The sequence below is a fragment of the Shinella sumterensis genome, from assembly GCF_004514425.2.
In the GTDB taxonomy this organism is placed as follows: domain Bacteria; phylum Pseudomonadota; class Alphaproteobacteria; order Rhizobiales; family Rhizobiaceae; genus Shinella; species Shinella sumterensis.
Genome location: NZ_MYFN02000008.1, coordinates 166557 through 223897 on the forward strand (window position 1 = coordinate 166557; position 57341 = coordinate 223897).

Below are 57341 nucleotides of genomic sequence, written 5' to 3' on the forward strand. Positions count from 1 at the left end.
ATGTCGAGCTGCACAACGCCATCGGCGAGGCGGCGCACAACATCGTGCTCCTGCACACGCTGCGCTCCTGCTACCGGCTGCTGGCGCAGGGGATCTTTTTCCATCGCCATCTCGTTTTCTCCTCGCAGGAAGCCCGGGAACACCTTCTCGCGCAGCACGAGGCGATCTACGCCGCCATCATGGCCCGTGACGGAAATGCGGCACGAAATGCCGCTCAGGCGCATATGGACTATATTGCCGTCGCTATCCGCGACGCCGAACGCAGCGGCGAATGGCAACGTATTTCCCAGCTGCGCATGCAAAAGCGCAATCTTCCCGCAAAAGCCTGACTTGCGCTGCAATCTGCGCGCAAGCAAGATATGTCACAAAGCGACTCGACACGCACGTCCCGACACGAGGAATGAAAAAGACCTTGAACATTCTCAGCCGCATCGCAAGCGACGTCCAGCTCATGTTCCGCAGGCCCGTCCGGGAACAGTATGGCGCGCTGTGCTACCGGCTGAAAAAGAAGCGCTCGGCGGTCGAAGTGCTGCTGATCACCAGCCGCGATACCGGGCGCTGGGTCATACCGAAGGGCTGGCCGATGGACGGCAAGAGCGCCGCCGCAGCGGCAGCGCGTGAAGCCTGGGAAGAGGCCGGCGTCAAGGGGGTGATCGCGGACGAGGCGATCGGCGACTATCATTACATGAAGGGCCTGCCTGAAGGGCTGAAGGTCGATTGCCGGGTGCGCGTCTTCGCGCTGGCCGTAGACGACATCTGCAAGAATTTCCCGGAAAAGAACCAGCGGCGCGCCGAATGGGTCGATTGTGCCGAGGCGGCCAACCGCGTTCAGGAGCCGGGCTTGAAGAAGCTCTTCCTCGCCTTCGAGCAGAAAATCCTCTCCGGGCTTCCCCCGATCGCAAAAAACGGCACGACCGGCGCCTGACACGGCCTCCGCCATATTGCCGCCTATGCCTTGAGGCGTTACTGCCTCTCGGCAAAACTGGAGCAGCATGAATGGCCAATTCTCAAGTCCAGCTTCGCAAGCCGACGCTGGACAAGGACCTGGAAAAACTCACCCTCACCGAACAGGCCACGCATTTCGTGCTGCGCTCCTGGACGGGTGCGGGAATTTCACTTGTCTTCCTGCTCCTGACGATGGCCATCGCCCATACATTCGCCACCGGCACGCCCGGCGTTCTCGTTATCGCCGTCACCGCCGCGCTGGCCGCCTACATGGCCATGAACATCGGCGCCAACGACGTGACGAACAATGTGGGCGCGGCGGTGGGCGCCCGCGCGATGAGCATGGGCGTGGCGCTGGCGATTGCAGCCGTGTTCGAGATCGCAGGCGCGCTTCTGGCCGGTCGCGGCGTTGCCGAGACCGTCGCCTCCGGCATTCTCGACCGCGCGAACTTCCCCAGCCCCGAGGTCTTTGCCTGGGCAATGATGGCCTCGCTCGTTTCGGCCGCGATCTGGATCAACATCGCGACCCTCGCCAATGCACCGATCTCCACCACGCACGCCATCATCGGCGGCGTCATCGGCGCGGGTGCCGCGGCAAGCGGCCTGCACAGCGTGCAGTGGGACGCGATGGGGCTCATCGTCATCAGTTGGACCGTCTCACCGATCCTGGGCGGCGTGATTGCCGCGCTGTTCCTGTTCTTCATCAAGGAAACGATCATCTACCGCGAGGACAAGATCGCGGCGGCAAAGACCTGGGTTCCCGTTCTCGTCGCCATCATGGCCGGCGCTTTCTCGGCGTTTCTCGCCACCGGCGGCACAAATGGTTTCTATCATATGCCGTTCGGCACAGCCCTGCTGGTCGGCCTGGCTGTAGGCGTGCTGACCTATTTCGTCACGCGCCCGATCGTGCGCCGGCACGCGGAAGGACTGGACAACCGCAACCAGTCTCTGCGCACGCTGTTTCGTCTGCCGCTGATCTGTTCGGCGGCCTTGCTGTCCTTTGCCCATGGCGCCAACGACGTCTCGAATGCGGTCGGTCCGCTTTACGGCGTCGTCGTGGCGTTGCGTGAAAGCAGTGGCTCGGCAAATGCCGGCATTCCGCTCTGGGTGATGGTCATCGGCGCCTTCGGCATCTCGCTTGGCCTTCTGCTGTTCGGTCCACGCCTCATCCGCATCGTCGGCAGCGAGATCACCAAGCTCAACCCGATGCGCGCCTTCTGCGTGGCGCTCTCCTCCGCCGTGGCGGTGCTGACGGCATCGGCCTTCGCCATTCCCGTCTCCTCGACGCATATCGCCGTCGGCGCCGTCTTCGGGGTCGGCCTGTTTCGCGAATGGTACACCCGCAATTCGCAGCGCCGCATCGACTATATCCGCAGCCGCGGCAACGGCATCGCACCCGAAGAGCCATCCGCCAATCCCGACGAGACACGCCGCCGCTATCTGGTTCGACGCTCCCACTTCATGACGATCGTCTCGGCCTGGATCGTGACGCTTCCGGTCTCGGCGATGCTGTCCGCCCTCGTCTTCCTCGCCCTCAACGCCGTGTTCAGCTGAGAGACCGATCATGCGTGCCAATTACCGGATGCAGCGCCTCTTCGTGGACGATGCGCTTGCGGCGGACCAGCCGTTCGAAGCCTCCAAGGACCATTTTCATTACCTGACGAACGTGCTGCGCATGGGCGAAGATGACGCGGTACTGCTGTTCAACGGGCGGGACGGGGAATGGCGCGCCACGCTGTCCTTCCCCACCCGCAAGCGCCTCGTGCTGACCCCCGTCGAACAGACGCGCCCGCAGCCCGCCCCTTGCGACCTGCATTACCTGTTCGCGCCGCTCAAGGTCGGGCGGCTGGACTATCTCGTGCAGAAGGCGGTGGAAATGGGCGCCGGCATGCTTCAGCCGGTGATGACCCAGCACGTGCAGGGCAAGATCACCAATCTCGAGCGGCTGGAGGCGAATGCCGTGGAGGCCGCCGAACAATGCGGCATCCTGGCCATCCCGCGCGTTGCTGCCCCCCGCAAGCTGGACGATCTCATCTCCGACTGGCCGAGGGACCGCCGTATCATCTTCTGCGACGAGGGGCATGGCAGCCAGAACCCCTTGGCCGTCCTGCGTGACATCAAGGAGCGCAAGCTCGCCCTTTTGGTCGGCCCCGAAGGCGGGTTTTCGGACGAGGAACGCACGCTGCTGCGGGGGCTGGATTTCGTGACGCCCATTCCGCTCGGCCCGCGGATCCTGCGCGCCGATACCGCGGCCGTCGCGGCGATGGCCGTGATCCAGGCGACCATCGGCGACTGGGAATGATTTTCCTCGAAAGTCGAATTGGTTTTTTTGAATCTGCCTTGAAAGGAATTCGCTTGCACCGCATTTAATTCCGGTTCAAGCACCCTCCCAAGGCCCTGCGGTTCTGCCGGGCATATCCGTTCAGAAGAAGACGCCCATGGCCCGTGACACCACCGACCAGACGCCGATCCGCACCGTTGCGGAAATGGCGGACTATCTCGCCGCCGGCAACAAGCCGAAGGAGAAGTTCCGCATCGGCACCGAGCACGAGAAATTCGTCTTCTTTACGGCCGACAACAGCCCCGTTCCCTATTTCGGCGATGCGAGCATTTCCGCACTGCTCAACGGCATGCAGGCCAAGACCGACTGGGAGCCGATCATGGATGCCGGCAACATCATCGGCCTTGCGGAACCCTCGGGCATGGGCGCGATCTCGCTGGAGCCGGGCGGCCAGTTCGAGCTGTCGGGCGCGCCGCTTGAAAACCTGCACCAGACCTGCAAGGAATCAAACCAGCATCTCGCCACGTTGCGCGAGATCGCCGAACCGCTCGGCATCCGCTTCCTCGGCATGGGCGGCAGCCCGAAATGGTCGTTTGCCGAAACGCCGCGCATGCCCAAGAGCCGCTACGACATCATGACCCGCTACATGCCGAAGGTCGGCAGCCAGGGTCTCGACATGATGTACCGCACCTGCACGATCCAGGTGAACCTCGATTTTTCCTCCGAAGCCGACATGCGCCGCAAGATGCAGGTGTCGCTGAAGCTGCAATCGCTCGCGACCGCGCTCTTCGCCTCCTCGCCCTTCACCGACGGCAAGCCGAACGGGCTCCTGTCCTGGCGTGGCAATATCTGGCGCGACACGGACAACAACCGCGCCGGGCTCATTCCCTTCGCCTTCGCGCCGGATTTCGGCTTCGAGGACTATGTGACCTGGGCGCTCGACGTGCCGATGTATTTCATCGTCCGCGACGGCAAGTACCACGACTGCACGCATGTCACGTTCCGCCAGTTCATGGCGGGTGCGCTGAAGGGCGAGGTCGCGGATTACGAGCCGAATTTCGGCGACTGGACGAACCACCTCTCCACGCTGTTTCCCGATGTGCGCCTCAAGCGGTTCCTGGAAATGCGCGGCGCCGATGGCGGCCCGTGGCGTCGCATCTGTGCGCTGCCCGCTTTCTGGGTGGGTCTGCTTTATGACGACGGCGCGCTCGACGCCGCCGAGGCGCTGACCCGCGACTGGACCTTCGAGGAAGTCTCGGCGCTGCGCGACGCGGTGCCGGCGCAGGGGCTGCGCGCCGAATTCCGCGGCAAGCCGCTCTTCGATGTCGCCCGCGAGGTCCTCGCCATCGCCCGCCAGGGACTTGTCGCGCGCGCACGCCTGAATGGCGATGGCGTCGACGAAAGCGTGTTCCTCGCACCGCTCGACGAAGTGCTGGCCAAGAAGGCCACGCTCGCCGAAGACATGCTGGCGCTCTACCATGGCCGCTGGAACGGCTCCGTCGAGCCGGTCTTCAGCGAGTACCAGTACTGACATCACGCCAGAAAGCGGTTTGCGCGGCGGAAATTCCCATTATACTCAAGGCGCATACACGCCTGCCAGGGGAAGGGTCTCGCCGATGCAATCGCTCTACGACATGATCATGCAGGCCCAGAACGGCAACGCGGTGGAGATCATGGCGCGGCAGTTCGGGCTTGCGCAGGAGCAGGCGGCCAAGGCCGTCGCCGCGCTGATGCCGGCCTTTTCCGAGGGCTTCAAGCGCAACGCCGCCAACCCCTATGACATGGCCGCCTTCATGAAGGCGCTGACCACGGGCGAGCACGCCAAGTATTTCGAGGACGTCTCCAAGGCCTTCACGCCGCAGGGCCTTGCCGAGGGCAACGGGATCCTCGGCCACCTCTTCGGCAACAAGGACGTGTCGCGCGCCATCGCCGCGCAGGCCGCGCAGATGACCGGCATCGGGCAGGAAATCTACAAGCAGATGCTGCCGGTCATGGCCAGCACGCTGATGGGCGGCCTCTTCAAGCAGTCCTTCGCCCCGTTCTTTCCCGGCGCGCCGGCCGGCGGCGCATCCGCCAACCCCTTCGCCGAGATGATGCAGCAATGGGCCGAAGCCTCAGGCCTCGCGAAGAAACCCGAGCCGGCGAACCCCTTCGACAATCCGTTCACGCAGGCCGCGCAGGAGTTCTTCGGCACGAAGAAGGAAGCGCCTGCCGCCAATCCCTTCACCGACAATCCCTTTGCGAAAGCTTTCCAGGACATGATGGCCGGAATGGCGGGCCAGCCCGCGGCAAGCGAGAAACCGCAGGAACCGAACGCCGCCCCGGCCGATGCGCTCAAGTCGCTCGTCGGCACGATGTTCGATACCGGGCTGGAAATGCAGAAGGACTACCAGCGCAACGTCGAGGCGATCTTCGAGACGATGCGCAACGGCATGGACAGCGAGAGCAGCAAGGCCTGACGGGCTTGAGGCTGCCCTGAAGTAAGGGGCGGCAGCTCTCGGCCCCGCCCCGACCTTCACCGCGAACCTTACGCCGCAGCCCGCGTCCGCGCCGCATCGGCGGGCAGGTTGAAGCGTTCGACGATGGCGGCGAGCGCGCGCGTATCGCCGGCGAGGCCGGACATGCCCGCCGCGGTCTCGGAAACCGCCTGACGGTTCTGCGCCGTGACCTGCTCCATCTCGTTCATCGACCGGCTGATATCGCCGAGGCTGGACGATTGCTGGTTGGCGGCGGCGGCGATCGAATGGATGTGGTCGCTGATGCGGGTGACCTGCTCGGCGATGCCCGAAAGGGCCGACCCGGCCTGCTGCACGAGATCGACGCCCTTCGCGACTTCCGTGCCGGATTTGGTGATGAGCGCCTTGATGTCCTTGGCGGCATTGGCCGAGCGCTGGGCGAGTTCGCGCACCTCCTGCGCCACGACGGCGAAGCCCTTGCCGGCCTCGCCCGCGCGCGCCGCTTCCACGCCGGCATTGAGCGCCAGCAGGTTCGTCTGGAAGGCGATCTCGTCGATGACGTTGATGATGCTGGAGATCTCGCGCGAGGCGCCCTCGATCCGCTCCATGGCGGCCACCGCATCGGTGACGACGCCGCTCGACAGGTCCGTGCTGCGCTTGGCGTCCGTCGCCATGCGCGATGCTTCGTCGGCGCGCTCGGTGGAGTTGCGAATGGCCTCCATCATCTGGCCCACGGCGCCGGAGGTACGCTCCAGTGCTGCCACCTGGCTTTCCGTGCGCTCGGCGATGTCGCGGGCGGCGGCATCGACATGCACGACCTTGCCGTCGATCGAGCGCGCGCTGGAGGAGACGGCGGCAATGGTTTCCGCAAGGCGGCGGACCGAGGTGTTGAAATCGGCGCGCAACTCATCCAGCCCGTCCGCGAACGTACGGTCGATGACGGTCGAGAGGTCCCCGACCGACAGGCGCTCCAGCGCCGCACCGAGTGTGGCGACGGCTTCCTGAACCTCGCGCTGCTGGGCGGCCTTGGCCGCCTCCTGCGCCGCCTGTTCGCGGGCGGACGCGGCGCGCGCTTCGGCGGTCGACCGTTCGAGCGCGTCCTTTTCCAGCGCGGCGGTGCGGAAGACGGCGACGGAGCGCACCATGTCGCCGATCTCGTCGGCGCGGCCTTCCTTCGGCAGGTCGATCTGCGTGTTGCCGGCCGCAAGCGCCGTCATCGCCTTGACGAGCTGGTGGATGGGGCGCGTCAGGGCGCGCGAGAAGATCGTGGCCGCGAGGATGGCAAGCGCGATGATGGCGGCGGTGACGCCGAGCACGATGAGCGTGCCGCGCATCAGGCCGGCGGTCGCCTCCGCCCGGCTGATCTTCGCCACGACGGACCATTCGGCACTGCCGAAGGATAGCGGTGCCGCGGCGGCAAACAGTTCCGTCCCCGTCGCATCGGTGATCGTGCCGTGGGTTTCGCTGCCGACGGGCAGGTTCGTGATGTCGAGGCGAACCTTCAGCGCATCGTAGTCGGGCGTGCGGGGGGCATCCGTGAGGACCATGCCGTCGGCGCGCACGAGCACCGTTTCCCCGGTTTCGCCGAGGCCCTTGCTGTTGGCGAAGATCGTGTCGAGCTTGGCGTTCGGCACGCGGATCGCCATGATGCCGAGCGTGCGGCCGTTCATGGTGATGGGCGCCGCCAGAAACGCTGCCGGCGCGCCGCCGAGGGCCGCATATTCGGCGAAGTCGGAAAAGACGGACGACCCCGGTTCCTTGAGCGCCATGGCCTGGGTGAAGGCCAGCGCCAGACCGCTGTCCTTGTAGGGGCCGTCAGCGAGGTTCGTGCCGAAATCCTCGGCCTTGGCCACCGAGTAGAGCACGTTGCCCTTGGGGTCGATCATGTAGATATCCGCATAGCCGAGCGATTCGAGATGCTTGCGGAAGGTCGCGTGATACTGCTTGTGCGACCGGTCGAAATTGTCCTTCTTGGCGGTATCGAGCAGGTAGCGCTCGGACGGCGGGTTCGGATTGTCGGCGATGTAGCGCTTGTGCAGCTCCTTCGAGGGCTCCGCGCCCAGCGCCCCCCAAGCACCGGCGAACCCGTAGAAGGCCTGCGTGGTCGGCATGGCGCTCGCCATGCTGATGAGGTCGAGCTTCATGCCCTCCAGATAGGCGCGGGCTTCGTTGCGCCGGCCGTCCGCCGTCGCCTCCAGCTTCTGCATGACCTGGTCCGTCACCGTTTCGGCGCTGACGATCAGAGAGACCGCACTTGCGGCACCGATGGAAAGCAGCGTGAGCACGGCCGCGGCAAGGGGCAGTTTCCGGGAAATCCGCATGACGATCCGTCCAATAGAAAACGAGGCGGTGACCCGGTTCATCCGGAGGGCAGGCGGCATCATGCCCGTGGAGCGCTCCACGACTGCTGCGCAGACGGTATCCAAGTGTGGTTTACTTTAGGTAAAGCCGATCGCCGGCCGAGGACATGAAAAAGCCCGGCGCGGACCTTGGGAGTCGCACGCCGGGCAAGCAGCAGGGTTATTGGCTCTCACCCTGCGGGGAAGTCTGGCGGCGCCCTCGCGAAAGAGGGCGTGGCCGGGAGAAATCAGTCCAGGCGGCCGGCGCGCAGGTGACGGCGGGCGCGTTCGCGCGAGGCAAGCGTCAGGTGCAGGCCGGCATCGGAGAAGAACGAAGCAGCCCGCACGGCGTGCACATCACTGCGGCGCAGCCCCATGTCCAGAAGCTGGTGGTCGTCGAGCTCGTTGAGCCGGTTGACCATGCGGTGATTGCGCCAGGCGCGGAAAAATCCGAAGACGGCCGTGCGGACACGCGCTAGGAAGGTCGGGACCGGGCGGCGTGCCGCAGTCGTCTCAATTTCAAAATTACGGTCGATCATGCGCATGGCACTTCTCCTTTCCGGCGCAGCGGTCCATCGTCTTCGATGGGGTTTCGCAGGACGCCAATGATCGTTCGCCATCCGCAGGGGATCGGACGGCGGTTCGGGGTCTCGGTCTCATAAGGAACGCCCGCGGGAGGTCGAAGCGAGCGGCATATCTGCCGAACGAAGGCCCGGCGGACGGAGCAATCGTTCAACAATTGCTTTTTCGCAGAATCCCATTGATCAGTCCAACGAATGTTTCTAATAGTATCAATCAAACAATCTGATGAGTTTATCCATGTCCGCTCCGCTCGACATTGACCAGCTGCAGACCTTCGTCTCGATCGCAGATACCGGGAGCTTCACACGCGCCGCCGAGCGGGTGTTCAAGACCCAGTCGGCCGTCTCCATGCAGATGCGCCGCCTGGAGGAGCGCATCGGCAAGCAGCTCTTCATGAAGGATGGCCGCGGCAACCGGCTGACGGCGGAGGGCGAACGCCTGCTCAACTATGCCCGGCGGATGCTGCGCCTCAACAACGAGGCCATCGCCGCCTTCGATGACAACCGGCTGGAAGGCATGCTGCGCATCGGCACGCCCGACGACTATGCCGACCGCTACATGCCCGAGATCATCATGCGGTTCGCCAAGACGCATCCGAATGTCGAGCTTTACATCGTCTGCGAGCCCTCGGTGGACCTGGCCGAGAAGATGGCGAAGGGCGAGCTCGACATTGCGCTCGTCACCCACAATCCGCGCCAGCGCCATTCCGACGTCGTGCGCACCGAGCCGCTCTGCTGGGTGATGTCGGCGAACCATCCGCTGCCGGAAAACGCGCCCGTGCCGCTTGCCGTGGGGCGGCGCGACTGTCAGTGGCGGCAGATCGCCTGCGGGGCACTCGATTCGGTGGGCCGTGACTACCAGGTCCTGTTCACCAGCTGGTCGTCGACCGTCGTCGCCGCCGCCGTCATGGCCGGCATGGCCGTGTCGGTCTTGCCGGAATCGGCGCTGCGCCCGGGCATGAAGGTGCTGACGCAGGCGGACGGCTTTCCGTCTCTGGCGCCGGTGCAGATCGGCATCATGCGCCGGCCGGGCCTGTCGCCGTCGCTTTCCAACGCCATTACCAGCCATATCACAGCGTGCCTCGACAACATCACGCCTCTGGCCGCCACCGAAGACCTCACGGATGCCGAAGTCAAAGTGTTTCCGCGCCTTCCGCGGCATCGGCCGGGACAGATCCTGCCCGGATGGTAACGCAGCTTCCGCTTGACGGCGCCCCTCTCGTCAAGAACGGGCCGACCGGTGTCACCACCCGGCTCGCCCGCGACGACGAGGCGGAAACGCTCTGCCAGATCGAACGATCGGCCGCGCAGGCCTTCCGGCTGATCGAAGCCTTCTCATGGCTTTCGGTCGGGGATGTGCAGAGTGCCGAAACGCATCGCAGGCTGACCGCCGCCGGCACCAACTGGGTGGCGGCGGACGACGGCGACCGGCCGCTCGGTTTCCTGAGCGCGGAAATCGTCGGCAGCGACCTTCATATCTGCGAGGTCTCGGTGGGCCACCTTCATCAGGGCTTCGGCCTTGGCCGCAGGCTGATCGAACACGCCATCGAACATGCCGCGGCGCGTGGTCTCGAGGCGGTGACGCTCACGACCTTCCGCACCATTCCGTGGAACTGCCCGTTTTACGAGCGGCTCGGCTTCCGCATTCTGGAGGACGGCGAACTCTCGCCGCGCCTGCTCGAACTCATGGACCGCGAGGATGCCGACGGGCTTTCGCGCGACACGCGGTGCGCGATGCGGCTGGACGTCAGCGCCTGAAGACGGCGCCGGGACCGGCGCCGCCTGTATCAGGTAAAGGCGAGCCAGATACCGAGCCACGCCCACAGGGCCATCAGGACGAAAAGGCCGGCAATGAACAGCGGCCGACGGTAGCGCAGGCGGTTGCTCGTGACATGCACCCAGGCATGGGCATAGCGCAGGGCCACGAACAGCCAGCCGCCCGCCACCGTCACCGGATTGTCGGCATCGACCAGATAGAGAAGGATGCTGACGGCGTAGAAGAGAACCGGCAGTTCGAACTGGTTGGCGATGGCGTTCTTGACGGTGAGGCTTTCGGCCGGCTCCTCCCGGTTTTCGCGGAACTGCTCCGCACGGGCGGTACCATTGCGCACGGCGCCGATGCGGCGCGAGGAGAGCAGGACATAGAGCGCGAAGACGAGCGCGACATGCGCGATCATCGGCCAGATGGTGGCTTCCGTGGGAGACATGAAAATCCTTTGGCTTGTCGTATCGTCCCGCGTTCATAGGCGGTTATGGCCAGGGCCTCAACCCGCAGCGGCCGATCCGACAAGCCGAAAGCATGATCCTACTGGGGCGTCAGGGTCTCCGAACCGGAACCGTCCTTGCCGCTGATCGTCCAGGCGCCTTCGAGCGAGCCGTCGGCCTTCACCTCGTAGACGATGAGCCCGACCGCGTCTTCCAGCACATAGGCGGCGGCAAATGCATTGTCGTAGAGCATGCAGATGCCGTTCGACGTGACGGCACCGGTGTTCCATTCGATGGCGCAGGTCGTCTCGCTCGTCAGCGTGATCGTCGCCGTGCCGCTATAGGCCGAGCCATCGAGGTTCGTGCCCTCGACATTATAGGTGCCGGCATTGACGGTTTGCGCGTGAACGGGCGCGCCCAGCGCAAGGCCGAGAAGCACGCCAGCCAGAATCGTTTTCATGATGTCCCCCGAGGAGCAGCGAGATTGCCGCTATTTCATCCTATGCGCATACATTCAGGAACGGAAAGGGAGAACGGCGCCAAATACGAAAATGCCCGGCGAAGCCGGGCATTCTCATTCTGGCGTCTGAACGTGCGGATCAGACCGCGCCCGGGTAATTCGGGCTTTCGCGGGTGATCGTCACGTCATGCGCGTGGCTTTCGCGCAGGCCAGCGCCGGAGATGCGCACGAAGGTGGCGCGCTCCTGATATTCCTTCAGGTCCTTGCCGCCGACATAGCCCATGGAAGCCTTCAGGCCGCCGGCGAGCTGATGCAGAACGCCGGAGACCGGACCCTTGTAGGGCACCTGGCCCTCGATGCCCTCGGGCACGAGCTTCAGCGTATCGCGCACTTCCGCCTGGAAGTAACGGTCCGCGGAGCCGCGCGCCATGGCGCCGACCGAGCCCATGCCACGATAGGCCTTGAAGGAGCGGCCCTGGTACAGGAACACTTCGCCCGGGCTTTCATCCGTGCCGGCCAGCAGCGAGCCGACCATGACGGCCGAGGCGCCGGCGGCGATGGCCTTGGCAAGGTCGCCGGAGAACTTGATGCCGCCATCGGCGATGACGGGGATGCCCTGGGCCTGCGCGGCCTCGACCGACGACATGATGGCCGCGAGCTGCGGCACGCCGACGCCGGCGACGATGCGCGTGGTGCAGATCGAGCCCGGGCCGATACCGACCTTGACGGCATCCGCACCGACATCGATCAGCGCCTTGGTGCCATCGGCGGTCGCGACGTTGCCGGCCATGATGCGCACGGAGTTCGAGAGCTTCTTCACGCGGCCGACGGCATCGAGCACGCGCTGCGAATGACCATGCGCGGTATCGACGACGATGAGGTCGATGCCGGCATCGATCAGGCGCTCGGCGCGTTCGAAGCCGTCGTCGCCGACCGAGATGGCGGCGGCGGCGCGCAGGCGGCCCTGCGAGTCTTTGGAGGCATTCGGGTTGAGCTGCGACTTCTCCATGTCCTTGACGGTGATGAGGCCGACGCAGCGGCCGTCGCCATCGACCACCAGCAGCTTCTCGATGCGGTGGCGGTGCAGGAGGCGCTTGGCTTCCTGCTGGTCCACCGTTTCCTTGACCGTGATCAGGTTCTCACGGGTCATCAGTTCGTAGATCTTCTGGGCCGGATCGGAAGCGAAGCGCACGTCGCGGTTCGTCAGGATGCCGACGAGGCGGCCGGCCTTGCCGTTGCCGCCGTTCTCGACGACCGGGATGCCGGAAATGCCGTGCGCCTTCATCAGCGACAGCGCCTCGGCCAGCGTGGCGTCGGGGCCGATCGTGACCGGATTGACGACCATGCCGCTTTCGAACTTCTTGACCTGGCGGACCTCCTCGGCCTGCTCGGCAGGCGTCAGGTTGCGGTGGATGACGCCGAGACCGCCGGCCTGCGCCATGGCAATGGCGAGACGGCTTTCCGTGACCGTGTCCATCGCGGAGGAAAGGATGGGCAGGTTGAGTTCGAAATCGTGGGCGATGCGGGTGGCGATGTTCGTCTGGCCCGGCATGACCTCGGAGTGACCGGGTTGCAGAAGGACGTCGTCGAAGGTCAGGGCTTCGAGACCGGTTGCCGTTTCAATGATGCGCGCCATGGGCCAAGTTCCTTCAGGGTAAAGCTTACGCACCAAGGGGAACATTGGGAGTTGTCCACCTCGGTCGCTTGCAAGAAATTCTTGGAAGTTGGCGAGGGCTGGTAACACGTTCATGACGGATTGCAAATAGCAAAATGCCCGGAATCGCTTCCGGGCATCGTGCGTATCGCGAAGGTGTCGCTCAGATGTCGAACTGGTAGCTCGCCGGCACGAAGCGATAGCCCTCGCCCGCCGTCTCGACGAAACCGACGGCCGGAAACGGCATGTGATAGCCGATGAAGGGCAGCCGGTCGGTCGCGATCATGTCGAAGACCTTCTTGCGGGTCGCGGCGGCCGCCGCCTTGTCCATGTCGAAGCGGACTTCCCAGGTCGGCCGCTGCAACGAAAGCACATAATGGTTGGCCGTGTCGGCGGTGAGCATCAGCGCCTTGCCCTCCGATTCCACACGGAAGATCATGTGGCCCGGCGAATGGCCGAAGGCGTCGAGGCCGGTGATCCCGGGCACGACCTCGCCCTCGTTCTCGATGAAAGTCAATTTCTCGGCCAAAGGCTGCACCTTCGCGAGAACGCCCTGATGGCCCTGTTCGGCCGGCGTGCCCATCCGCTCCGGATTGACCCAGAAATCGTATTCGGTTCGGCCCGTGACGTAGCGCGCATTGGGGAACGCCGGCTTGCCGCCCTCAAGGAGCCCGCCGATATGGTCGCCGTGCATATGGGTGATGACGACCACCGACACCTGATCGGGCGTGTAGCCCGCATATTTCAGGCCTTCGAGAAGGCGGCCCATGCCGGCTTCGCGCCCGCCCTCGCCCATGCCGGTGTCGAACAGCACCACCTCGGAGCCGGTGTCGACCAATGTGGGGGTGAAGCTGTTGGCGAAGCTGTCGGCGGGCAGGAAGTTTTCGGTGAGCAGCGTGCCGACCGCATCGGCAGACTGATCGGTGCCGAAGGTCTCGTTCGGAGCGCCGGACGGGCGTATGCCGTCGCGCACCGTGAGGATACGGAAGCTGCCGAGCTTGAGGCTTCGCGCCTGGAGCGGGCTCACACGCATGTCGGTCGCCTCTTCTGCGGTCTTGGTCTGTGCGGTTGCGGCTGCCCGGCCGAGCAGCACGGGTGCGGCCAGCGTACCCACACCTGCGGCCAGAAACAGCGTCCGGCGCGAGATGGTCGAAGGATTTCCCATGGTTGTTCCTCTTTCATGCATGAAGGGCCTGGGCAAGAATGCCACGGCGAAAGCTAGGGCGCTCTCACATTCCGGTCCCGCCCTATCACGCGCTTGTGATGCCTGCGCGCGGCCGCCTGCGATTTGACAGAACGCAGTGCGAGGCGCAGATATTGCCGGATGTTTCGGCTTGGCACTCCAGATGCACAGCCGCCGCCCTGCCCGCCGGGTCCGCCCGGGACCTCGCACGCGACATACCGATGAACCGTATCGTTCCGCTTATCCTTGCCGTCGCGCTCTTCATGGAGCAGATGGATTCCACCGTCATCTCCACCTCGCTGCCGGCCATCGCCGCCGATCTCGGCGTGGGGCCGATCACGCTCAAGCTCGCGCTCACCGCCTACATGGTGTCGCTCGCCACCTTCATTCCCCTGAGCGGGTGGATGGCGGACCGGTTCGGGGCCAAGCGAGTCTTCCGCCTCGCCATCCTGGTGTTCGTCGCAGGCTCCATCTTCTGCGCGATCTCCGGCAGCCTGCTGTCCTTCGTCGTCGCGCGCTTCCTGCAGGGCATGGGCGGGGCGATGATGACGCCGGTGGCGCGCCTCGTCCTGGTGCGCAGCACCTCACGCTCCGAACTGGTCTCGGCCATGGCGCTGCTGACCATCCCCGCACTGGTGGGGCCGCTCGCCGGCCCGCCGCTCGGCGGCTTCATCACCACCTATTTCACCTGGCACTGGATCTTCCTGATCAACCTGCCGGTCGGCATCATCGGCTATGTGCTGTCGGGCATCTACCTGCCCGAGGTCGAGGCGACACCGCCACCACCGCTCGACTGGATCGGCTTCCTGCTCAGCGCGATCGCGGCCTCCGGCACGATCTTCGGCCTTTCCGTGGTGAGCCTGCCCGCCCTGCCACCCATCATCGGCATCGCCGCCACCATCGCCGGCATCGTCTGCGGCGTGCTCTATGTGCTCCATGCGCGCCATCATCCAGCACCGTTGCTCGACCTCAGGCTCTTCCGCGACAGCGCGTTTCGCGCCGCCGCCATCGGTGGCACGCTGTTTCGCATCTCCGTCGGCGCGGTGCCCTTCCTCATGCCGCTGATGCTGCAGGTGGGCTTCGGGCTGACACCCTTCGAATCCGGCCTCGTCACCTTCACCGGCGCGATCGGCGCGATCACCACCAAGTTCATGGCAAAGCGCGTGCTGGTCTATGCCGGCTTCCGCACGACGCTCATCGTCGCCAGCATCTGCGGCGCGGCGCTGACCTTCGCCAACGGGCTGTTCACGCCGGCCACCCCGTTCTGGTTCATGGCCGGCGTTCTGCTCATCGCCGGGCTCGCCCGCTCGCTGTTCTTCACCAGCGTCAATGCGCTCTCCTTCGCCGACATCGCGGATGCGGATGCGAGCAAGGCCACGTCGATGAGCGCGGTCATCCAGCAGATCAGCCTTGCCATGGGCGTTGCGGTCGCCGGCGCCATTCTGGAAATCGAGACGACCCTCACCGGCTCGCCGCTCGAACTCGCTGATTTCCAGATTGCCTTCATGATCATTGCCGGGCTGACGCTGCTGGCGGTGCTACCGTTCATTTCCATGGCTAAGAATGCCGGGGAATCCGTCTCCGGTCACAAGCTGAAAGCGGTGGAGGAGGAAACGGTGGGCGTGAAGTAACGCGCTCAGACAGGTTTTTCGCACACGGCGACGAGCTTGTTGCCATCGGGATCGCGCACGAAGGCCGCATAGAAGCTGGCGTGGAACGGCCGAAGTCCCGGTGCGCCCTCATCCGTGCCGCCTGCCGCGAGCGCGGCCGCGTGGAAGGCATCCACCGAAGCCCGGTCCGGCGCCTCGAAGGCAATGGTGGCGCCGTTGCCATAGGTCGCCGGCTCGCGGTTGAACGGCTCCACCACCCAGAAGCGGCAGCGCACGTCGCCATCCGCCCCATAGCCGATCTCGCCTTGCGCCTCCTTCTGCCTGCCATAGCCGATGAGCGGCAGGATGGCGTCGTAGAAGCGACCGGCCCGTTCGAGATCATTCGTGCCGACGGTGGTGTAGAGAAGCATCAGGCGTCCGCTTCGGCCGCGTCGCTCGTTTCAGGCGCCTTGCGGCCCTTGAAGCCCTTCGCAAGCAGGAACATCTCCACCGATTCGGCGCGCGAGGCGCCCGGCTTCACATGGATGACCTGCCGGAAATTCTGCTTGAGCATGTTGAGCAGGTCGCGCTCCGTGCCGCCCTGGAACGTCTTGGCCAGGAAGTGGCCGCCCTCTGCCAGCACCTCGACGGCGAAATAGGCCGCGACCTCGCACAGATGCATGGTGCGCAGATGGTCCGTCTGGCGGTGGCCGGTCGTGGGCGCCGCCATGTCTGAAATGACGAGGTTCGGCGTGCCGCCGACCGCCTCGATAAGCTGCCGCGGGGCATCGGGATCGAGAAAGTCCATCTGCAGGATGCGCACGCCCGGCAGCGGATCCATCTCCAGGAAGTCGATTGCCGCGACGCGCGGATCGGCATCGGTGGAATTCGTCACCTTGGCGGCGATCTGCGACCAGCTGCCCGGCGCGGCGCCAAGGTCGATGATGCGACGCGCGCCCCCCAGAATGTTGTGCTTCTCGTCGATCTCCAGCAGCTTGAAGGCCGCGCGGGCGCGATAGCCCTCCAGCTTGGCGCGCTGCACATAGGGATCGTTGATATGGCGCTCCAGCCAGCGGCGCGAAGAGGCCTTCAGCTTGCCCTTCTTGACCTTCTGGCCGATCTTTCGGCCGATAGGGGGCTTTGTCATGATGCCTGTCCTTCGGGCTTTGCCGGATTGCGCGGGCCGGCGCGATGATTGCGGCGGTGTCGGCCGCGGCGCCACACGCCGTCGTCGGCCATCATGTCGGTGAGCAGGCCTTCCCGCAAGCCGCGGTCGGCCACGCGCATGCGCCGCGACGGCCAGCGCTTGCGGATCGCCTCGAGGATCGCGCAGCCCGCGAGAACGAGATCGGCCCTGTCGGGCCCGATGCAGGGATTGGCGGCGCGCGCGTTGAAATCCCACGAGAGCAGCCGCGCCTGCATGGCCGTGACCTCATCGTCCGAAAGCCACACGCCATCGACACGGCGGCGGTCGTAACGCGGCAGATCGAGATGCACGCCGGCCAGCGTCGTCACCGTGCCCGAGGTGCCGATGAGATGGAAATCCTCCGGCGCATGCACGATATCGCCGGGGCAATCGAATTTCGCCAGCATGCCCTCGACCTCCGAGACCATGCCCTGGAAGCTTTCCGGCGTCACATCGCGCCCGCCATGACGCTCGGAGAGCGTGACGACGCCGACGGGCAGCGAGGTCCAGTGCGTGATGTGATTTGCAAGCCGGCTGGACCGGTTTTCGCCGATGCGGATGACGGCGATTTCCGACGAACCGCCACCGATATCGAACAGCACGACGGACTTCGCCTCGCGCCCGACAAGCGACGAGCAGCCCGAGACCGCAAGCCGTGCCTCTGTCTCGCGGTTGATGATTTCGAGATCGAGGCCGGTCTCTTCCTTCACCCGCACGAGGAAGACCTCGCCGTTTTCGGCCGAACGGCAGGCCTCGGTGGCGATGAGGCGCGCGCGGCGGATATTGCGGCTCTTCAGCTTGGTGGCGCAGACCTTGAGCGCCTCGACGGAGCGATCCATCGCCTCCTCGGAAAGCCGCCCGCTCGCGCCCAGCCCCTCTCCGAGCCGCACGATGCGCGAGAAGGCATCGACGACGCGGAACTGTCCCGGCCGCGTGGGCTGGGCGATGAGAAGCCGGCAATTGTTGGTGCCGAGGTCGAGCGCCGCATAAAGCGGCATTTCGAAGCCGTCACGCTCGCCGCCACGCGGCGCCGAACCGGCGTCGCGCCGCGGTTCGTGCGGGACGGAAGGACGCTGCTCGATGAAGGCCTGCGCGGCCGGCTGCACGACGGCGCTGCCGGGCACCGGCAGCGATACACGCGCGGAGGCCTTCTTTCCGCGATGCTTGCGGCGGTTTCGCCGGCCTTCGGCATGGCGCTCGTCGGGATGCGGCGATTCGCTCTGCCCCACCGGGACAAGCGGACGCACATTCTCGCCACCGGCGACCTTGCCGTGCCTGCGGCGCTTGTTGCGGCGCGCATTGCTGCTGCCACCGGGGGCGGACTGGGGGCGCTCGGCGGTTCCGGTCGAACCGTCCACCTGGCCTGCGGACAAAGAGACGACAGAGGGAGCTGTGGCGCCCTTCTGCTTTCCCTTGCGACGGCGCGACCGTTTTGGTCGCCCCGCATCACCCGCAACTCGCGCCCCGGAAACGGACGGCTTTTCGCCGCTGTCGGGGTCGTTCACGTTACTGCCTATGGCGCCGCGCAAAGCCTTGAAGCTGCAAGCAGGCGCTCTCTCGATCTTCGTTGGGGCGACATTACCAGCGCGCGCCCCGTTCGCCAAATTCTTTTTGTGACGCCACGACGACAGCCCGCCCGGTCACGCAACGGGGCCGCGTCCCCCATACCCATGCCGCCGGCGACGCCATCACGATTTTCCGGAAAAAACCATTTGCATCTCGCCATCTTTTGTTTATAAGCCCGCCTCACAGGCGCCGGCCAAGCCGACCCGCCATGCTGGGGAATAGTTCAACGGTAGAACGACGGACTCTGACTCCGTTAATCTTGGTTCGAATCCAGGTTCCCCAGCCAATCTTCCTCCCGAAAATCATATCAGAGAACCTTGGCTTCGGACCTGCCGTGCTCGGCGGAACGGTCGGTGCGCCTTCTCCTCTGCCGGATCGGCAAATCACGCCATATCGGCCTTGCCTGCGCAGCGGGGCGTGGTTATTTTCCCTGCGGAAATCATGAGGGAAATCAAGCATGTCGACAGTCAGGAACCTTGTCATTGCCGCCGTCGTGGGTGTTGCCGTGGGAGCGGGCAAGATGGCGTATGACACGTGGCGCGGTGCGGAATGGGAGGTTTCTCCCCAGCAGATCGCGCAGGCCCAGGCTGAGGGCAAGACGGGGCTCGAGACGCGGCCCGGCACCGTGGCCTACCGGCCGATCCGCAGCGAGACCGCGGACCTTCTGCCCGTCGAATGGGCGCTTTACGGGCTGGGTGCGGCCGCGCTGACCCTCTTCTCGCTTCGAAAGAAAAAGGCCGCCTGATGCGGCGCGCCTGAGTTGTGGCCGGCGCGGTGCTGCTGGCATCGCCCGCACTGGCAAACTGCGTTCCGCCCTGGCAGACGCAGTTCGCCTGCGCCATTGATCATCGCCGATCTTCCCAGCATCCGGCCTTGAACGCTGCTCGCGGCGCTCTTGCTCGATTCCTAATAAACAGGTGGACCGGCGCGGACGTGCCTCTTGTCAGCGCAGGCGCCGGCTGGCACGTTGTGGTTGCCTGATTCACAACAGCGTAGAGGGAAGCCCATGGCACACAAGTTTGAAATCTACAAGGACAAGGCCGGCGAGTTTCGTGTTCGCTTCAAGTACAACAGCGAAGTGATGTTCTCCACGGAAGGCTATTCCAGCAAGGCCAGCGCACAGAACGCCATCGATTCGATCAAGAAGAATGGCCCCGACGCGCCGGTGGAAGACAACACCGCACCCAAGGCCTGATCGGCCCGTTTTTGGAAAGCCCGCCACCGGCGGGCTTTTTGCCGTTCAGAAGGTCGGCGGCGTGCAGGCGCTGATGACCTCGCAAGGCACCGGGCCGACGCAGCGGAAGCGATGCGGGCGCCGGCTTTCGAAGTAGTAGGCATCGCCCGGACCCAGGATGCGCCGCTCGTCATCCACGGTCACTTCGAGGCGGCCTGACAGCACGATGCCCCCCTCCTCGCCATCGTGCACCAGCGGCACCTTTCCCGTATCGGCGCCGGGCTGGTAACACTCCTTCAGGATCTGCAGGCTGCGGCCGAAGAGGTTGTCGCCCAGCTGCCGGTAGGAAATGCCGCCCTTGCCGATCTCCGTCAGCTCGTCCGCGCGGTAGAAGGCCTTCTTCGGCCGGTCCGGTTCGAAGGCGAAGAATTCCGCAAGGCCGATCGGGATGCCGTCAAGAATGCGTTTCAGGGCGCCAACGGACGGGTTGGACGCGTTCGATTCGATCAGCGAAATGGTGGAATTGGTGACACCGGCGCGCTTGGCGAGTTCGCGCTGGGAAAGGTTGTGGGCCATGCGCAGGTAGCGCAGCCTGCCTCCGATATCGACCGACATGGCCTCCGCCTGTTCTATATGTTCGAAATAGCGAAACTCTCTCTTCCTCCATCCTTTATTTTCAATCGCTTGGCGTCAAGAAGAAAAGGACTTGTTCGGCCTTGCAAATCATGGCGACAATCCCGCCAGCCAGAGCATTTCCGACATGCTCTTCCTTTCGATTTTCGCAATTCCGGTGGTGCGCCGTTGCGCCCTTGCCGGATCCGCCCCTGGAGGACTTCGCCATGAACGTGCACAACAAACCCAATGCGCCGGTGCTCGACAGCTACTGGATGCCCTTTACCGCCAACCGCCAGTTCAAGGCCGCGCCGCGCCTGCTCGCCGCCGCCGAAGGCATGTACTACACCAGCAGCGACGGTCGGCAGGTGCTGGACGGCACCGCGGGCCTGTGGTGCGTCAATGCCGGCCATGGCCGCCGGCAGATCGCGTCCGCCGTGGAGCGTCAGCTGACGCAGATGGATTTCGCGCCCTCCTTCCAGATGGGCCATCCCATCGCCTTCGACTTCGCCGAGCGGCTGGCCGAAATCGCGCCCGGCCCTGATGGCGCCAAGCTCGACCGGGTGTTCTACACGGGCTCCGGCTCGGAGTCGGTGGATACGGCGCTGAAGATCGCCATCGCCTATCAGCGCGCCATCGGCCAGGGCACGCGCACGCGCCTGGTCGGCCGCGAGCGGGGCTATCACGGCGTCGGCTTCGGGGGCATTTCGGTGGGCGGCATCGTCAACAACCGCCGCGTCTTTCCGCAGCTTGCCGGTTCCGACCACCTGCGCCACACGCATGACCTCGCCAGGAATGCCTATGTGAAGGGCCAGCCGGAGCATGGCGCGGAGCTTGCCGACGATCTGGAGCGCCTCGTCGCGCTGCATGGCGCGGAAACCATTGCCGCCTGCATCGTCGAGCCGGTCGCCGGCTCCACCGGCGTGCTGATCCCGCCGAAGGGCTATCTCGAAAAGCTGCGCGCGATCTGCGACAAGCACGGCATCCTGCTGATCTTCGACGAGGTCATCACCGGTTTCGGCCGTCTGGGCGCAGCCTTCGCCACCGACTATTTCGGCGTGACGCCCGACCTCGTGACCACGGCCAAGGGGCTCACCAACGGCGCGATCCCGATGGGCGCGGTGTTCTCCAGCCGCAAGGTGCACGACGCGCTGATGCACGGCCCGGAAAACGCCATCGAACTCTTCCACGGCTACACCTATTCCGGCCATCCCGCCGCCTGCGCCGCGGGCATCGCCACCCTCGACATCTACCGTGACGAGGGCCTCTTCACCCGCGGTGCGGAGCTGCAGGACGACTGGCATGCGGCGATGCATTCGCTGAAGGGCCTGCCGCATATCATCGACATCCGCACGATCGGCCTCATCGCCGGCATCGAGCTTGCCGCGCGCGACGGCGCACCGGGCGCGCGCGCCTATGACGTCTTCGTGGATTGCTTCGAGAAGGGCCTGCTCATCCGCGTGACCGGCGACATCATCGCGTTTTCGCCGCCGCTGATTGCCGAGAAGACGCATTTCGAGGATATCGTCTCGATCCTCGGCGATGCGCTGAAGCGCGCGGCCTGAGCTTTCCTGCGCGGGAAACGCTGTTATATCTGGGCCCGTCATCAGCACGGGCCCTTTTCATGTCAGCAGCCGGCAAGCGCGCACCCAAACTCATCTTCCGCCTCCAGTTCGAGCCGGAGGGTCGCATCGGGCGCGGCAAGATCGAACTTCTTACGCATATCCGCGAGACCGGCTCGATTTCCGCCGGGGGCCGGGCGATGGACATGTCCTATCGGCGCGCGTGGCTTCTGGTCGACGAGATGAACCGCCTGTTTCGCGAACCCGTGGTGGAGTCGCAGCGCGGCGGCAAGCAGGGCGGCGGCGCCATGCTGACACCGTTCGGCGAAGCGCTGATCGCGCACTACCACACCATGGAGAAGAAGGCGGAAGCGGCCCTTGTCGATGATATCGGCTGGATCGTCACCCACTTGGCGGAGTGAGGCCTATTCCAGCGCGACCGTCTTGATCACCGCATGAACCGGCAGTCCGGGCTCGAGACCAAGGCGCTCGACCGAAAGCGCGGTGATGCGGGCGCGGACATGATCGCCGCCGCAGGCGATGCGCAGGCTTGCCATGCCCTCCCCGTCCGGCTCGATCGCTTCCAGCGTGCCTTCAAGGATGTTCAGCGCGCTCAAGCCTTCCGGGCGGGCCGTTGCCACCATGACATCGCGGGCGGGAATGCGAAGCCGCACCGTCTCGCCGGGCGAGGCCTTCGCGCCGGGCACCAGCAGTGCGGCACCGCCTTCGAGGCGGATGGTGGCGAGGCCATGGGCCGCGTCGTTTGCCTCGACGCGGCCGGTCAGGACGCTGCCGGCTTCGCGGCGCTCCATGGCGGAGGCAAGGCGCGGACCGCCCAACACATCGGATGCCGGCCCGATGGCCTCGATGCGTCCAGCGGCCATCAGCACCACCGTGTCGGCAAGGCGGGCAACCTCGGCGACGGAATGGCTAACATAGACGATGGGAATGCCGACCTCGTCCCGCAGACGCTCCAGATAAGGCAGGATTTCCGCCTTGCGCTCGTCGTCGAGGGCGACCAGCGGCTCGTCCATCAGCAGAAGACGCGGAGACGACAGGAGCGCGCGGCCGATGGCGACGCGCTGTTTTTCACCGCCCGAGAGATGAGCGGGCTGGCGGTCGAGCAGGCTCCCGATGCCGAGCAGATCGATGATGCGAGCGGGGTTTTCCGCCCGTGCACCTTTCGGCGCGAACCAGCGGCCGTAATCGAGGTTCCGGCGCACCGTGAGATGCGGAAAAAGGCGTGCCTCCTGGAAAACATAGCCGAAACGGCGACGATGCGGCGGCACGAAGCGGCGGGCAGCGGCATCGACCAGCACGTCGCCGTCGAGCTGGACACGGCCGTCCGCGGGGCGCGTCAGGCCGGCGATGATGCGGATGAGCGAGGTCTTGCCCGAGCCGGACCGGCCGAACAATGCCGTCACGCCGCCATCGGAGGAAAAGGCGGCTTCCAAGGAAAAATCGCCGAGGCGGTGGCGGATATCGACGACGAGGCTCATTCGAGATGCACCTTGCGGCCAATGCGCTGGGCGAGGATTTCCGACGCGAGCAGCGCGACCATGGAAATGGCGATAGCGACCAGCGTGAGGCGCATGGCGCCCTGATCGCCCCCCGGCACCTGCGTGAAGGTGTAGATGGCAGCCGACAGGGTCTGCGTTTCGCCGGGTATGTTGGAGACGAAGGTGATGGTGGCACCAAACTCGCCCATTGCCTTGGCGAAGGCGAGGATCAAGCCGGCCAGCACGCCGGGCAGGATGAGCGGCAGCGTGACGGTGAGGAAAACCCAGGGCGGACTTGCCCCCAGCGTTCCGGCGGCCTCCTCCAGCTTGCGGTCGACTGCCTCGATGGAGAGCCGGATGGAACGCACCATCAGCGGAAAGCCCATGACACCGCAGGCCAGCGCCGCGCCCGTCCAGCGGAAGGACAGGACGATACCGAACCAATCATCGAGAAAGGAGCCGACCGGCCCGCGCCGACCGAACAGCATGAGCAGGATGAAGCCGGTCACGACCGGCGGCAGGATGAGCGGCAGGTGCACGATGCCGTTCAGCAGCGACTTGCCCCAGAAGCGGCCGCGCGCCAGCGCCAGCGCGACCAGAATGCCGAGCGGCAGGCTGACGAGCACCGCCACCGACGAAACCCGAAGGCTCAGCCGGATCGCGGTCCATTCCTCGGCGCTCAGCGCTAGCCAGTCCACGATACCGCTCCCGGCTCGTGGGTATCTTCGGAGGCGGTGCGAGGGGGGTGCCACGAGGTCATACGATCGCCAATCGCAAAATGAAATGGAAACAGCCTCGATCGTACAGCGCAGGGCTATCGTGAAGCTCGCGCTATTTCAGGACGGTAAAACCCTGCCCGGTAAAGAATGGCGCGGCCTTTTCGGATTTCAGGAAGTCGAGATAGGCGGCAGCGGCGGGGCTGCGGGATTCCGCGAGGATGGCGACCGGGTAGATGATCGGCGGGTGGCTGTCTTCCGGGAAGGTGCCGACGATCGCAACGCCCGGATCGGCGGCGGCATCCGTTTCATAGACGATGCCGTAGGGCGCCTCGCCGCGTGATACCAGCGCGAGCGCGGCGCGCACGCTTTCGGCGCCTGCGACCTTGCTTTCGACGGACGGCCAGACGCCGAGCTTTTCCAGCGCGGCCTTGCCGTATTTGCCGGCCGGGACACTGTCGACGGCGCCCATGGCGAGCTTTCCGTCACCCACGAGGCCGGCCAGATCGAAACCTTCCTTGATGTCGACCGCTTTGGCCGCATCCTTCGGCGCCACGAGTACGATGCGATTGCCGAGCAGGTTGGAGCGGGTTTCGTCCTTGATCAGCTTCTTCTCGGCCACATAGTCCATCCAGGCGAGATCAGCCGAGATGAAGAGATCGGCGGGAGCCGCCGCTTCGATCTGCTTGGCGAGTGCTGAACTCGCGGCATAGGATACGGTCGTCTCATTGCCCGTTTCGGCCTGCCAGGCGGCATTCGCCGCATCCAGCGCATTCTTGAGGCTGGCGGCGGCAAAGACCGTGACCTTCTCGGCGGCAATGGCCGGCAAGGCCAGCGGCAAAGCGGCAAAGGCGGCGACGACGAGTTTCAGAAGCAGACGACGGTTCATTCCTGTTCTCCCATTTCCGCCTTCCGGCAGCGTGATATCCTCGTGAATATATCGCTGCCTGCCATTTTGCCAGCGTTATATTTTCGAGAACACAATGATGCCGATAACGCATGCAATGCAGATTGCCTGCAAACGAAAGCATCGGGAAAACGTGGCGACAAGGAAGGGCGCGGCGTTGCCGCGGTCCAGAAATGGAAAAGCCTGCCGCGGGAGGAGGTGCGGCAGGCTTTCCGATAGAACCGAATGACGACTGGGAGGAGGAGTGTCGCCATTCCCGCAGTCGGCCTTGGGAGGAGGAGTAGGCCTTCTGCAAACATCGAAGCTTCGTGGGAGGAGGTACGTTGCTTCGATAGGTATGACTATATCCGATTCCTGATGATTTCATAGGCATCGTTTTGCAAAGCAGCCATGCGTTATGCGCGTAGCGAATGCCTGAAGATACCCTGCCGGCCTTCCCCTCGCCGGCGTCCTTCGCAATGCAAAAACGCCCGCTCAAGAGCGGGCGTTTCCAAATTCCTGCCGTCGTGCGGCCAGTCGGTCAGAAGCCGACGGCGTTGCGGGCGACCTGGCGGATATCCGAGCGTGCGATACCGAGATCGTTGAGTTCCCGCTCGGTCATGCGGCCGAGTTCGGTGACGGTCTGACGATATTTGCGCCAATTGCTGAAGGAACGTGCCATGTTCATGATGATCCCCTTTCCTGAGGCTCTCTGTTCGGCACCGATCCGTGGCGCCGCGTCTTTCGATGACTGTGTTGTACCGCAATGCTGCACTGCGGTACAGCGCAAAGCCCGCACGTCACCCATGCAACAAACGCATGGGTTCGGACAGGTCAGTTGCCGCCGGTCAGCAGAACCCAGCCGATTCCGGCGAGTGCGGACAGGCCCAGTGTCACCGGCACGGTGCTTTTCAGCTTGAAGAGCGCAAAGGCCGCCGCCGCGGCCAGCAGGGCCGACGGCAGGATCAGCGTCGAAAGCACCGGGAGCTCGATATGCAGCGGCCCGGCCGAGAGTACGGTTACCGTCCGGAACAGGGTATGCACCGCAAGCCACACGGCCAGGTTCAGGATGACCCCGACCACGGCGGCGGTGATGGCGGACATCGCGCCCGACAGCGCCGCGTTGCCGCGCAGCCTCTCGATGAAGGGGGCACCCAGGAAAATCCAGAGAAAACAGGGCGTGAAGGTCACCCAGGTCGTGAGGATCGCGCCCGACGTCGCCGCCACCATCGGGTTCAGGCCGCCGGGATCACGATAGGCGCCGAGGAAGCCGACGAATTGCAGCACCATGATGAGCGGTCCCGGCGTCGTTTCCGCCATGCCGAGCCCGTCCAGCATTTCGCCGGGCCGTAGCCAGCCATAGTGCTGCACCGCCTCCTGCGCGACATAGGCAAGCGCGGCATAGGCGCCGCCGAAGGTGACGACCGCCATCTTGCTGAAGAAGATGCCGATATGGGTGAAAACACTGTCGCCGCCCGCAACGAACCAGATCAGTGCGATGGGGCCGAGCCAGAGACAGAGCAGCACGCCCGAGATCTTCAGCGACCAGCGCAAATCCGGCCGGGCATGGGCAGGTGTCGCCTCCCCCAAAAGCGAATCGCGGTCCTGCAGCACCGCGCCGCGGGTGGCGGCATGGCCGGCGCTTACGCGGAAAAGCCGCATCCCGGACTTCGATCCGAGATAGCCGATCAGGGCTGCGGCGGCGACGATGAGCGGAAACGGCACCTTGAAGGCAAAAATGGCGATGAAGGCCGTGCCGGCAATGGCGATCATCGCGGGATTGGCCAGGGCACGGCTGCCGATGCGGAAAACCGCCTGCACGACCACGGCGAGCACCGCCGCCTTGAGGCCGAAGAACAGCCCCTCCACCACACGCGCATCGCCGAAGACGATATAGACGTAGCTCAGCGCCAGAATGGCGAGAAAACCGGGCAGGATGAACAGCAGGCCGGCGATCAGTCCGCCCAGCGTGCGGTGCATCAGCCAGCCGATATAGACGGCAAGCTGCTGCGCCTCCGGGCCGGGCAGCAGCATGCAGTAGTTCAGCGCGTGCAGGAAGCGGCTCTCGCCGATCCAGCGCTTCTCCTCCACGATGATACGATGCATGACCGCGATCTGCCCGGCCGGGCCGCCGAAGCTCAGCGCCGCCACCCGCGCCCACACGCCCACCGCTTCGCCGATGGAGACACCGTGCGCGTGGTCGTTGGACGGGGCATCCGCCCGGACCGCCGTATCGCCTGCCAATGTCGCCCCTCCCTGGTCTCTGTGCCCCCCGGCGCTTTAGCCTGCCGATATATAGCAAATGTGACATGCCGGTCATCGGCATGGCTTTCCAAAGAAGCGCAGACCCGGGCAAAACCTGACCAGCGCCCGACATCATGAATTGCGTTGCGCCGGCGGCATGATCGGCTAGGGTCGTGCTGCCATTCCCGCGACTGTCGGAACTGGTCGCGGAGCCGTCGCAGACAGGCTGCAATGGCGCAGAACGAGGCCCTAAAGTCGGCCTCAAATTTCTCATCGGGGTCCAGCACATGGCAGAATTTCCGCAAAGGGCGAAGGTCGTCATCATCGGTTTGGGTGGCATCGTGGGCGCGTCGATCGCCCACCATCTCATCGAGCGCGGATGGGACGATATCGTGGGTATCGACAAGTCGGGCATCCCGACCGACATCGGTTCGACGGCACATGCCTCGGACTTCTGCTACACGACGAGCCATGACTATCTCTCGGTCTGGACGACGCAGTATTCCATCGATTTCTTCGAGAAGATGGGCCACTACGCCCGCATCGGCGGCCTCGAGGTCGCGCGCACCGGCGACGATACCTGGATGGAGGAGATCAAGCGCAAGCTGTCCTCCGCCAAGGCGTTCGGCACGCGCGCGCACTACGTGTCGCCGGCCGAGATCAAGGAAAAGTTCCCGCTGATCGAGGAGGACCAGGTGCAGGGCGGCCTGTTCGACCCGGATGCCGGCCTCGTCATCCCGCGCTCGCAGACCGTCGCCGGCAAGCTGGTCGATGCTGCCGAGAAGACCGGCAAGCTGCAGGCCTTCGCCAACACGCCGGCGAAGTCGCTGATCGTCGAGGGCGGGCGCATCAAGGGCGTCGTCACCCATCGCGGCACCATCATGGCCGACCATGTCATCGTCTGCGCCGGCATCTGGGGCCGCCTGATCGCCGAAATGGTCGGCGAGGACCTGCCCGTCATGCCGGTCGACCACCCGCTGACCTTCTTCGGCCCGTACAACGAGTTCGAAGGCACCGGAAAGGAAATCGGCTACCCGCTGCTGCGCGACCAGGGCAACTCCGCCTATATGCGCGACACCGGCGACCCGAAGACCACCGAAGGCGGCCAGATCGAGTGGGGCTACTACGAGACCACCAATCCGCGGCTGTGCCACCCGCGCGACATCCTCGAGAAGAACGAAGCCCGCCTCTCGCCCTCGCAGCGCGATCTCGACATGGAGCAGATCCTCGAGCCGCTCGAAAAGGCGATGGAGCTGACGCCGATCCTCGGCGAACTCGGCTACAATGAAAGCCATTCCTTCAACGGCCTCCTCCAGGTCTCGGCTGCCGGCGGACCGTCCTGCGGCGAAAGCCAGAAGGTGCGCGGCCTCTGGTACTGCGTCGCCATCTGGGTCAAGGACGGCCCCGGCTACGGCAAGCTGATCGCCGACTGGATGACGGACGGACGCACCGAGATCGACCACAACTCGATCGACTATTCGCGCTTCTATCCGCACCAGCTGGAAGAGAAGTTCATCGAGGGCCGCACGTTCGAGGCGGCGCAGAAGATCTACTTCCCCGCCGTGCACAACCGCGAACCCTATGCCTCGGGGCGCGGAGTCAAGCGCTCGCCCTTCTACGAGCGCGAAGTCGAGCTCGGCGGCTACTTCATGGAACTCGGCGGCTGGGAGCGTGCGCATGGCTACAAGGCCAACGAACATCTGCTGGAAAAGTACGGCGACCGCGTTCCGGTGCGCGAGAACGAGTGGGACAGCCGCCATTTCTGGCGTGTTTCCAATGCCGAGCACCTGGCGCTCAGCGAGGATTGCGGCATCATCAACCTCTCGCATTTCCACATGGTGGATATCGAGGGCCCCGATCATGTCGAGCTTCTCGAATGGCTCTGCGCCGCCAAGATCGGCGGTGACGGCAATATCGGCAAGGGCATCTACACCCACTTCCTCGACGACGAGGGCATGGTGCGCGCCGACTTCACGGTCTTCCGCATGGCCGACCGCTGCCGCCTCGTCAACGGCGCCGACGCCGGCCCGCGCGACTTCCACTATATGAAGCGCGTCGCCGAAGATCGCGGCCTTGACGTCACCATCACCGATACCTCGGAAAAGTACATCACCATCGGCATCTGGGGCCCCAACGCCCGCGAGAACCTGAAGAAGGTCGTCGCGGATCCCGCCGGCCTCGATATCGAGAACTTCCCGTTCGCGGCCATCAAGCCGATCGAGATCGCCGGCAAGCAGGTCACCGCCTTCCGCATCTCCTATGTCGGCGAGCAGGGCTGGGAACTGCACATGAAGTACGAGGACGGCCTGGCCGTGTGGGATGCGCTGCGCTCCACCGGCGCCATGGCCGTCGGCGTCGAGACCTACGCCAACTCGCGCCGCATGGAAAAGAGCCTGCGTTTGCAGAATGCCGACCTGCTCACCCAGTACAACCTGATCGAGGCCGACCTGGCGCGCCCGAAGGTCAAGGAAGCGGATTTCCGCGGCAAGGCGAAGCATCTGGAGTACAAGGCCAGGCCCCACCAGCCCGCCATGCTCTGCACGCTGGTCATGACCGAGAATACGGACAGGAACGGCGTGAAGCGCTATCCGCTCGGCAACCTGCCGGTCATGGATCCGGACACCGGTGAAGTGCTCATCGACGAACTCGGCCGCCGCTCCTACACGACGTCGATCGCCTTCGGCCCGACCATCGGCAAGAACATCGCGCTGGCTTACCTGCCGCATGCCTATTGCCAGGAAGGCCGCAAGCTCAACATCTCCTATTTCGACGAGATCTACCCGGTCGAGGTGGTCAGCATCGGCTACAAGCCGCTCTACGACCCCGAAAACCTGAAACCGCGCACCTAAGCGGCTTCGCAGACAGAAAAAGGGCGTGCCGGCAGTTGCTGGCACGCCCTTTTTCATTGCTCAGGCAAATCTCAGTAGACCGGCGTGGCCTCGTCATAGACGGGCATCGGCTGATCGACCGCCGCCATGGCGGGTGCTGCGGCACCGAGCACGACGATCGGCGTGCCGCTCTGCACGCGGTTGTAGAGGTCGACCACGTCCTGGTTGATCATGCGCACGCAGCCCGACGACACGGACTTGCCGATCGTCCACCATTCCGGCGAGCCATGGATGCGGTAGAGCGTATCCTGCTTGTCGCGGAAGATGTAGAGCGCACGGGCGCCGAGCGGGTTCTTGAGGCCCGGCTCCATGCCGCCGTTTCGCGAACTGTAGGGTTCCAGCTCGGGCTGGCGGGCGATCATCTCGTCCGGCGGCGTCCAGCGGGGCCATTCGCGCTTGTACTGGATGACGCCGCGGCCCGCCCATTCGAAGCCGGCGCGGCCGAGGCCCACACCATAGCGCATGGCCTGCCCGTTCTCATAGGTCAGGTAGAGGAAGTGGTTCGCCGTATCGACGACGATCACGCCGGGGCGCTCGCCGGTCGGGTTCGGCACCATCTGGCGGTAGAAGCGCGGATCGATCTTCTGGTAGGGAATGGCGGGCAGCGGGAACTGCTCGTCATCCTTGGGCCCGTACATGGCCGCATAGATGCTGTTGTCGACGACAGGCTCGGGCCTGACTTCGACCCGTTCCCGGGCCGTGGTGCAGCCGGCCAGGACCGTCGTCGCCAGTCCGGCACTGCCCAGGAGGAAAGTCCGGCGGGTTACGCTTTCAAATGTCAACGAACGCCCTCACACCTTACTTGTCATAGGGATCGGCAAGCGCGGCGTCTGGCCGGCTCACCGGATACTTGGTGCGAGAGATGCGTGATGCCATGCCCTTCGCGCCCTGCTGCTTCAAAAGCGAGCGGAAGCTGGGATGCATGCCGCCGTCCACATAGGCGAAGCTCGAAACCGGTGTGGCAGCGGCGAAAGCCGCATCCAGCTTCTTTTGTTCCGCGCCGATCTTCGCGATCACATCATTTTGTACACCGTCGACGGTCGCCGGGCATTGGGCGAGCGGATCGCTCGGCTCGCCGTTCACGAATTCGCGGTTGAAGACATAGCGCCCGCCGCACACCGACACCTTCGGCTGCTGGCGCGTGAAGGCGAAGGCGTCGTAGCCTTCCTTGAGCGTGCGCCAGAACGGCATGTTCGGGTCGCCGCGATGCTTGGCCATGTTCTCCGTCGTCATGCGGAAGGGGAAGGCCTGCACCTGGAAACGCTGCTGGCCGCCTTCAAGCGCCTTCTGCACGATGGCATAGATCTCGCCGACGCCCTGGTCCGTCATGGCATAGCAGCCCGACGACGAGCAGGCGCCATGCACCATCAGCGCCTCGCCGGTATAGCCGAGCGCCGATTCGAGACGGTTCGGATAGCCGAGATTGAACGACACGTAATATTGCGAGTTCGGGTTCAGCATGCTGGCCGAGACATGGTAGAAGCCTTCGGGTGCCTGGCGGTCGCCGCTCTTCGTCTTGGGGCCGAGCTTTCCGGACCAGCGGCACATCGGATAGGTCTTGAACAGGGCATACTTGCCGCTGGCATCGACCTTCCAGACCTCCAGCTCGCTCTCCTGCTTGAAGATGCGCACGAGGACCGGGCTTTCCGGCCGCATCTTCTTCTTCGACATTTCCGCCTTCACCTTGTTGGAAAGCTTGGGCGCTTCCGCAAGCGAGGCGACGTCCATGGCCATGCAGCCGGCAAGCAGGCCACCGGCAACCGTAGCGGCGGCGAGGCGCGCGAGCAGGGAAAGGCGCGGGCGGGCGGATTTGGTATCGGAGCGTTGGCGAAGCACAAACATCGGTCTGTTTCGGTTGTTGGAAGTTCGGCGCGCCGCAATCGCGCGGCGCCCGTTTCGTCTAGAGTCCAAGCGATTGCTTAGAACTTCGTTAATCTTGTTCGTTTGCGGCTTCATGCCGCGGTCGGCGACACGGAGCCGACCAGGATCGGCCGGAGCTTAAACCCTCTTGCCACCAGAGCTTCAACCCCAGATTTGCGGCATTCTTTCGTCCAACGATCACGGCATGTACAAAAAAACGTCAGAACCTTGCCGCGCGCTGTCCGCACGATGGGGAGAGCCGGAAAACTTGATTTTCATGACCTCCACGTCCATCTGTGGGCGAGTGCATGCGACGAGGCGAAACGATGCTGACCATCGGCGATCTTTCCAGGGCAACAGGCGTCAAGATTCCCACGATCCGCTACTATGAGCAGATGGGGCTGATCGCACCGGCCGAACGTTCCGAAGGCAACCAGCGGCGTTACTCCAGCGACGAACGCGACCGGCTCGCTTTCATTCGCCATGCGCGCGATCTCGGCCTCACCCTCGATGCCATCCGTGAACTGATCGATCTCAGCCAGCATCCCGAGCGCCCTTGCCACGATGCCGACCGCATCGCCGCCGAACAGCTTTCTGCCGTTCGCCGCAAGATCGCCCGCCTCCAGAAGCTGGAAGCCGAGCTGGTGCGCATCACCAGCCATTGCCATTCCGACCAGGTGCGCGACTGCTATGTCATCCGCGCGCTCGCCAATCACGAACTCTGCCACGACGACCATTACTAGATCATTGCCGCATTGTCCGACGCCGAAGCGATGCCGCTTCGGCTGGAAATGCTTCAGGTCTGGGCCAGCAGCTTCAGTTTCTGGAGCTGGACCGCACGCGGCTCGTGCATGTCGAGCATGCCCTGCAAACGCCCGTCCGCGCGGATGAGGAAGAGCCCGGCGGTGTGGTCCATCGTGTAGCTGTCGGACGCTGTCTCCACCTTCCTGAATGTGGCCGAGAAGGCATCCGCAGCCTGCCTGGTCTGAGCCGCATCGCCCCGCAACGCCACGATGCGGGGATCGAAGGACGTCATGTAGAGCTTGAGCAGTTCCGCCGTGTCGCGTTCGGGATCAATCGAGACGAAGAGCGGCGTGATGCGATCCGCGGCCGGACCGATCTCCTTCAGGAGACCGCTCAACTCGAAAAGCGCGGTCGGGCAGACATCCGGGCAATGGGTGAAGCCGAAGAAGATGAGATAGGGCCTGCCGGCGAGATCAGCGGACCCGAACGGCTTGCCGTCGACGGTTTCGAGCCGGAAGACCCGTTGCCTGGGTGCCTCCGCCGCCGGCATCTGTGCGGCGACCGTCGCTCCGACGATCGCGGCCAGCACGCAGAGGCCGAGGATTGTCCTGCGCCGCGTCACTTGATCGGCCTGAGGAGACGCAGCGCATTCAGCGTGACCAGCACGGTGGCACCGGTATCGGCGAGGATTGCGGGCCAAAGGCCGGTGATGCCGATAATGGTCGTGACAAGGAAGACACCCTTGAGGCCGAGCGAGAGCACGATGTTCTCGACGATATTGCGCATCGTGCGCTTCGAGAGGTCCGTCATCAGCGCCACGTCGGCCACCCGGCCGTGCAGGATGGCGGCATCGGCGGTTTCCAGCGCCACGTCCGTTCCCCCGCCCATGGCGATGCCGACATCGGCGGCGGCGAGCGCCGGCGCATCGTTGATGCCATCGCCGATCTTGCCGACGACAAAACCTTCGCGCTGGAGTTCGCCGACGATGCGCTGCTTGTCCTCCGGCATCAGCTCGGCGCGCACCTCGATGCCAAGTTCGGCGCCGACGGCTTTGGCCGTGCGGGCATTGTCGCCGGTCAGCATGACGGTCTTGATGCCGAGGTCCTTCAGGGCTTTCAAGCCGGCGGCGGCGTCCGCGCGCGGTTCATCGCGCATGGCGATGGCACCGGCCAGCACGCCGTCGACGATCAGCATGGACACGGTCTTGCCGTCATCGTTGAGCGCCACGGTCGCAGCCTGCACCTCTTCGGACAACGCGACATGCTCGGCGGCGGCCTTCGGCGAGCCGAGGAAGACCTCCCTGCCCTCGACGGTGGCGGCGACGCCCTTGCCGCCCAGCGCGCGCGAACCGGTGGCGGCCGGGGCCAGGATGCCGTCCCCAGCGGCCTTGGCGAGGATGGCGAGCGCCAGCGGATGGCTGGAGCCTGCCTCCAGCGCTGCGGCGAGGCGCAGCACCTCTTCGGTCGGCGACGAGAAGGCGACGACATCGGTGACGACGGGTTTTCCCTCGGTCAGCGTTCCGGTCTTGTCGAAGGCGATGGCCGTGAGCTTGCCCAGCCCTTCCAGCACGGCGCCGCCCTTCATGAGCAGCCCCCGGCGGGCCCCGGCGGACAGGGCCGCGGCGATGGCCGCCGGCGTGGAGATGACGAGCGCGCAGGGGCAACCGATCAGCAGCACCGCGAGGCCCTTGTAGACCCATTCGCTCCAGACGCCGCCGAAGGCGAGCGGCGGGATGATCGCGACGAGCGCGGCGACCACGACGACGCCGGGCGTGTAATATTTCGAGAAGCGATCGATGAAGCGCTCGGTCGGCGCCTTGGATTCCTGGGCCTCTTCGACCAGCTTGACGACGCGGGCAATCGTGTTGTCGGCGGCCGCCGCCGTGACCCGGATGCGCAATGCCGCGTCGCCGTTCACCGTGCCGGCAAAGACCGTGTCGCCGGTCTCCTTGCGGACGGGCGTGCTTTCACCCGTCACCGGCGCCTCGTCGATGGCGCTCTCGCCTTCGATGATCGTGCCGTCGGCGGAAATCCGGTCGCCCGGGCGCACGAGGATGACCGCGCCGACGGGAAGCGCCTCGGCCGGCACCTCCTTGGTGCTGCCGTCCTCCTCCAACAGCGCCGTCTTCGGCACGAGGGTCGAAAGCGAGCGGATGCTGTCGCGCGCCTTGCCAGCGGCAACGCCCTCCAGCAATTCGCCGACGAGGAAGAGGAAGACGACCATCGCGGCCTCTTCCGTCGCATTGATGACGACGGCGCCGACGGCCGCAATGGTCATCAGCATTTCGATGGAAAAGGGCGTGCCGGCAAGCGCCGCCATGATGGCGCGCCGCCCGATCGGCACGAGGCCGACGATCATGGCGATGAGAAAGGCATAGGATGCAATGGCGGGAAACAGGTGGCCGACGCCATAGGCGATCACGAGCGCGCCGCCGGCAAGAATGGTCAACCGGCCCTTCCTGCCCTTCCACCAGGGGCCTTCCGAGGGGCCGTGATCGTGGCCGTGCAGGCCTTCGATGGCGGCGGCCTTTGCTCCCTGGTCGTGGCCATGCGAATGGTCATGGTCGTGCGCATGCGCATGACCGCAGTCCGGATGTGCGTGTTCCGATGCGGGATTGCCTCCCGCAAGGGCAGCACCCGGCGTCACGACATAGCCGAGGCCCGACACTTTCCTGCGGACTGCCTCAAGATCGCTCGCCGGATCGTGCTGCACTCGCATCGTGCCGGCGGTGACGGAAACCGAGACGTCGGACACGCCAGGCATGCGGCGCACCGCCGTATCGATCTTGCTGGCGCAGGACGCGCAATCCATGCCCTCGACCCGGAACCGCGTCTCTTTCACATCGGACATCATACAATCCTCTTCATTATCGTAAGGATGGTCTACGACCTCTAGCGACTAGAGGTGCAAGAGCAAAAACGAAAAAAATCGCAGCGGAAGCCACATTGATATTTCCGGCCGCCTCGTGTTAGAGAGCGCCACTTGTTGCAGGTTTCATCTGCTGGTTGGGGAGGACGCCATGTCTTGGCACGCCCTCTTCCAATCGGGGATGGGCTCGGATGCCCCCCGAACGGAAGAACGCTTTTCGATCAGTGCCCATGGGGCACGGTCTGGCTTTTATGCCGTTACGCCGGCCGCATCGTTGCGCCCGGTGAAGACGCCGCGCCTGCCCAATCTCTTTCTCGCCAGGTATCGCGACCGGGGCAACAGCGCCAAGGCGCTGTCACATCGCCGTGTCCGCACGACGATACCGTAACAGCGGCTTTTCCCTTTCCTGAGCCACGCGAAGCGGACGGTTTGCGCCTCCTCATCGCGTTTTCGTCGCATTGCCGGTTTGCGCCGGCGGCCATCCACCGCACAAGACAGGTCCCGCATGTCCCTTACGACGCCGTATTATCTGATCGACAAGTCGAAGCTTCTCGCCAACATGGAAAAGATCGCGCGGCTGCGCGAGCTGTCCGGGGCGAAGGCGCTGCTGGCGCTGAAGTGCTTCGCCACCTGGTCGGTCTTCGATTTCATGCGCGACTACATGGACGGAACGACCTCCTCGTCGTTGAATGAGGTGCGCCTGGGGCACGAGCGGTTCGGCAAGGAAACCCACGCCTACTCCGTCGCCTATGCCGATTACGAGATCGACGAGGTGATCAGCCACGCCGACAAGATCATCTTCAACTCCATCGGCCAGCTCGACCGGTTCTCCGACAAGGCGGCCGGCATCGTGCGGGGCCTGCGTCTCAATCCCGGTATCTCCTCGTCGAGCTTCGACCTTGCCGACCCTGCTCGCCCCTTCTCGCGCCTCGGCGAATGGGATGTGAAAAAGGTCGAGCCGGTGATGGACCGCGTCTCGGGCTTCATGATCCACAACAACTGCGAGAACGGTGATTTCGACCTGTTCGATCGCATGCTGGGCACGATCGAGGATAAGTTCGCACCGCTGTTGAAGAAGGCCGAATGGGTGAGCCTCGGCGGCGGCATCCACTTCACGGGCGAGAACTATCCGCTGGAACGATTCGCGGAGCGGCTGAAGCGCTTTGCCGGTGAATACGGCGTGCAGGTCTATCTCGAGCCGGGCGAAGCCTCGATCACCAAGTCGACCTCGCTGGAGGTGACGGTGCTCGACATCCTCAACAACGGCAAGGACCTCGCCATCGTCGATTCGTCGATCGAGGCGCACATGCTCGATCTCCTGATCTACCGCGAGAACGCCAAGCTTTCGCCCAACACCGGCCCGCACCGCTACATGGTCTGCGGCAAGTCGTGCCTGGCCGGCGATATCTTCGGCGAATTCAACTTCGAGAACCGCCTGAAGGTCGGCGACCGCATCTCCGTTCAGGATGCGGCCGGCTATACGATGGTCAAGAAGAACTGGTTCAACGGCGTGAAAATGCCGGCGATCGCCATCCGCGAACTGGATGGCAGCATCCGCACCGTCCGCGAATTCGACTACGCGGATTACGAAGCAAGCCTTTCCTAAATCTCCCCCATCAACCCCAGAAGGAGCTATTCCGGGACATGAAGAAAAACGTGCTCATCATCGGCGCCGGCGGCGTTGCACAGGTCGTGGCGCACAAATGCGCCCAGAACAACGACGTGCTCGGCGACATCCACATCGCTTCGCGCACCAAGGCGAAGTGCGACAAGATCATCGCGTCCGTTCATGAGAAGAACGCGATGAAGCAGCCGGGCGTTCTCGAAGGCCATGCGCTCGACGCGCTGGATATCGAAGCCACCAAGGCGCTGATCACGTCCACGAAGTCGCAGATCGTCATCAATGTCGGCACCGCCTTCCTCAACATGTCGGTGCTGCGCGCCTGCATGGATACCGGCGTCGCCTATATCGACACGGCGATCCACGAAGAGCCGGGCAAGATCTGCGAGACGCCGCCGTGGTACGGGAACTACGAGTGGAAGCGTGCGGCCGAATGCGAGGAGAAGGGCATCACCGCCATCCTCGGCGCCGGCTTCGACCCGGGCGTCGTCAACGCCTATGCCAAGCTCGCCAAGGACGAATATCTCGACAAGGTGACGGATGTCGACATCGTCGACATCAATGCCGGCAGCCACGGCAAGTACTTCGCCACGAACTTCGACCCGGAAATCAATTTCCGCGAATTCACCGGCGTCGTCTACTCCTGGCAGAACGGCCAGTGGCAGACCAACAAGATGTTCGAAATCGGCAAGGATTACGACCTGCCGGTCGTCGGCACGCGCCGCGCCTATCTCTGCGGCCATGACGAGGTGCACTCGCTCGCCAAGAACATGGACGGCGCGAACGTCCGCTTCTGGATGGGCTTCGGCGATCACTACATCAACGTCTTCACGGTGCTGAAGAACCTCGGCCTGCTTTCCGAGCAGCCGGTCAAGACGGCGGAAGGCCTGGAAGTCGTGCCGCTCAAGGTCGTCAAGGCCGTGCTGCCCGATCCGGCGTCGCTCGCCCCCGGTTACGAAGGCAAGACCTGCATCGGCGACTATGTGAAGGGCCTGAAGGACGGCAAGGAAAAGACCGTCTTCATCTACAACGTGGCCGACCACAAGGAAGCCTATGAGGAAGTCGGTTCGCAGGGCATTTCCTACACTGCCGGCGTTCCGCCCGTCGCCGCCGCGATGCTCGTCGCCACCGGCGAGTGGGACGTGAAGAAGATGGCCAATGTGGAGGAACTGCCGCCGAAGCCGTTCATCAACCTCCTGAACCGCATCGGCCTGCCGACGCGCATCCAGGACGAGGACGGCGATCGCGCCGTCAGCTTCTAAGATATGAGAAGGCCGGCGCAAGCCGGCCTTTTTCGTTTCAGGCGATGGTCTCGATCTCGAGTTCCTGCTCGCCCACCGTGACGACATCGCCGACGGCCTTGCCGATCAGCTTGCGCGCGACGGGCGAGACATAGGAGATCGAGCCCGCCTTGGGGTCGGCCTCGTCCTCGCCGACGATACGGTAGGTCTGCACGCGCCCGTCATCGCGGCTGAAAGTCACGGTGCTGCCGAAGGCGACGACATCGTTCGCGGTCGGCGCCGGCACGAGCTGGGCCGTGCGCAGCCGTTCTGCGAGATAGCGCAGATCACGCACGGGACCGGCCGTCTGGCGGCGGCGTTCGTTCACATCCTCAAGCGCATTGGCCGCCTCGAACGCCTCGCGCGCGGCCTGCAGCTGCGCCTCGAGCGCCTTCAGGCCCGTTTCCGTGACGAGGTTCTGATGCGGCGAGATGGGCCGATCCGGCAGCTGGGTTTCCGCTGCTGTTTCCGCACTCTCTTCCTTGACGAAGGCAACGCTCACACCTGAACTCCGTTTGACGACCGACGTCACTATGTAGGGTCGTTCGACTGCTTTGCAAAGCGCTGCATGCGGGCGGGATGCAAGGGATTTCAGACGAAGCGGCGGCGGTGGACGCTGTACGCCGCGAACGCGCTCATCACCGCCAGCGCATACCAGGTCAGCGCATAGACGAGGTGGCTGTTGCGGAATGTGACGACGGTCAGGCCGCCGACCGGCAGGCCGCCCGGATTGGGCGTTGCATCCGCGTCGATGAAATAGGGCGCGACATTCTCAAGCCCCTTGGCCGCAGCGATGGCGGCCACGTCGCGGGAGAACCAGCGGTCGGCCGCGGGATCATTGGCGCGCAGGAAACCGCCGCCCGGCTCGCTGATCCGCAGCAGGCCCGTCACCGTGACCGGACCGGCGGCCAGTTCGCTGCCGAGGCGTGCATCCTCGCCGCTGCGGTCGGCGGGAACGAAACCGCGATTGATGAGGATCGTCCGGGCGCCATCGGCCCGAAGCGGCGTCATCACCCAGAAGCCCGCGCCGCGCTCCGTAACGGCCTGGACGAGCGCGGTCTTGTCGTGTTCGAAAAGACCAATGGCTGTGACATGGCGATATTCGTCCGCGGCGGCATCCACGGGACCCGCAGGCGCCGTTACCGGCGCGGCATGGACCCGGGCATCCACCCGCGCGATCAGGTCGAGCTTCCAGAAGAGCCGCTGCACCTGCCAAGTGCCGAGCCCCACGAACACCGCCACGAGCAGGACGAGGAACGCCGTGAGAACCTTGCGGGCGCGCGGCGATGGTTGCCCGCCGTCCTGCGGCCTTGGCTGATGCGTCTGCATGCCGGTCCCGCTCGTCAGGGCATGTTCTTCATCATCTCATGGGTCATGGGCATCATGTTCGTGTTGAGGTGATGCATGACCCAGAGCGAACCCGCAATGGCGATGCCGACGATGACGAGCGTGAAGATCAGCGCCATCATCGTCCAGCCGCCCTCGGAACGCGTGTTCATGTGCAGGAAGTAGATCATGTGCACGAAGATCTGCACGACGCCGATACCCATGACGAGAACGGCGGTCAGGAGCTTGCTGTCGAGCACGCCGCCCATGACCAGCCAGAAGGGAATGGCCGTGAGAATGACCGACAGGATGAAGCCCGTCACGTAGCTCTTGAAGGACCCGTGGGCGGCCTCATGACCGTGGCTGTGGGCGTGATGCACGTCAGACGCGCTTTCGTGATGCGAGCTCATCCGAGGACTCCCAGCAGATAGACGAAGGAGAAGACGCCGATCCAGATGACGTCCAGGAAGTGCCAGAACATCGACAGGCACATCAGCCGGCGGCGGTTTTCCGGGATCAGGCCGCGTTTCGACACCTGCACCATCAGCGTGACCAGCCAGATGAGACCGAAGGTGACGTGCAGGCCGTGCGTTCCCACCAGCGTGAAGAAGGACGACAGGAAGGCCGAGCGGGTCGGCCCCGCGCCTTCGGCAATGAGATGGTGGAACTCATAGATTTCCACCGCCAGGAAGGCCGCGCCGAAGAGGCCGGTAATGCCGAGCCAGACGAGCGTTTCCATCTTGGCGCCACGCTCCATCTGCAGCATGGCAAAGCCATAGGTGATGGAGGAGAACAGCAGCAGCGCCGTGTTGATGGCGACGAGGTTGAGATCGAACAGGTCCGCCGGCGACGGGCCGGCCGCATAGTTGCGGCCGAGCACGCCGTGCGTGGCAAACAGCACGGCGAAGATGAGGCAGTCGCTCATCAGGTAAAGCCAGAAACCCAGATTGGTGCTGTTTTCCGGGTGGTGGTCTTCCGTCAGGTAGAACTGCGGCTTTTCGGTTTCTTGGACTTGGGTCGCGCTCATGGCTCAGGTCCGTTCTGCAAGCAGTTTGGTGCGCGCATCTTCCGTGGCCGTCACGGTCTCGGCGGGGATGAAGAAGTCGCGGTCGTAGTTGAAGGTGTGGGCGATCGACACTGCGATAAGCGCGATGAAGGCAACGGCCGCCAGCCACCAGATGTACCAGATCAGGGCGAAGGCCAGCACGATGCTGATGCCGGAGAGGATGACACCCGTGCCGGTGTTCTTCGGCATGTGGATCGGCTTGAAGCCTTCGAGCGGACGCTCGTAGCCGCGGTTCTTCATGTCGTACCAGCTGTCGTGATCGTGCACGACCGGCGTGAAGGCGAAGTTGTAGTCCGGCGGCGGCGAGGACGTCGACCACTCCAGCGTACGGCCGTTCCACGGGTCGCCGGTATCGCAACGCAGCTGGTCGCGCTTCAGGTAGCTCACGACGAGCTGGATGATGAAGGAGGCGATGCCGATGGCGATCAGCGCGGCACCGAAGGCAGCGATGATGAACCAGATCTGCAGCGACGGGTCCTCGAACTGGCTGACGCGGCGCGTCACACCCATCAGGCCGAGCACATAGAGCGGCATGAAGGCGAAGAAGAAGCCGATCTGCCAGAACCAGAAGCTCATCTTGCCCCAGAAGGGATCGAGCTTGTAGCCGAAGGCCTTCGGGAACCAGTAGACGACGCCCGCCATCAGGCCGAACAGCACGCCGCCGATGATGACGTTGTGGAAATGGGCGATCAGGAACAGCGAGTTGTGCAGCACGAAGTCGGCCGGCGGAATCGCGAGCATCACGCCCGTCATGCCGCCGATGACGAAGGTCACCATGAAGCCGATCGTCCACAGCATGGGCACTTCGTAGCGGATGCGCCCGCGATACATGGTGAAGAGCCAGTTGAACATCTTCGCCCCCGTCGGGATCGAGATGATCATGGTGGTGATGCCGAAGAAGGCGTTCACCGACGCGCCCGAGCCCATCGTGAAGAAGTGGTGCAGCCACACGAGATAGGACAGGATCATGATGACGCAGGTGGCGTAGACCATCGAGGCGTAGCCGAAGAGGCGCTTGCCGCTGAAGGTGGCGACCACCTCGGAGAAGATGCCGAAGGCCGGCAGGACGAGGATATAGACCTCCGGGTGGCCCCAGATCCAGATGAGGTTGATATACATCATCGGGTTGCCGCCGAGATCGTTCGTGAAGAAGTTCGTATCGACGTAGCGGTCGAGCGACAGCAGCGCGAGCGTGGCGGTGAGGATCGGGAAGGTGGCGACGATGAGGATGTTGGTGCAGAGCGACGTCCAGGTGAAGATCGGCATCTTCATGAAGGTCATGCCGGGCGCGCGCATCTTCACGATGGTCGCGATGAGGTTGATGCCGGACAGCGTGGTGCCCACGCCCGCCACCTGAAGGCCCCATATGTAATAATCGACACCGACGCCCGGACTGTAATCGGCGCCAGACAGCGGCGGATAGGCCAGCCAGCCGGTGCGGGCGAACTCGCCCACGAACAGCGACATCATGATGATGACGGCACCGGCCGTCGTCATCCAGAAGGAGAAGTTGTTGAGGAACGGGAACGAGACGTCGCGCGCGCCGATCTGCAACGGCACGACATAGTTCATGAAGCCGGTGACGAAGGGCATCGCCACGAAGAAGATCATGATCACGCCATGGGCGGTGAAGATCTGGTCGTAGTGGTGCGGGTTGAGGTAGCCCTCGTTGCCATTGAAGGCGATCGCCTGCTGGATGCGCATCATGATGGCGTCGGCAAAGCCGCGCAGCAGCATGATGATGGCGAGGATGATGTACATGATGCCGATCTTCTTGTGATCGACGCTCGTGAACCATTCGTTCCAGAGATAGCCCCAGAGCTTGAACTTCGTGATCAGGCCCAGGATGGCGAGGCCGCCGAGCGCCACGACCGCAAAGGTCACGACAAGGATCGGCTCGTGATAGGGGATCGCTTCCCAGGTAAGCCGGCCGAAGATGAATTGCGTGAGGCTGATGTCACCGAACATGGGGTGGTCCAAACTTTACAGACTGCGGCCCGGGACTGGCAGGCCATGGGTTTCTACAGATACGCCGGAACCGCGGGAGCCGGTTGCGGCAGGCGCGGGCGCTACTGCGTCGCGCGCGGGCTGTACTTCATGAACTCGGTCGCCGGCAGCTTGCCGTCCGCATCCAGCGTCAGGGCCTCGCCGGGCTCGGTGCGGCAGATATCCTGCTCGAGAGAGGCGACCAGTTGTTCGACGGGGATGTCGCTCTTCGGGCGGGCCTCGCTGACGAAGCGGTCGTCGTGGCGCAGGCGCTCCTTGTTGTCGTGGCTGTCCTTGCCGCCGCCGCCCATCATGTCGATGTGCATCATGTCCTTCATGCACATCTGGCCTTCGCGCACGCACATGTTGAGCACGGCCTCGTAGAGCCCGTCATCGACGGTTGCGAAGTAGCGGACGGGTTCCTTCGCGCTCGGCTTTTCGAGCTTCAGGTAAGCGTCGCGGTTGAGCGCGGTTCCGTTCTGCTTGACGCGGGCGACCCAGGCATCGAAGCCCGCCTGGTCGACGCCGTGGAACTTGAAGCGCATGTGCGAGAAGCCGTCGCCGCTGAAATTGGACGAGAGGCCGTCATACTCGCCGGGCTTGTTGATGACGGCGTGCAGCTTCGTCTCCATGCCCGGCATCGTATAGATCATGCCGGCAAGCGCGGGGATGTAGAACGAGTTCATGACCGAGGAGGCCGTGAGCTTGAAGTTGATCGGCACATCGACGGGAGCCGCCATCTCGTTGACGGTGGCGATGCCGTAATCCGGATAGAAGAACAGCCATTTCCAGTCGAGCGCGACGACCTCCACGGTGATCGGCTTCATCTCCTCCGTCACCGGCCGCGCCGCGTCGATGCGGTCGAGCGGACGATAGGGATCGAGCTTGTGGGTGCTGACCCAGGTGATGGCGCCCAGCGCGATGATGATGGCGAGCGGCGCCGACCAGATCACCACTTCCAGGCCGGTGGAATGGTGCCATTCCGGATCGTATTTGGCGGCCGTGTTCGACTGGCGGTACCGCCAGGCGAAAAACAGCGTGAGGAAAATCACGGGAATGATGATCACCAGCATCAGGATCGTCGAGATGACGATCAGGTCCCTTTGCTGCGCCGCAATATCACCGGATGGAGACATGACGACGAGATCACAACCACTCAAAGTGGCGAGCATAAGGGCAAAAACGGTGAATCGACTGGCTAAACTGAATTGCTTCGGCATTTCGGCCTCAACTTGCGTTCTGTCTAGTCGGCAATAATCGGGCACAAACGGCTTTGGAAGTGAGGTCCATCGTCGCAGCGCAGCATTCTGTCGCAGGAGGGTAGTCAATAAGGGGCTATCTGTCGATGCGCGATTGTACTAGCGCAATAGAAATGCCCTCTGTCAATTCGCAGACCCGGTGACTCATTTGCAAGGTAGTCCTTGCCATCGGCCAACGATTGATCAACATTCTAACCACATGACGCAAATCCATACGGAGGAGTTCATGAGTTCGGCCGTCAATCCCACCTCGTCCGGTCTGGAGCGCGACGCGCGCCGCATGCATGAGGACGACAAGCCGCTGTCGCCCGGCAGCGTCGCCATCGGCGTGGTCATCGGCCGAACCTCCGAGTTCTTCGATTTCTTCGTCTACGGCCTCGGCTCCATCCTGGTCTTTCCCAAGCTCATCTTCCCCTTCGCGCCCAATCCGGTGGTCGCGACGCTGATGTCCTTCGCGCTGTTCCCGCTGGCCTTCCTCGCCCGCCCGGTCGGCTCCTTCGTCTTCATGTGGATCGACCGCAATTACGGACGCGGCACGAAGCTGACGACGGCGCTCGTCATCCTCGGCGGCTCGACGGCGTCCATCGCCTTCCTGCCGGGTTACGACACGATCGGCTATTGGGCCGTGGCGCTTCTGGCGCTCTTCCGTCTCGGACAGGGCTTTGCGCTCGGCGGCGCGTGGGACGGCCTCGCCTCGCTGCTCAACCTCAGCGCCCCGGACAACCGCCGCGGCTGGTACGCGATGATCCCGCAGCTCGGCGCGCCCATCGGCTTTGCGCTGGCCAGCGTCCTGTTCGGCTATTTCGTCAGCACGCTGTCGCAGGAGGATTTCATCTCGTGGGGCTGGCGTTATCCCTTCTTCGTGGCCTTCGCGATCAACGTTGTGGCGCTCTTCGCGCGCCTGCGCATCGTCGCCAGCAAGGAATTCGGCGCGGCGATGGAAGCGCAGGAGCTGCAGGCGCGACCGGTGTTCGAAATGCTGAGCAAGCACAGCACGGACGTCGTTCTCGGCGCCTTCGTGCCGCTGGCAAGCTTCGCGATGTTCCACCTCGTCACTATCTTCCCGCTCTCCTGGGTCACGCTGACGGGCGGGCAGTCGGCCGCACAGTTCCTGTGGGTGCAGGTTGCGGGTGCGGCACTCGGCGCGGTCGGCATCGTGCTGTCGGGCGTGCTCGCCGACCGGATCGGCCGGCGCAACCAGCTGATGGCCGGCGCGATCCTGATCGCGATCTTCTCCTTCTCCGCACCGTTCCTGCTGGATGCGGGCGGCAAGGGACAGGATGCCTTCATCCTGATCGGCTTCTTCATCCTGGGCCTGAGCTTCGGCCAGTCCTCGGGCGCGGTGTCCTCGCGCTTCTCGCAGCCCTACCGCTATACCGGCGCCGCCCTCACCTCCGATCTCGCCTGGCTGGTCGGCGCGGGCTTCGCACCGCTGGTGGCGCTCGGGCTTGCCAGCAGCTTTGGCATCATCTTCATCGGCGGCTACCTGATCTCGGGCGCGATCTGCACCATCGCAGCACTCACCCTGACGAGGGCGCTCGACCGCACCTGACGCCGGTTCGGCGTCAGTCCGTGCTCAGCGCAACCGCCGGCTGGAGGCGCGAGGCATTGCGGGCCGGCAGGTAGCCGAAGACCAGACCGGTCAGGAACGAGCAGGCGAAGGCCAGCGCGACAGGTCCGACGGTGAAGCTCACCGGCATGCCGAAGGCCTGGGCAATGCCGCCGATGGACAGGCCCAGCACGACACCGATGGCGCCGCCGATCGCCGAGACGACCAGCGCCTCGATGAGGAACTGCAACAGGATATCGCGCTGACGCGCACCCGTCGCCATGCGCACGCCGATCTCGCGGGTGCGTTCGCGCACGCTGACCAGCATGATGTTCATCACCCCGATGCCGCCGACGAGCAGCGAGATCGCGGCGACCGAACCCAGGAACAGCTTCATGGTGTTCGACGTCTCGGTGAAGGCCTCGCGCACCGAGGACATGTTGGTGATCTGCGTATCCTGCGCCTTGTGGCGCTCGTCGAGCAGTGCCTGAATGGTGTCCTGCGTCTGATCGATGGCGCTGGCGTCCTGCACCTGCACGGTGATCGTGCGCACGTTGCGCTGGCCGAAGAGCCGCATGCTGCCGGTCGACAGCGGCACGAGCATCACGTCATCCTGATCGTTGCCGCCGGCGGTCGCGCCCATTTCCGCCATGACGCCAATCACCTGGAAAGGAATCTTGTTGACCAGCACATACTGGCCGAGCGGATTTTCGCCGTTGGTGAACAGCGTCCTGGCGACCGTCTGGCCCAGCACGACGACCGGGGCGTAGGTGCTCATGTCCTCGGCATTGATGAATTCACCCGAGGCCACGGCCCAGGATTTCGCTCGCGGAAACGCCGGCACCGTGCCGTTGGCGGTCGTCTGGTAATCGATATTGCCGTAGCGCACGGTGACCGTGCTCGTCATTTCCGGCACGGCGAAGGCGACGTTCGGCACTTCGAGAATGGCGTCGGCATCTGCCGGTATGAGCGTCACCGGCGCACTCCCGCCACCGCGGAAATTGGCCATGCTCGGACGCACGAGCAGCAGGTCCGATCCCATCGCCGAGATACGGTCGAGCACCGAATTCTGCGCGCCCGTGCCAATCGCCAGCATCGCCACCACCGAGCCAACGCCGATCACGATGCCGAGCAGCGTGAGGACGGTGCGAAAGAGGTTTGCATGCAGGGCCCGGAACGCCATCTTGACCGCTTCGGAGAGGTCGGCGATCGCAGCTGAGCCTTCACGCACCGCCTTCTGCAGGCCGGCGGCGGCTGATGACGCGGACCGCGGCTTTCGCGCCTGGTCGGAGATGATGGTACCGTCGCGGATTTCGATCAACCGGTCTGCGGCTTCCGCCACCTCGCGCGAGTGGGTGATCAGGATGACCGTGTGGCCGTCCTCGTGCATCTTGCGCAAGAGCGCCATGACCTCCTGGCCGCTCTGGCTGTCGAGCGCGCCGGTCGGCTCGTCGGCGAGGATGACACGGCCGCCGTTCATCAGTGCGCGTGCGATGGAGACACGCTGCTGCTGGCCGCCCGAAAGCTGGTTGGGCCGATGATCCAGCCGATCGCCGAGCTTCAGCGAGCCGAGCAGCATTTCCGCCCGCTCCTGCCGGTCACGCGCCGGAAGGCCGGCATAGATCGCGGGGACCTCGACATTCTCCAGCGCGCTTGCCGTCGGGATGAGGTTATAGCTTTGGAACACGAAGCCGAAGGTGCGGCGGCGGAGCGCCGCGAGGTCGTCGCTGTCGATATCGGAAACCGGCTCGCCGTCGATGCGGTAATCGCCGCTCGTCGGCTGGTCGAGACAGCCGAGGATGTTCATCAGCGTCGACTTGCCGGAACCGGACTGGCCGATGATGGCGACGAATTCCCCGGCCTCGATATCCAGCGAGACGCCGTGCAGCACCTCCACGGCGAAACCGTCGTTGAAATAGGTCTTGGTGACGTCCCGGAGCGAGATCAGCGGTGCCATGTCAGCACCTCAGAACATCGGCGGCATGCGCATGCCGCGACCCTGCCCGCCCCTGCCGCCGCGGCCCGAACCGCCTTCCGATGTCGGGGTCACGACGACGCGTTCACCCTCTTCCAGCCCACTCTTGATCTCGACGCTGACGCGGTTGCGGATGCCGGTTTCGACGGAACGGGTCTCGGTTGCGCCGTTGGGCTTGACGACCGTCACTTCCGCCTGCGGCTTGCCGCCGCCTTCGGCGCGCTTCATGCTCACCGCGCCGTTCGGCACGATCAGCACGTCGCGCGCGGCGGCCTGCACGAAGAAGACCTGCGCACTCATGGAGGTCATCAGCTCGCCGTCGGGGTTCGGCACGTCGAACAACGCGTTGTAGAGAACGACGTTGTTTTCCACGGTCGGCGTCGGCTCGATCTGGCGCAGCGTGCCGTTGAAACGCTTGCCGGGCTGGCCCAGCAGCGTGAAATAAGCCTCCATGCCGACCTTCAGGCGGCCGACATCGGCCTCGGATACCTCGGCGCGCACCGTCATGGTCGAAAGGTCCGCAATGGTGACGATGGTGGGCGCTGACTGGGCGGCGTTCAGCGTCTGGCCTTCCTTCACCGGGTTGGAAACGACGGTGCCGGCCATGGGCGCATAGATCTTCGTGTAGCCGAGGTCCACGTCGTCGCCGGCAATGGTCGCCTGCTGCTTGCGGATCTGCGCCTCGGTCGCATTCACATCGGCCTCGGCGGCCGCCAGATCGGCGACGGCCTGGTCGAGCGCCTGCTGGGCGGCGGCGCTGCCGGCCACGAGATTGCGCTGGCGGGCTATATTGGCCTGCCTCAAGGTGAGCTGCGCCTTCTTGGATTCAAGCTGGGCCTGGAGATTGGCGAGTTCGGCGCGATTGATCTCCATGCGGTTTTCGATGGTCGCGGGGTCGATCTCGGCAAGCAGCGTATCCTTGTCGACCGTGTCGCCGATGGCGACATGCAGCACCTTCAGCTGGCCAGAGACCTGCGCGCCGGCATCGACGGACTTGACCGCTTCCAGCGTGCCAACGGCGGTGACGGCGTTCTCGATATCGCCGCGCACCACAGCCTCGGTGACGACGGCGGCTGCCGTGTCGGCGGGTGTGTAGGCCCGCCAGCCGTAATAGCCGGCTCCGGCGACAAGGACGGCAAGCCCCAGCCACAGCCATGCCCGCGAGCGTTTGCGCCGCCGCGGCGGCACCGCGCCGGGCATAAAGGTCACATTGGTCCGGCCCGCATCCTCGGCGGTCCTTGAGTCCTCTTTCGGTCGTGCGCTCTTGCTCATCCGTCTTCCAATGGTCGAGGCCATGCCTCCCTGTCCCTTACAAAGAGATGTGACACCGATGTCCCGAAAGGAGAACCCTTTGGGATCATTATATTTTCGTAATGTTTCCTGTAAGCGTGCCTGATGGCCCCGGCCGTGCCGGCTTAGCGACGCTCGGCGCGCAATTCCGCCAGCGCGCGGATTGCGTCCCGCCGGCCCGTCTCGCCCAGTGCCTCGAAGAGCCGGAAGGCGTCTCCCCGCATGCCGAGATTCTTGTAGGCATAGGCGCGCATGACCATCAGGTCGACCGGCTCGGCGCGGATTTGTTGGCGCTGGTCGAGATAGGCCAATGTCTCGCGGTAACGCTGCGCACGGAAGCTCGCGACGGCGCGGTCTGCAAGGATGGCGGACTGGAGTTCGGCGCCACGCCGCTGTTCGAGCTTCGCCTTGGTGGCGGCGACGGCGGCATCGCTGGTCAGGCCGGCACGCAGATAAGCGAGGCTCTGGCCATAGGCCGCATCGCTGCGCACCGTGCCCTGCCCGCCCAGCGCCACCTCGAAGGCCTGCGCGGCCTCCATGGGGCGGTTCCTTTCCATGAGGCACCAGCCCAGCGACAGGGCGCTGGCCGGCGGAAGGCCTGCCGGATCGCGCGTCGAGCGGCAATCGGCGCTCGCCGTGCTGCGTGTCGTCGTACGGACGGTGCGTTGCGTCCTCGTGGCAACCTCCTCGACGACCGCCGGGCGCTCCTCGGCCACGACATCGCGCTCAGGCAAGCGGCGGTCGGCCTGCACGAGGCGCTGCTCGCGCTCGCGGCGAAGGGGTGCCGCATCGTCGCCGGTATCGGCTTCGCCCAGCCGCGCGATGCGTTCCGAACGGCTTGCCCAGGCCTGCTTCACCGCCGCAAGCCCTGCCCTGTCCTCAAGACGAAGACGCGTCACGCCCAGACCATAGGCGGCGGGCTCGTAGTCCGCCTTCCAGCGCAGGACCTGCGAGAACCATTCCGCCGCCGTGCGGGGCTGGTCCATCGCGAGCGCGTACCAGCCGAACTGCTCGCCGGTTTCGGGGTGCTTTTCCTCCACCGTCACCTGCGCGATGCGGTTGAGCACCTTTGCATCGATGGTCGGCATCGGGTCGAGCGCCATCAGGTTGGCGGTCGCGGCGAGATAGGTTTCCATCGCCTGGTCGGAACTGGTGCGCCAGGCATACATCACGTCCTCCGCCTCCGCCGGCTGCTTGCGGGCGAGCAGGATGAGCGACAGGCCCTGGGCGGCCGAGGCGGAATCCTCGATCGAGCGCGCCTTGCGGAAGAAGGGTTCGGCCAGCGCATTCTCGTCGCGGCGCAGGTGATACCAGCCGAGCAGCAGCGCATCGGATGCAAGGCCGTCATCCGCCAGAAGCTTCTCGACGATCTTCAGATATTCCGACGCGACGGTCAGCTTCGGCTCATCGTCGCCTTCGCTGACGAAACGACGCGCGAGATCGGGACGGATCGGATCGAATTCCTTGGTGCCGTCGGCAGCGACACGCTCGCGCGCCAGGAGGTCCTGCATGTCGGCATAGCCGAGCACGGCGGCAGCCTTCTGCACCGTCGCAAGCCGGACCGGTCCGTCCGTGCAGTTGTCGAGCATGTAGCCGAAGGCATCCTTGGCGCGCGGCACGCGATCGACCTTCACGAAGGCCTCGGCGACGCGCCAGAGCACGTCGGCATCGCTGCAGGTCAGGAGGCTCGGCGTCTCTGCCCCGAGACGCACGACTTCCTGACTGTTGCCCGCATTGGAAGCCGCGATGAGCGCCGCCCGCTTTTCAGCAATATCGAGCCGCTCGACGAGGTCGGCCGGCGGTGTCCACTGCGGATCTTCCTTCTGGCGGGCGGCGATTGCCGCGCGGACATCGGCATAACGCGACTGGCTGTAGAGCGCCCACATCGCCTCGAGCTGCTTGTCCTCGTTCTCAGGGATGGCGAGGGGATTTTCCGGCGGGGTCCAGGTCGGATAGAGCGCGCGCAGGCGGGCGATCTCGGCGTTTAGCCGTACCGTGTCGCCGCGCGAGGCAAAGTAGCGCAGGGCGCTTTCATCGACCGCGGGCTTGGCCTGCGTCGTCTCGGCGGCCTGTGTCGTCTGGGTGGTTTGCGCCGTCGTCGTGGTCTGGTTGGCGGGAACCTGCTGCGCGTTTCCGTCGGCTTGCGCCAGCTCCACGCGCGGGCTCTTTTCCGTCTTCCCACGCCCGTCTGCACCCGCAGCCATGCGCAGCACATCCTGCGGCTGATCGCCGGGCAGGCGGAATGACAAGCCAGCGACGCTTGCCGCGCCGGCGGAAACGAGGACGAGCGCCATCAGGATCGACTTCATCCCGAATTTCCTTCGGTCATTATCCACACCCGGCTCCGGCTTACCCCGTGACGACACCATGCGTCATGAACGGCGGACACGGTCCTGTGTCCGTCATAAAGAGCCAACTCGCACCGATAAAAGCCCAGTAGGGTTAACCGACGGTAAACAGCGCGATCACAACTGCCGCCCGAACCGGCGCAAAAGCCCCCAGGTCGCCATGCCGAGGAGCAGCGAGAGGCCGCAAAACGCCAGCGCATAGGACAGGATGTTGGAGGACAGCCAGTTCGCCGCGATCAGGCGCATGTTCGAAAAGCTCCACGGCTGGGTCGGCACGAACCGGGCGCGGCTGACCGGCCACGTGTCGAGGCTGTCGGAGGCCTTGTCATCCAGTGACGCGTAACCATCCAGCTGCTGCCAGCGGGCATCCTGCGCCATCGCAGCCATACCCGCCTTGAGGCTCGCGCCCGTCGGCGCCGAAAGCACGGTCCATGTCGCCGTATGGTCCGGGCTGTCACCCTGGGCGATGAGGAACTGGGCGCTATCGTCGGGCACCACCTCCTGCTCTTCGCCCGGCAGCAACCGGAGCGACGAGAACGAGATGTCGAAGGTTTCCTGTAGCCAGGCCTGGAACGCCGCCACCTGGCTGCGCCATGCCCCGCCACGCACGCGTGACTGCCATTGGTCTATCGCCTCCTGCGTGCCGGCCTGCTGATTGTCGCCCGTCACCGGCGCGCCCCAGGTCGACGCACTTTCGGCGGCGATATGCGTCTGGCTGAGCACCAGCGGCGGAAGCTGCGACAACGTGCCGATCAGGATGGCGTTGCGATCGCCGATGGCAAGCGCCGAAGATTCCGGGCGAACCTGCAAGGCCCGGCCACCGGATACCGCAAGCCGGCCAAGGAACGTCGCGCCCGTCGAAAGCGTGTCGGAATCCAGGCGGTCGAGGTAGAGCGCCGCCGGTTCGGGCTGTCCGTTATAGGGGAACGCGGTTCCCGACAGCGCGGCAAGGTTGGGCATCTGCCCGATACGGGCGAAATTCGGCACGCGCAATTCGGAGGTGTCGAACAGCGCGAAGCGCGGCTCCTGCAAGGCGCTGGCGCCCGGCGCACAGACCGCATCGGCCTGCGTCAGGAGGATCGCCTCGATGTCGATGCGGTTGGGACCGGGCCGCAGATGCCGCATCGTCACGCGAATGGGAAGGTGACGGAAAATACCGCCGTTCCGGCTGTTGAACGGCACCGTGGAGGCGAGGTTGCCGTTGACGTAGACATCGAAATGGCTGCCTGGCAGCACATCGGGCGCATAGGCCGCATCGAGCAGCAGCGTCGCTTCGCCATAGGCGTCGGCGTAGAAATCCGAGGGAATGCCGATATCGAAGCCCGTGCGGAAACGGCGGCCGCTGAATTCGCCGGTGCGCACACCGAGCGCGGCCAGTGTCAGGGTGGTCTCTCCGTACACGAGCGGCATTTCGGCGGCATTGCGCTGGCGAACGCTGAGCGCTTCGCGCATGATCCCGAGCGGCCGGTCAATGGGCGAGACGATGCCCTCCACGGCACTTTCGATGGACGGCCAGTCGGGACCGCTGACGGCAAGCACCTTGCCGTCACCTGCGGGAGCATCGACAAAGGTCGCGACGGCGGAGCTTCCGGCCGTCGCCGGGAGGCGTGGCAGGATCGGCGTCAGATCGCCGGCCGTGCCCATCACGACCGCCAGCTCGCCGGCGCCGAGCGTCGCCGGCATCGTATTGACGACATCGAAGGTCTGGTTGGGCATCTTCGCCATCATGGCGAGGCCCTGGCTGAGGCGCATAAGGGCGTTCGTGGCAGCGGGCTGGCCCATTTCCGGCAGGACCAGGATGAACTTCGTCTGCCCGGTCGGCCCGACGCCGATCGCCGGAATATCGTCCATGGTCTGCAAGCGGCCCGCCGGGGTGTCCGGCAGGGTCAGGAACGTGCGCGCGGGATCGATCGCCGTCCAGAGATCGTAGGTCGAGCGGATGGTGCAGTCGGTGCGGTGGCGGTGTGTCGCGTTGAACGTGACGCGATTGACGCCGGGACGCAGCAGGCCGGCCGGCAGTTTCAGTTGCACATCCTTCGTGCCTTCGGCCGATTGCACCGGCATTTCGCCGATGGGAACGTCGTTGACCACGATCGTCAGGCGCGAGGCTTCCGGCGCGACGACGACGGCGTTGGAATAGCCGAGGTTGAGCGCATCGGCGCCGGCCGCCTCATCCTTCGTGAGGTAGATCGGGAAGGAACGGCTGGCGACCTCGCCTTCCAGCATCAGCGACGGGGCCGACACGATGTAACGCCGCGCGGGCGGCTCCACGACCGGCTTCTGTTCCACCTGGGTCGTCGTGGGCGTGGGCGTGGGCGTGGTCGTGCCGCTGTCGCCCTCGTCCGGCTTCTTGTCGGCGGTCGGGCCACGCTCGCCCGACATGTCGAAGGGAACGGCAGCCTCCTGCGCGAATGTCGTGGAGGCCGAGAGCGCAAGAAACAGGCCGAGCCCCACGACCGCTGCTGGAGCGAACTTCACGACGTCGCCTCCCCCTTGCGCCCGCCCAGGCTGCGCACGAAGTAGATCAGGCCCCGGCTCGTCTGATAGGCGGCGATCCCGAGGAACCACAGCGTGCCGCGGAAGATGCCGGGATTATAACGGCGCGACACCTGGAAATCGCTCCACTGGTTGGAGTTGGCGAAGATGAGGTCCGCGACGAGCGAATGGTGCCGGGCATCCTGCGGCGTGAACCGGCAGCCGATCACCATGACGTTGCCGGTCGTCTCGGTGTTGCGGATTTCGACCGGCAGCGCTTCCTCGTGCTCCCCGCCATAAGGCTTGAAACGCAGGGCGCCCTCGGCGCCGGTCGCGATATCGTCCTCAAGGCCGAAGACCTGCACGCGGGCGCCGTTCGCCGACACGTTTTCGAGCGTGGCGGGATATTCGCGGCCCTCGCTAAGGAAGGTACAGCGGCGCTTGACGGTGACGCGCCGGCTTGCCGCCTTCTCGCTGCGCTCGGAGACGACGCCGAGCGCACAGCCGGCAATCAGCAGGTTGAGCAGGTTCCAGGCGCCGACGACGAAGGTGACGTCCGCCTTGTAGGGCTCTGCATAGAACCGGTAGATGCTCATGAGGAAGGCGATGAACAGCACGGCGAAGATGACGAAGAACGGACGGCTGATCTCCGACAGCCGCGCCACAGCGATCGACTCGTCCTTCGCCGTCACCTTGAATGTCGGCTTCGTGGGATTGAGCATCACCGACACGACGGCCGGCAGCAGATGCACGCTCTGCACATATTCATACAGTTCCGAAATCCACGGCCAGCGGAACGAGCCGTAGAGATAGTTCTGCATCATCAGGTTCACGAGCATGTAGGCAAGCGTGTACCCAAGGAACTCGCCGCCCGATGCGGTGAAGATCTCCAGATCGAAGAACAGGTAGAAGAGCGGCGCGAACAGGAAGATCGTGCGCGGGAACGGAAACAGCCAGAACAGCATGGACGACATGTAGCAGAGGCGCTGCGGCAGCGAGAGCCCGCGCTTGAAGAGCGGGAAGCGGAAGCGCAGGATCTGCATCATGCCCTGTGCCCACCGGCTGCGCTGGCCGATGAAGCTGGCGAAGGTGGCGGGCTGGAGCCCGGCGATCAGGGGCTTGTCGACATAGACGCTGTTCCAGCCGCGCGAATGCAGCGCCAGCGCCGTCTCGCAGTCTTCCGTGATCGAAAGACCGCTGAAGCCGCCCGCCTCGTTGAGCGCGGTGCGCCTGAGGACGGCGGCCGAGCCGCAGAAGAAGGACGCGTTCCACTTGTCGAGGCCGCGCTGGATGATGCCGTAGAACATCTCGTTTTCGCTGGGCATCTTCTCGAAGGTGCGCAGGTTGCGCTCCAGCGGGTCGGGGTTCAGGAAGAAGTGCGGCGTCTGGACGAGGAACAGCTTGGGATCGTCGGCGAAGTAACCGACCGTCTCGCGCAGGAAATCCCGCGCCGGCGCATGGTCCGCATCGAAGATGGCGATCAGCTCGCCCTTCGAATGAAGCATGCCGTTGTTCATGTTGCCGGCCTTGGCGTGTTCGTTGCGCGCACGCGTGAGATAGTTGACACCGAGATCGCGGCACAGCGCTTGCAGCTCGGCATGGCGCGCCGTCGCGATCTGCGCCTCCACGACGGCGGTCGCATTACGCTTCTGTTCCGTGCCGCCGTCGTCCAGCAGCCAGATCGTCATCTTGTCGGCGGGGTAGTCCATCGCCTTGGCGGCAGCGAGCGTATTGGCGAGAAGGCCGATGTCCTCGTTGTAGCTCGGCACGAAGACATCGACGCTGGGCAGCCTTTCAAGCGGCGTGACGCTGCCCTTGCGCGACGGCAACGGCAGCGCGACCACGAAGAGGCTGAGCGCCAGCATCATCACGCTGTACATTTCGGCGAGATAGAGCAGGAAGCCCGGAATGAAGTTTTCCAGCTGGTTGAGCGGCGGCAGCGTGCTGGTGGTGCGCCAGTAGACGTAGCGCAAGACGATGGCGGTGCCGAAGGCGAGCGCGATCAGCCGCCAGATGCCTTCCGCGCGCAGGACCTTGATCACCGCCATGAAGGTCACGACGGCAATGCTGGCGACAAGCTGGGTCTGGAGATTGATGGGGAGCGTGATGACGAGAATCACGAGAGCGGACACACATGCCCATAGTATGACGGTACCGCTATGTCTCATTTACCCATCCTTCGCCGTCATGGCGTGATCGCGAGACACTACCCGCAAGACGGTTAAGGAGAAATTAGGACTCAACCGACTTCAGTTGCAGCTCGCCGCCCCGCCCTCGCCCGTGGCGCAGACAGGCGACGGCACGACGACCGCTTCGCCGCCGGAAACCGTAGCACCACCCGACGGCGAGGGAACGACGACCGCGTTCCCGCTGGTATCGGCGGCCGTCTGCGTCTTGCGCACGGGCGTTTCCGCCACAGTCCGCCGCGTCACGACCGCGCGATTGCGGGTGGGCGTGGCCACCGTCGTCGTCGGTTCCTCGAAGACGGGCCGCAGGGGTTCACCACCACCGATCTGGCTGTCGACGGGGGCAGGTCTGCCATAGGGGTTCCAGGCGACGCCGGCAAACCCGCCGACGACCGTGTAGCCATACATCAGCTCGACCAGTTCCCTCTCGGAGGCGCCCGACTGGCAAACGCGCAGGCGGATCTGGAGCATGCCGAGTTCGCGCAGCCTGTCGCGATCGGACACATCGGAGCGAACCTGCTGCCATCCGTAGAGGCAGCCGTCGTCGCCCGCGCCCAGCCCATAGGCGTAGCCGAACGGGCCGAAGCTGTTGCGCACGAAATTGGTGGAGATCACGAGCTGGCGGCCGGGAAAATACTTGCGGATCTCCCCGCGGATCGCGCCCTGCTGCACGGGCTTGAAAGCGAGCGCGCCCGCGGGCCGCGCCACGGTTTCCGCCGGGCCGAAGGCCTGGATGCTGATGAAATTCTGCCCGGATGTGGCCGCCGTCGTCGAAAGCGCGATCTGCTGTTCGATGGCGTTGGTATATTGACGCTGGATGACGCTGACGATCGAAAGCGTGCCCGGAGCGGGCAGCACAAGCGCGCTCGTCGCGGGCACCGTGGTCGACATCGAGTCCACACCCGCGCCGGGACGCGCCGCACAACCGGCGCCAGCCAGCGCAGCAAGCACCGTCAGCAGCGATGCCGCACGAAGCAGCCGGCCGCCACGACGGAAAAACAGAATCGCCGCCGAATCATCCATGACCTAGTCATATTTCGCTGCGCGGCAAATAGAAATCCCAAGATCTCACGTCACGAAGGCCTGATCGAGTCTCATCTTCATGCGTATGACAGTATCGAAGGCGTTGCCGCCTTGCCGTCTTGTGAGAAACAAGCCAGTGCAGCGACAGAACTCCACCGGCCCGCCGCCGCCGGCATCGCCGCCTATACCCCGCAAAAAATCGAGAGTGCCGTCGGTGAACTGCCCCCACTTTCGACCGGACAGTCGGCATAAGCAGAAAGGCTCAAGCACAGGCTTGAGGACAGGCTTATGTCTAACGCATATCGACACGTTGAATTGCTGACCGGTGATGTCCGCCGCAGGCGGTGGACAACCGAGCAAAAGCTGACGATCATTGAGCAGAGTTTCGAACCAGGCGAGACGGTATCTTCGACCGCTCGCCGCCATGGCGTCGCGCCCAATCTGCTTTATCGGTGGCGC

50 protein-coding genes and 1 tRNA gene (1 of these 51 only partly in view) are annotated in these 57341 nt (G+C 64.6%); 20 read left to right on the forward strand and 31 right to left on the reverse strand.

Going from position 1 to position 57341, the window contains the following annotated elements; translation table 11 throughout:
• The 6 genes from B5M41_RS16455 to B5M41_RS16480 form a co-directional block, all read left to right on the forward strand.
• Positions 1–329, forward strand: partial view of a FadR/GntR family transcriptional regulator gene (locus B5M41_RS16455; RefSeq protein ID WP_134649041.1) — the end only. 466 nt of this gene lie to the left of the window's left edge; the window shows 329 of its 795 coding nt (coding positions 467–795); the start codon falls outside the window, past its left edge; its stop codon occupies positions 327–329.
• Positions 330–412: 83 nt separating this feature from the next.
• Entirely contained in the window at positions 413–925 is a 513-nt protein-coding gene (locus B5M41_RS16460; protein WP_134649042.1) for an NUDIX hydrolase, read from the forward strand.
• 71 nt (positions 926–996) lie between these two features.
• On the forward strand, positions 997–2499 hold the full coding sequence (locus tag B5M41_RS16465) for an inorganic phosphate transporter (protein ID WP_134648984.1): 1503 nt from the start codon (positions 997–999) through the stop codon (positions 2497–2499).
• Positions 2500–2509: 10 nt separating this feature from the next.
• Entirely contained in the window at positions 2510–3247 is a 738-nt protein-coding gene (locus B5M41_RS16470) for a 16S rRNA (uracil(1498)-N(3))-methyltransferase (protein WP_134648985.1), read from the forward strand.
• Between the two features lie 136 nt (positions 3248–3383).
• On the forward strand, positions 3384–4757 hold the full coding sequence (locus B5M41_RS16475; protein ID WP_134648986.1) for a glutamate--cysteine ligase: 1374 nt from the start codon (positions 3384–3386) through the stop codon (positions 4755–4757).
• An 85-nt stretch (positions 4758–4842) separates the two neighbouring features.
• Positions 4843–5685, forward strand: a complete 843-nt coding sequence (locus B5M41_RS16480) for a DUF937 domain-containing protein (RefSeq protein WP_134648987.1) — start codon at positions 4843–4845, stop codon at positions 5683–5685.
• A 68-nt stretch (positions 5686–5753) separates the two neighbouring features.
• On the opposite strand, the gene B5M41_RS16485 is transcribed toward B5M41_RS16480, so the two are convergent.
• A complete protein-coding gene (locus B5M41_RS16485; RefSeq protein WP_167719023.1) occupies positions 5754–8003 on the reverse strand; it encodes a methyl-accepting chemotaxis protein in 2250 nt (749 codons plus the stop codon).
• 266 nt (positions 8004–8269) lie between these two features.
• Positions 8270–8566 carry a DUF1127 domain-containing protein gene (locus B5M41_RS16490; RefSeq protein ID WP_160870672.1) on the reverse strand — a complete coding sequence of 99 codons (297 nt, stop codon included), beginning with the start codon at positions 8564–8566 and terminating at the stop codon, positions 8270–8272.
• A gap of 274 nt (positions 8567–8840) precedes the next feature.
• Here B5M41_RS16490 and B5M41_RS16495 point away from each other — a divergent pair, with 274 nt between their 5' ends.
• Both B5M41_RS16495 and B5M41_RS16500 read left to right on the forward strand, forming a co-directional pair.
• Positions 8841–9794 carry a LysR substrate-binding domain-containing protein gene (locus B5M41_RS16495; RefSeq protein ID WP_134648990.1) on the forward strand — a complete coding sequence of 318 codons (954 nt, stop codon included), beginning with the start codon at positions 8841–8843 and terminating at the stop codon, positions 9792–9794.
• Positions 9788–10360 carry a GNAT family N-acetyltransferase gene (locus B5M41_RS16500; RefSeq protein ID WP_134648991.1) on the forward strand — a complete coding sequence of 191 codons (573 nt, stop codon included), beginning with the start codon at positions 9788–9790 and terminating at the stop codon, positions 10358–10360. The genes B5M41_RS16495 and B5M41_RS16500 overlap by 7 nt, the downstream gene beginning before the upstream one ends.
• Before the next feature lie 29 nt (positions 10361–10389).
• On the opposite strand, the gene B5M41_RS16505 is transcribed toward B5M41_RS16500, so the two are convergent.
• From B5M41_RS16505 to B5M41_RS16520, 4 genes are all read right to left on the reverse strand, one after another.
• Positions 10390–10809, reverse strand: a complete 420-nt coding sequence (locus B5M41_RS16505; protein WP_134648992.1) for an MAPEG family protein — start codon at positions 10807–10809, stop codon at positions 10390–10392.
• 98 nt (positions 10810–10907) lie between these two features.
• On the reverse strand, positions 10908–11267 hold the full coding sequence (locus tag B5M41_RS16510) for a hypothetical protein (protein WP_134648993.1): 360 nt from the start codon (positions 11265–11267) through the stop codon (positions 10908–10910).
• A gap of 139 nt (positions 11268–11406) precedes the next feature.
• A complete protein-coding gene (gene guaB, locus B5M41_RS16515) occupies positions 11407–12903 on the reverse strand; it encodes an IMP dehydrogenase (RefSeq protein ID WP_134648994.1) in 1497 nt (498 codons plus the stop codon).
• 181 nt (positions 12904–13084) lie between these two features.
• Complete coding sequence (locus B5M41_RS16520; RefSeq protein ID WP_134648995.1) at positions 13085–14086, reverse strand: MBL fold metallo-hydrolase; 1002 nt, start codon at positions 14084–14086, stop codon at positions 13085–13087.
• A 239-nt stretch (positions 14087–14325) separates the two neighbouring features.
• Between B5M41_RS16520 and B5M41_RS16525 the strand changes: the two genes are divergently transcribed.
• Positions 14326–15735, forward strand: a complete 1410-nt coding sequence (locus tag B5M41_RS16525; protein WP_134648996.1) for a DHA2 family efflux MFS transporter permease subunit — start codon at positions 14326–14328, stop codon at positions 15733–15735.
• A 5-nt stretch (positions 15736–15740) separates the two neighbouring features.
• Here B5M41_RS16525 and B5M41_RS16530 read toward each other — a convergent pair whose 3' ends face one another.
• From B5M41_RS16530 to B5M41_RS16540, 3 genes are read right to left on the reverse strand one after another with little or no spacing between them, the layout of a single operon-like run.
• Complete coding sequence (locus tag B5M41_RS16530) at positions 15741–16124, reverse strand: VOC family protein (protein ID WP_134648997.1); 384 nt, start codon at positions 16122–16124, stop codon at positions 15741–15743.
• Positions 16124–16840: an RlmE family RNA methyltransferase gene (locus B5M41_RS16535; RefSeq protein WP_134648998.1), complete on the reverse strand. Its 717-nt coding sequence runs from the start codon at positions 16838–16840 to the stop codon at positions 16124–16126. Before B5M41_RS16535 ends, B5M41_RS16530 begins: the two co-directional genes overlap by 1 nt.
• Positions 16837–18384 (reverse strand): Ppx/GppA phosphatase family protein, encoded by a 1548-nt coding sequence (locus B5M41_RS16540; RefSeq protein ID WP_134648999.1) that lies wholly within the window; start codon positions 18382–18384, stop codon positions 16837–16839. The genes B5M41_RS16535 and B5M41_RS16540 overlap by 4 nt, the downstream gene beginning before the upstream one ends.
• Before the next feature lie 273 nt (positions 18385–18657).
• Here B5M41_RS16540 and B5M41_RS16545 point away from each other — a divergent pair.
• The 3 genes from B5M41_RS16545 to B5M41_RS16555 all read left to right on the forward strand — a co-directional run bounded on the left by B5M41_RS16545 (position 18658) and on the right by B5M41_RS16555 (position 19640).
• Positions 18658–18731: transfer RNA gene (locus B5M41_RS16545), tRNA-Gln, on the forward strand.
• Between the two features lie 171 nt (positions 18732–18902).
• The gene (locus B5M41_RS16550) at positions 18903–19190 is read left to right on the forward strand and encodes a hypothetical protein (RefSeq protein WP_134649000.1); all 288 of its coding nucleotides are present in this window, start codon (positions 18903–18905) and stop codon (positions 19188–19190) included.
• Between the two features lie 261 nt (positions 19191–19451).
• Positions 19452–19640 carry a YegP family protein gene (locus B5M41_RS16555; RefSeq protein ID WP_134649001.1) on the forward strand — a complete coding sequence of 63 codons (189 nt, stop codon included), beginning with the start codon at positions 19452–19454 and terminating at the stop codon, positions 19638–19640.
• 45 nt (positions 19641–19685) lie between these two features.
• Here the strand turns inward: B5M41_RS16555 and B5M41_RS16560 are convergent, their stop codons facing one another.
• A complete protein-coding gene (locus B5M41_RS16560; RefSeq protein WP_134649002.1) occupies positions 19686–20234 on the reverse strand; it encodes a cupin domain-containing protein in 549 nt (182 codons plus the stop codon).
• A gap of 224 nt (positions 20235–20458) precedes the next feature.
• On the opposite strand from B5M41_RS16560, the gene aptA reads away from it, so the two are divergent.
• Together aptA and B5M41_RS16570 are read left to right on the forward strand one after the other, a co-directional pair.
• The gene (gene aptA / locus B5M41_RS16565) at positions 20459–21796 is read left to right on the forward strand and encodes an omega-aminotransferase AptA (protein ID WP_134649003.1); all 1338 of its coding nucleotides are present in this window, start codon (positions 20459–20461) and stop codon (positions 21794–21796) included.
• Between the two features lie 59 nt (positions 21797–21855).
• Positions 21856–22215, forward strand: a complete 360-nt coding sequence (locus tag B5M41_RS16570; RefSeq protein WP_134649004.1) for a winged helix-turn-helix domain-containing protein — start codon at positions 21856–21858, stop codon at positions 22213–22215.
• Between the two features lie 3 nt (positions 22216–22218).
• On the opposite strand, the gene modC is transcribed toward B5M41_RS16570, so the two are convergent.
• From modC to chrA, 5 genes are all read right to left on the reverse strand, one after another.
• On the reverse strand, positions 22219–23292 hold the full coding sequence (gene modC, locus B5M41_RS16575; RefSeq protein WP_134649005.1) for a molybdenum ABC transporter ATP-binding protein: 1074 nt from the start codon (positions 23290–23292) through the stop codon (positions 22219–22221).
• On the reverse strand, positions 23289–23990 hold the full coding sequence (modB, locus tag B5M41_RS16580) for a molybdate ABC transporter permease subunit (protein ID WP_134649006.1): 702 nt from the start codon (positions 23988–23990) through the stop codon (positions 23289–23291). The genes modC and modB overlap by 4 nt, the downstream gene beginning before the upstream one ends.
• Positions 23991–24123: 133 nt before the next feature.
• On the reverse strand, positions 24124–24897 hold the full coding sequence (modA, locus tag B5M41_RS16585) for a molybdate ABC transporter substrate-binding protein (protein WP_134649007.1): 774 nt from the start codon (positions 24895–24897) through the stop codon (positions 24124–24126).
• Between the two features lie 538 nt (positions 24898–25435).
• On the reverse strand, positions 25436–25582 hold the full coding sequence (locus B5M41_RS16590) for a DUF1127 domain-containing protein (protein ID WP_134649008.1): 147 nt from the start codon (positions 25580–25582) through the stop codon (positions 25436–25438).
• Positions 25583–25728: 146 nt separating this feature from the next.
• On the reverse strand, positions 25729–27138 hold the full coding sequence (gene chrA / locus B5M41_RS16595; RefSeq protein WP_134649009.1) for a chromate efflux transporter: 1410 nt from the start codon (positions 27136–27138) through the stop codon (positions 25729–25731).
• A gap of 287 nt (positions 27139–27425) precedes the next feature.
• On the opposite strand from chrA, the gene B5M41_RS16600 reads away from it, so the two are divergent.
• Positions 27426–29987, forward strand: coding sequence for a GcvT family protein (locus B5M41_RS16600; RefSeq protein ID WP_134649010.1), 2562 nt, complete (start codon positions 27426–27428; stop codon positions 29985–29987).
• 71 nt (positions 29988–30058) lie between these two features.
• Here B5M41_RS16600 and B5M41_RS16605 read toward each other — a convergent pair whose 3' ends face one another.
• Positions 30059–30808, reverse strand: a complete 750-nt coding sequence (locus B5M41_RS16605; protein ID WP_134649011.1) for a L,D-transpeptidase family protein — start codon at positions 30806–30808, stop codon at positions 30059–30061.
• Between the two features lie 16 nt (positions 30809–30824).
• Entirely contained in the window at positions 30825–31868 is a 1044-nt protein-coding gene (locus B5M41_RS16610; RefSeq protein WP_209020868.1) for a L,D-transpeptidase family protein, read from the reverse strand.
• A gap of 344 nt (positions 31869–32212) precedes the next feature.
• On the opposite strand from B5M41_RS16610, the gene B5M41_RS16615 reads away from it, so the two are divergent.
• Positions 32213–32629 (forward strand): MerR family transcriptional regulator, encoded by a 417-nt coding sequence (locus B5M41_RS16615; RefSeq protein ID WP_134649044.1) that lies wholly within the window; start codon positions 32213–32215, stop codon positions 32627–32629.
• A 53-nt stretch (positions 32630–32682) separates the two neighbouring features.
• Here the strand turns inward: B5M41_RS16615 and B5M41_RS16620 are convergent, their stop codons facing one another.
• Both B5M41_RS16620 and B5M41_RS16625 read right to left on the reverse strand, forming a co-directional pair.
• Positions 32683–33252, reverse strand: a complete 570-nt coding sequence (locus tag B5M41_RS16620; protein WP_230640139.1) for an SCO family protein — start codon at positions 33250–33252, stop codon at positions 32683–32685.
• Positions 33249–35480 (reverse strand): heavy metal translocating P-type ATPase, encoded by a 2232-nt coding sequence (locus B5M41_RS16625; RefSeq protein ID WP_134649012.1) that lies wholly within the window; start codon positions 35478–35480, stop codon positions 33249–33251. Before B5M41_RS16625 ends, B5M41_RS16620 begins: the two co-directional genes overlap by 4 nt.
• A gap of 523 nt (positions 35481–36003) precedes the next feature.
• Here B5M41_RS16625 and B5M41_RS16630 point away from each other — a divergent pair.
• Positions 36004–37104 carry a carboxynorspermidine decarboxylase gene (locus B5M41_RS16630; protein ID WP_134649013.1) on the forward strand — a complete coding sequence of 367 codons (1101 nt, stop codon included), beginning with the start codon at positions 36004–36006 and terminating at the stop codon, positions 37102–37104.
• A gap of 38 nt (positions 37105–37142) precedes the next feature.
• A complete protein-coding gene (locus tag B5M41_RS16635) occupies positions 37143–38381 on the forward strand; it encodes a saccharopine dehydrogenase family protein (RefSeq protein WP_134649014.1) in 1239 nt (412 codons plus the stop codon).
• 37 nt (positions 38382–38418) lie between these two features.
• Here B5M41_RS16635 and greA read toward each other — a convergent pair whose 3' ends face one another.
• From greA to cyoA, 6 genes are all read right to left on the reverse strand, one after another.
• A complete protein-coding gene (gene greA / locus B5M41_RS16640) occupies positions 38419–38901 on the reverse strand; it encodes a transcription elongation factor GreA (RefSeq protein WP_134649015.1) in 483 nt (160 codons plus the stop codon).
• Positions 38902–38990: 89 nt separating this feature from the next.
• Positions 38991–39728 carry an SURF1 family protein gene (locus B5M41_RS16645; RefSeq protein WP_134649016.1) on the reverse strand — a complete coding sequence of 246 codons (738 nt, stop codon included), beginning with the start codon at positions 39726–39728 and terminating at the stop codon, positions 38991–38993.
• A 14-nt stretch (positions 39729–39742) separates the two neighbouring features.
• On the reverse strand, positions 39743–40135 hold the full coding sequence (gene cyoD / locus B5M41_RS16650) for a cytochrome o ubiquinol oxidase subunit IV (RefSeq protein ID WP_134649017.1): 393 nt from the start codon (positions 40133–40135) through the stop codon (positions 39743–39745).
• On the reverse strand, positions 40132–40752 hold the full coding sequence (gene cyoC, locus B5M41_RS16655; protein ID WP_134649018.1) for a cytochrome o ubiquinol oxidase subunit III: 621 nt from the start codon (positions 40750–40752) through the stop codon (positions 40132–40134). The genes cyoD and cyoC overlap by 4 nt, the downstream gene beginning before the upstream one ends.
• Positions 40753–40755: 3 nt before the next feature.
• The gene (cyoB, locus tag B5M41_RS16660) at positions 40756–42759 is read right to left on the reverse strand and encodes a cytochrome o ubiquinol oxidase subunit I (protein ID WP_134649019.1); all 2004 of its coding nucleotides are present in this window, start codon (positions 42757–42759) and stop codon (positions 40756–40758) included.
• A gap of 101 nt (positions 42760–42860) precedes the next feature.
• Positions 42861–43997: a ubiquinol oxidase subunit II gene (cyoA, locus tag B5M41_RS16665; RefSeq protein WP_370358729.1), complete on the reverse strand. Its 1137-nt coding sequence runs from the start codon at positions 43995–43997 to the stop codon at positions 42861–42863.
• Between the two features lie 265 nt (positions 43998–44262).
• Here cyoA and B5M41_RS16670 point away from each other — a divergent pair, with 265 nt between their 5' ends.
• Positions 44263–45588, forward strand: coding sequence for an MFS transporter (locus B5M41_RS16670; protein ID WP_134649021.1), 1326 nt, complete (start codon positions 44263–44265; stop codon positions 45586–45588).
• Positions 45589–45601: 13 nt separating this feature from the next.
• Here B5M41_RS16670 and B5M41_RS16675 read toward each other — a convergent pair whose 3' ends face one another.
• The 6 genes from B5M41_RS16675 to bcsN form a co-directional block, all read right to left on the reverse strand.
• Positions 45602–47542 (reverse strand): MacB family efflux pump subunit, encoded by a 1941-nt coding sequence (locus B5M41_RS16675; protein ID WP_134649022.1) that lies wholly within the window; start codon positions 47540–47542, stop codon positions 45602–45604.
• A 9-nt stretch (positions 47543–47551) separates the two neighbouring features.
• Complete coding sequence (locus B5M41_RS16680) at positions 47552–48832, reverse strand: efflux RND transporter periplasmic adaptor subunit (protein WP_134649023.1); 1281 nt, start codon at positions 48830–48832, stop codon at positions 47552–47554.
• A 143-nt stretch (positions 48833–48975) separates the two neighbouring features.
• A complete protein-coding gene (locus B5M41_RS16685) occupies positions 48976–51159 on the reverse strand; it encodes a cellulose synthase (RefSeq protein WP_134649024.1) in 2184 nt (727 codons plus the stop codon).
• Between the two features lie 156 nt (positions 51160–51315).
• On the reverse strand, positions 51316–53676 hold the full coding sequence (locus B5M41_RS16690; protein ID WP_230640141.1) for a cellulose biosynthesis cyclic di-GMP-binding regulatory protein BcsB: 2361 nt from the start codon (positions 53674–53676) through the stop codon (positions 51316–51318).
• A complete protein-coding gene (bcsA, locus tag B5M41_RS16695; protein WP_134649025.1) occupies positions 53673–55841 on the reverse strand; it encodes a UDP-forming cellulose synthase catalytic subunit in 2169 nt (722 codons plus the stop codon). The genes B5M41_RS16690 and bcsA overlap by 4 nt, the downstream gene beginning before the upstream one ends.
• Before the next feature lie 81 nt (positions 55842–55922).
• Positions 55923–56882, reverse strand: coding sequence for a cellulose biosynthesis protein BcsN (bcsN, locus tag B5M41_RS16700; protein WP_134649026.1), 960 nt, complete (start codon positions 56880–56882; stop codon positions 55923–55925).
• Positions 56883–57170: 288 nt separating this feature from the next.
• Here bcsN and B5M41_RS16705 point away from each other — a divergent pair.
• Positions 57171–57341, forward strand: a 171-nt coding sequence (locus tag B5M41_RS16705; protein WP_230640143.1) for a transposase, incomplete at its 3' end; no start/stop codon positions are given.

What these genes read in the sequence shown, in the direction of transcription:
- B5M41_RS16475 (WP_134648986.1), top strand. Translation starts at nt 3,384, where the DNA reads ATGGCCCGTGACACCACCGACCAGACGCCGATCCGCACCGTTGCGGAA.
- B5M41_RS16570 (WP_134649004.1), top strand. Translation starts at nt 21,856, where the DNA reads ATGTCAGCAGCCGGCAAGCGCGCACCCAAACTCATCTTCCGCCTCCAG.
- B5M41_RS16560 (WP_134649002.1), bottom strand. Translation starts at nt 20,234, where the DNA reads ATGTCGGTCGATATCGGAGGCAGGCTGCGCTACCTGCGCATGGCCCAC.
- B5M41_RS16630 (WP_134649013.1), top strand. Translation starts at nt 36,004, where the DNA reads ATGTCCCTTACGACGCCGTATTATCTGATCGACAAGTCGAAGCTTCTC.
- B5M41_RS16550 (WP_134649000.1), top strand. Translation starts at nt 18,903, where the DNA reads ATGTCGACAGTCAGGAACCTTGTCATTGCCGCCGTCGTGGGTGTTGCC.
- B5M41_RS16610 (WP_209020868.1), bottom strand. Translation starts at nt 31,868, where the DNA reads ATGTTTGTGCTTCGCCAACGCTCCGATACCAAATCCGCCCGCCCGCGC.
- B5M41_RS16520 (WP_134648995.1), bottom strand. Translation starts at nt 14,086, where the DNA reads ATGGGAAATCCTTCGACCATCTCGCGCCGGACGCTGTTTCTGGCCGCA.
- B5M41_RS16625 (WP_134649012.1), bottom strand. Translation starts at nt 35,480, where the DNA reads ATGTCCGATGTGAAAGAGACGCGGTTCCGGGTCGAGGGCATGGATTGC.
- B5M41_RS16480 (WP_134648987.1), top strand. Translation starts at nt 4,843, where the DNA reads ATGCAATCGCTCTACGACATGATCATGCAGGCCCAGAACGGCAACGCG.
- bcsA (WP_134649025.1), bottom strand. Translation starts at nt 55,841, where the DNA reads ATGAGACATAGCGGTACCGTCATACTATGGGCATGTGTGTCCGCTCTC.
- B5M41_RS16470 (WP_134648985.1), top strand. Translation starts at nt 2,510, where the DNA reads ATGCGTGCCAATTACCGGATGCAGCGCCTCTTCGTGGACGATGCGCTT.
- B5M41_RS16555 (WP_134649001.1), top strand. Translation starts at nt 19,452, where the DNA reads ATGGCACACAAGTTTGAAATCTACAAGGACAAGGCCGGCGAGTTTCGT.
- B5M41_RS16525 (WP_134648996.1), top strand. Translation starts at nt 14,326, where the DNA reads ATGAACCGTATCGTTCCGCTTATCCTTGCCGTCGCGCTCTTCATGGAG.
- B5M41_RS16500 (WP_134648991.1), top strand. Translation starts at nt 9,788, where the DNA reads ATGGTAACGCAGCTTCCGCTTGACGGCGCCCCTCTCGTCAAGAACGGG.
- aptA (WP_134649003.1), top strand. Translation starts at nt 20,459, where the DNA reads ATGAACGTGCACAACAAACCCAATGCGCCGGTGCTCGACAGCTACTGG.
- B5M41_RS16685 (WP_134649024.1), bottom strand. Translation starts at nt 51,159, where the DNA reads ATGAAGTCGATCCTGATGGCGCTCGTCCTCGTTTCCGCCGGCGCGGCA.
- B5M41_RS16670 (WP_134649021.1), top strand. Translation starts at nt 44,263, where the DNA reads ATGAGTTCGGCCGTCAATCCCACCTCGTCCGGTCTGGAGCGCGACGCG.
- guaB (WP_134648994.1), bottom strand. Translation starts at nt 12,903, where the DNA reads ATGGCGCGCATCATTGAAACGGCAACCGGTCTCGAAGCCCTGACCTTC.
- B5M41_RS16600 (WP_134649010.1), top strand. Translation starts at nt 27,426, where the DNA reads ATGGCAGAATTTCCGCAAAGGGCGAAGGTCGTCATCATCGGTTTGGGT.
- B5M41_RS16530 (WP_134648997.1), bottom strand. Translation starts at nt 16,124, where the DNA reads ATGCTTCTCTACACCACCGTCGGCACGAATGATCTCGAACGGGCCGGT.
- B5M41_RS16535 (WP_134648998.1), bottom strand. Translation starts at nt 16,840, where the DNA reads ATGACAAAGCCCCCTATCGGCCGAAAGATCGGCCAGAAGGTCAAGAAG.
- B5M41_RS16490 (WP_160870672.1), bottom strand. Translation starts at nt 8,566, where the DNA reads ATGCGCATGATCGACCGTAATTTTGAAATTGAGACGACTGCGGCACGC.
- bcsN (WP_134649026.1), bottom strand. Translation starts at nt 56,882, where the DNA reads ATGGATGATTCGGCGGCGATTCTGTTTTTCCGTCGTGGCGGCCGGCTG.
- B5M41_RS16485 (WP_167719023.1), bottom strand. Translation starts at nt 8,003, where the DNA reads ATGCGGATTTCCCGGAAACTGCCCCTTGCCGCGGCCGTGCTCACGCTG.
- cyoC (WP_134649018.1), bottom strand. Translation starts at nt 40,752, where the DNA reads ATGAGCGCGACCCAAGTCCAAGAAACCGAAAAGCCGCAGTTCTACCTG.
- B5M41_RS16645 (WP_134649016.1), bottom strand. Translation starts at nt 39,728, where the DNA reads ATGCAGACGCATCAGCCAAGGCCGCAGGACGGCGGGCAACCATCGCCG.
- B5M41_RS16680 (WP_134649023.1), bottom strand. Translation starts at nt 48,832, where the DNA reads ATGAGCAAGAGCGCACGACCGAAAGAGGACTCAAGGACCGCCGAGGAT.
- modC (WP_134649005.1), bottom strand. Translation starts at nt 23,292, where the DNA reads ATGAGCCTCGTCGTCGATATCCGCCACCGCCTCGGCGATTTTTCCTTG.
- B5M41_RS16510 (WP_134648993.1), bottom strand. Translation starts at nt 11,267, where the DNA reads ATGAAAACGATTCTGGCTGGCGTGCTTCTCGGCCTTGCGCTGGGCGCG.
- cyoB (WP_134649019.1), bottom strand. Translation starts at nt 42,759, where the DNA reads ATGTTCGGTGACATCAGCCTCACGCAATTCATCTTCGGCCGGCTTACC.
- B5M41_RS16615 (WP_134649044.1), top strand. Translation starts at nt 32,213, where the DNA reads ATGCTGACCATCGGCGATCTTTCCAGGGCAACAGGCGTCAAGATTCCC.
- B5M41_RS16590 (WP_134649008.1), bottom strand. Translation starts at nt 25,582, where the DNA reads ATGAACATGGCACGTTCCTTCAGCAATTGGCGCAAATATCGTCAGACC.
- cyoD (WP_134649017.1), bottom strand. Translation starts at nt 40,135, where the DNA reads ATGAGCTCGCATCACGAAAGCGCGTCTGACGTGCATCACGCCCACAGC.
- B5M41_RS16465 (WP_134648984.1), top strand. Translation starts at nt 997, where the DNA reads ATGGCCAATTCTCAAGTCCAGCTTCGCAAGCCGACGCTGGACAAGGAC.
- modA (WP_134649007.1), bottom strand. Translation starts at nt 24,897, where the DNA reads ATGAACCGTCGTCTGCTTCTGAAACTCGTCGTCGCCGCCTTTGCCGCT.
- B5M41_RS16495 (WP_134648990.1), top strand. Translation starts at nt 8,841, where the DNA reads ATGTCCGCTCCGCTCGACATTGACCAGCTGCAGACCTTCGTCTCGATC.
- B5M41_RS16635 (WP_134649014.1), top strand. Translation starts at nt 37,143, where the DNA reads ATGAAGAAAAACGTGCTCATCATCGGCGCCGGCGGCGTTGCACAGGTC.
- cyoA (WP_370358729.1), bottom strand. Translation starts at nt 43,997, where the DNA reads ATGCCGAAGCAATTCAGTTTAGCCAGTCGATTCACCGTTTTTGCCCTT.
- B5M41_RS16675 (WP_134649022.1), bottom strand. Translation starts at nt 47,542, where the DNA reads ATGGCACCGCTGATCTCGCTCCGGGACGTCACCAAGACCTATTTCAAC.
- B5M41_RS16505 (WP_134648992.1), bottom strand. Translation starts at nt 10,809, where the DNA reads ATGTCTCCCACGGAAGCCACCATCTGGCCGATGATCGCGCATGTCGCG.